This window comes from Streptomyces mesophilus (assembly GCF_040300965.1).
Lineage (GTDB): Bacteria > Actinomycetota > Actinomycetes > Streptomycetales > Streptomycetaceae > Streptomyces > Streptomyces mesophilus_A.
Window position 1 is genome coordinate 54,305 of the sequence record NZ_JBEPEW010000003.1, and the last position, 54,905, is coordinate 109,209.

At 69.8% G+C, this 54,905-nt stretch carries 55 protein-coding genes (2 of these 55 running past the window's edge); 25 read left to right on the forward strand and 30 right to left on the reverse strand.

Annotation, left to right across the window (positions count from 1 at the left end; genetic code table 11):
• Positions 1-128: the 5' portion of an SDR family oxidoreductase gene (locus ABT367_RS02005; protein WP_352248557.1), read on the reverse strand. 559 nt of this gene lie to the left of the window's left edge; only the first 128 of its 687 coding nucleotides appear in the window; its start codon is at positions 126-128; its stop codon lies beyond the left edge, outside the window.
• Positions 129-243: 115 nt separating this feature from the next.
• Here ABT367_RS02005 and ABT367_RS02010 point away from each other — a divergent pair, with 115 nt between their 5' ends.
• Positions 244-804: a TetR/AcrR family transcriptional regulator gene (locus ABT367_RS02010; RefSeq protein WP_352248559.1), complete on the forward strand. Its 561-nt coding sequence runs from the start codon at positions 244-246 to the stop codon at positions 802-804.
• 44 nt (positions 805-848) lie between these two features.
• Here the strand turns inward: ABT367_RS02010 and ABT367_RS02015 are convergent, their stop codons facing one another.
• A complete protein-coding gene (locus tag ABT367_RS02015; RefSeq protein WP_352248561.1) occupies positions 849-1,295 on the reverse strand; it encodes a MarR family winged helix-turn-helix transcriptional regulator in 447 nt (148 codons plus the stop codon).
• A 216-nt stretch (positions 1,296-1,511) separates the two neighbouring features.
• On the opposite strand from ABT367_RS02015, the gene ABT367_RS02020 reads away from it, so the two are divergent.
• The 4 genes from ABT367_RS02020 to ABT367_RS02035 all read left to right on the forward strand — a co-directional run bounded on the left by ABT367_RS02020 (position 1,512) and on the right by ABT367_RS02035 (position 4,356).
• Positions 1,512-2,525: a hypothetical protein gene (locus ABT367_RS02020; protein WP_352248738.1), complete on the forward strand. Its 1,014-nt coding sequence runs from the start codon at positions 1,512-1,514 to the stop codon at positions 2,523-2,525.
• A 156-nt stretch (positions 2,526-2,681) separates the two neighbouring features.
• Positions 2,682-3,275, forward strand: a complete 594-nt coding sequence (locus tag ABT367_RS02025) for a DinB family protein (RefSeq protein WP_352248563.1) — start codon at positions 2,682-2,684, stop codon at positions 3,273-3,275.
• A 39-nt stretch (positions 3,276-3,314) separates the two neighbouring features.
• On the forward strand, positions 3,315-3,842 hold the full coding sequence (locus ABT367_RS02030; protein WP_352248565.1) for a 2'-5' RNA ligase family protein: 528 nt from the start codon (positions 3,315-3,317) through the stop codon (positions 3,840-3,842).
• Between the two features lie 34 nt (positions 3,843-3,876).
• Complete coding sequence (locus tag ABT367_RS02035) at positions 3,877-4,356, forward strand: GNAT family N-acetyltransferase (protein ID WP_352248567.1); 480 nt, start codon at positions 3,877-3,879, stop codon at positions 4,354-4,356.
• Positions 4,357-4,569: 213 nt separating this feature from the next.
• On the opposite strand, the gene ABT367_RS02040 is transcribed toward ABT367_RS02035, so the two are convergent.
• Both ABT367_RS02040 and ABT367_RS02045 read right to left on the reverse strand, forming a co-directional pair.
• Entirely contained in the window at positions 4,570-5,052 is a 483-nt protein-coding gene (locus tag ABT367_RS02040; RefSeq protein WP_352248569.1) for a carboxymuconolactone decarboxylase family protein, read from the reverse strand.
• Complete coding sequence (locus tag ABT367_RS02045; RefSeq protein ID WP_352248571.1) at positions 5,049-6,128, reverse strand: NAD(P)H-dependent amine dehydrogenase family protein; 1,080 nt, start codon at positions 6,126-6,128, stop codon at positions 5,049-5,051. The genes ABT367_RS02040 and ABT367_RS02045 overlap by 4 nt, the downstream gene beginning before the upstream one ends.
• 195 nt (positions 6,129-6,323) lie before the next feature.
• Between ABT367_RS02045 and ABT367_RS02050 the strand changes: the two genes are divergently transcribed.
• Entirely contained in the window at positions 6,324-7,631 is a 1,308-nt protein-coding gene (locus ABT367_RS02050) for an alpha/beta fold hydrolase (RefSeq protein WP_352248573.1), read from the forward strand.
• A gap of 126 nt (positions 7,632-7,757) precedes the next feature.
• Positions 7,758-9,347 carry an FMN-binding glutamate synthase family protein gene (locus tag ABT367_RS02055; RefSeq protein ID WP_352248575.1) on the forward strand — a complete coding sequence of 530 codons (1,590 nt, stop codon included), beginning with the start codon at positions 7,758-7,760 and terminating at the stop codon, positions 9,345-9,347.
• 32 nt (positions 9,348-9,379) lie between these two features.
• Here ABT367_RS02055 and ABT367_RS02060 read toward each other — a convergent pair whose 3' ends face one another.
• The 3 genes from ABT367_RS02060 to ABT367_RS02070 all read right to left on the reverse strand — a co-directional run bounded on the left by ABT367_RS02060 (position 9,380) and on the right by ABT367_RS02070 (position 11,237).
• Positions 9,380-9,766, reverse strand: a complete 387-nt coding sequence (locus ABT367_RS02060) for a VOC family protein (RefSeq protein WP_352248577.1) — start codon at positions 9,764-9,766, stop codon at positions 9,380-9,382.
• Positions 9,763-10,500: a class I SAM-dependent methyltransferase gene (locus ABT367_RS02065; protein ID WP_352248579.1), complete on the reverse strand. Its 738-nt coding sequence runs from the start codon at positions 10,498-10,500 to the stop codon at positions 9,763-9,765. The genes ABT367_RS02060 and ABT367_RS02065 overlap by 4 nt, the downstream gene beginning before the upstream one ends.
• A 218-nt stretch (positions 10,501-10,718) precedes the next feature.
• Positions 10,719-11,237 carry a hypothetical protein gene (locus tag ABT367_RS02070; protein ID WP_352248581.1) on the reverse strand — a complete coding sequence of 173 codons (519 nt, stop codon included), beginning with the start codon at positions 11,235-11,237 and terminating at the stop codon, positions 10,719-10,721.
• A 48-nt stretch (positions 11,238-11,285) separates the two neighbouring features.
• Here ABT367_RS02070 and ABT367_RS02075 point away from each other — a divergent pair, with 48 nt between their 5' ends.
• On the forward strand, positions 11,286-11,795 hold the full coding sequence (locus ABT367_RS02075) for an SRPBCC family protein (protein ID WP_352248583.1): 510 nt from the start codon (positions 11,286-11,288) through the stop codon (positions 11,793-11,795).
• Between the two features lie 3 nt (positions 11,796-11,798).
• Here ABT367_RS02075 and ABT367_RS02080 read toward each other — a convergent pair whose 3' ends face one another.
• Positions 11,799-12,077, reverse strand: coding sequence for a LysR substrate-binding domain-containing protein (locus tag ABT367_RS02080; RefSeq protein WP_352248585.1), 279 nt, complete (start codon positions 12,075-12,077; stop codon positions 11,799-11,801).
• Between ABT367_RS02080 and ABT367_RS02085 the strand changes: the two genes are divergently transcribed.
• Positions 12,005-12,568 carry a class I SAM-dependent methyltransferase gene (locus ABT367_RS02085; protein ID WP_352248740.1) on the forward strand — a complete coding sequence of 188 codons (564 nt, stop codon included), beginning with the start codon at positions 12,005-12,007 and terminating at the stop codon, positions 12,566-12,568. The genes ABT367_RS02080 and ABT367_RS02085 overlap by 73 nt on opposite strands.
• A 205-nt stretch (positions 12,569-12,773) precedes the next feature.
• Here ABT367_RS02085 and ABT367_RS02090 read toward each other — a convergent pair whose 3' ends face one another.
• From ABT367_RS02090 to ABT367_RS02100, 3 genes are all read right to left on the reverse strand, one after another.
• On the reverse strand, positions 12,774-13,328 hold the full coding sequence (locus tag ABT367_RS02090; RefSeq protein WP_352248587.1) for a type 1 glutamine amidotransferase domain-containing protein: 555 nt from the start codon (positions 13,326-13,328) through the stop codon (positions 12,774-12,776).
• Between the two features lie 122 nt (positions 13,329-13,450).
• Entirely contained in the window at positions 13,451-13,624 is a 174-nt protein-coding gene (locus ABT367_RS02095) for a hydrophobic protein (protein ID WP_165330986.1), read from the reverse strand.
• A gap of 65 nt (positions 13,625-13,689) precedes the next feature.
• Positions 13,690-14,247, reverse strand: coding sequence for a hemerythrin domain-containing protein (locus tag ABT367_RS02100; protein ID WP_352248589.1), 558 nt, complete (start codon positions 14,245-14,247; stop codon positions 13,690-13,692).
• A 223-nt stretch (positions 14,248-14,470) separates the two neighbouring features.
• Here ABT367_RS02100 and ABT367_RS02105 point away from each other — a divergent pair, with 223 nt between their 5' ends.
• A complete protein-coding gene (locus ABT367_RS02105; protein WP_352248591.1) occupies positions 14,471-15,244 on the forward strand; it encodes a polysaccharide deacetylase family protein in 774 nt (257 codons plus the stop codon).
• 30 nt (positions 15,245-15,274) lie between these two features.
• Here the strand turns inward: ABT367_RS02105 and ABT367_RS02110 are convergent, their stop codons facing one another.
• The 5 genes from ABT367_RS02110 to ngcE all read right to left on the reverse strand — a co-directional run bounded on the left by ABT367_RS02110 (position 15,275) and on the right by ngcE (position 22,250).
• Positions 15,275-17,278 (reverse strand): family 20 glycosylhydrolase, encoded by a 2,004-nt coding sequence (locus ABT367_RS02110; RefSeq protein WP_352248593.1) that lies wholly within the window; start codon positions 17,276-17,278, stop codon positions 15,275-15,277.
• Between the two features lie 412 nt (positions 17,279-17,690).
• Entirely contained in the window at positions 17,691-18,794 is a 1,104-nt protein-coding gene (locus ABT367_RS02115) for a LacI family DNA-binding transcriptional regulator (protein ID WP_352248595.1), read from the reverse strand.
• Positions 18,795-18,951: 157 nt separating this feature from the next.
• Complete coding sequence (locus tag ABT367_RS02120) at positions 18,952-19,872, reverse strand: carbohydrate ABC transporter permease (protein WP_352248597.1); 921 nt, start codon at positions 19,870-19,872, stop codon at positions 18,952-18,954.
• Between the two features lie 22 nt (positions 19,873-19,894).
• Positions 19,895-20,809, reverse strand: coding sequence for a carbohydrate ABC transporter permease (locus ABT367_RS02125; protein WP_352248599.1), 915 nt, complete (start codon positions 20,807-20,809; stop codon positions 19,895-19,897).
• 16 nt (positions 20,810-20,825) lie between these two features.
• On the reverse strand, positions 20,826-22,250 hold the full coding sequence (gene ngcE / locus ABT367_RS02130; RefSeq protein WP_352248601.1) for an N-acetylglucosamine/diacetylchitobiose ABC transporter substrate-binding protein: 1,425 nt from the start codon (positions 22,248-22,250) through the stop codon (positions 20,826-20,828).
• Between the two features lie 346 nt (positions 22,251-22,596).
• Between ngcE and ABT367_RS02135 the strand changes: the two genes are divergently transcribed.
• The 4 genes from ABT367_RS02135 to ABT367_RS02150 all read left to right on the forward strand — a co-directional run bounded on the left by ABT367_RS02135 (position 22,597) and on the right by ABT367_RS02150 (position 29,608).
• Entirely contained in the window at positions 22,597-23,574 is a 978-nt protein-coding gene (locus tag ABT367_RS02135) for a hydroxyacid dehydrogenase (RefSeq protein ID WP_352248603.1), read from the forward strand.
• 70 nt (positions 23,575-23,644) lie between these two features.
• Complete coding sequence (locus ABT367_RS02140) at positions 23,645-25,864, forward strand: WD40/YVTN/BNR-like repeat-containing protein (protein WP_352248604.1); 2,220 nt, start codon at positions 23,645-23,647, stop codon at positions 25,862-25,864.
• A gap of 196 nt (positions 25,865-26,060) precedes the next feature.
• Positions 26,061-27,221, forward strand: a complete 1,161-nt coding sequence (locus ABT367_RS02145) for a hypothetical protein (RefSeq protein WP_352248606.1) — start codon at positions 26,061-26,063, stop codon at positions 27,219-27,221.
• Between the two features lie 14 nt (positions 27,222-27,235).
• Positions 27,236-29,608: a polysaccharide lyase 8 family protein gene (locus tag ABT367_RS02150; protein ID WP_352248608.1), complete on the forward strand. Its 2,373-nt coding sequence runs from the start codon at positions 27,236-27,238 to the stop codon at positions 29,606-29,608.
• Positions 29,609-29,668: 60 nt separating this feature from the next.
• Here the strand turns inward: ABT367_RS02150 and ABT367_RS02155 are convergent, their stop codons facing one another.
• Complete coding sequence (locus tag ABT367_RS02155; protein WP_352248610.1) at positions 29,669-30,694, reverse strand: SMP-30/gluconolactonase/LRE family protein; 1,026 nt, start codon at positions 30,692-30,694, stop codon at positions 29,669-29,671.
• Between the two features lie 164 nt (positions 30,695-30,858).
• Here ABT367_RS02155 and ABT367_RS02160 point away from each other — a divergent pair, with 164 nt between their 5' ends.
• Positions 30,859-31,773 (forward strand): helix-turn-helix transcriptional regulator, encoded by a 915-nt coding sequence (locus ABT367_RS02160; protein WP_352248742.1) that lies wholly within the window; start codon positions 30,859-30,861, stop codon positions 31,771-31,773.
• Positions 31,774-31,801: 28 nt separating this feature from the next.
• Here the strand turns inward: ABT367_RS02160 and ABT367_RS02165 are convergent, their stop codons facing one another.
• Both ABT367_RS02165 and ABT367_RS02170 read right to left on the reverse strand, forming a co-directional pair.
• Positions 31,802-33,985 (reverse strand): alpha-N-acetylglucosaminidase, encoded by a 2,184-nt coding sequence (locus tag ABT367_RS02165; protein WP_352248612.1) that lies wholly within the window; start codon positions 33,983-33,985, stop codon positions 31,802-31,804.
• Between the two features lie 184 nt (positions 33,986-34,169).
• Positions 34,170-36,122 carry a M13 family metallopeptidase gene (locus ABT367_RS02170; protein ID WP_352248614.1) on the reverse strand — a complete coding sequence of 651 codons (1,953 nt, stop codon included), beginning with the start codon at positions 36,120-36,122 and terminating at the stop codon, positions 34,170-34,172.
• A 150-nt stretch (positions 36,123-36,272) separates the two neighbouring features.
• On the opposite strand from ABT367_RS02170, the gene ABT367_RS02175 reads away from it, so the two are divergent.
• Positions 36,273-37,217: a nucleoside hydrolase gene (locus ABT367_RS02175; protein ID WP_352248616.1), complete on the forward strand. Its 945-nt coding sequence runs from the start codon at positions 36,273-36,275 to the stop codon at positions 37,215-37,217.
• A gap of 49 nt (positions 37,218-37,266) precedes the next feature.
• Positions 37,267-38,403 carry an oxygenase MpaB family protein gene (locus tag ABT367_RS02180; protein ID WP_352248618.1) on the forward strand — a complete coding sequence of 379 codons (1,137 nt, stop codon included), beginning with the start codon at positions 37,267-37,269 and terminating at the stop codon, positions 38,401-38,403.
• A gap of 81 nt (positions 38,404-38,484) precedes the next feature.
• Here ABT367_RS02180 and ABT367_RS02185 read toward each other — a convergent pair whose 3' ends face one another.
• Positions 38,485-39,432 (reverse strand): RNA polymerase sigma-70 factor, encoded by a 948-nt coding sequence (locus ABT367_RS02185; protein ID WP_352248620.1) that lies wholly within the window; start codon positions 39,430-39,432, stop codon positions 38,485-38,487.
• Positions 39,433-39,643: 211 nt separating this feature from the next.
• Between ABT367_RS02185 and ABT367_RS02190 the strand changes: the two genes are divergently transcribed.
• The 3 genes from ABT367_RS02190 to ABT367_RS02200 all read left to right on the forward strand — a co-directional run bounded on the left by ABT367_RS02190 (position 39,644) and on the right by ABT367_RS02200 (position 41,530).
• The gene (locus tag ABT367_RS02190; RefSeq protein ID WP_352248621.1) at positions 39,644-40,411 is read left to right on the forward strand and encodes an SDR family oxidoreductase; all 768 of its coding nucleotides are present in this window, start codon (positions 39,644-39,646) and stop codon (positions 40,409-40,411) included.
• Between the two features lie 53 nt (positions 40,412-40,464).
• Entirely contained in the window at positions 40,465-40,911 is a 447-nt protein-coding gene (locus ABT367_RS02195; protein ID WP_352248623.1) for a hypothetical protein, read from the forward strand.
• 142 nt (positions 40,912-41,053) lie between these two features.
• Complete coding sequence (locus tag ABT367_RS02200) at positions 41,054-41,530, forward strand: hypothetical protein (RefSeq protein ID WP_352248625.1); 477 nt, start codon at positions 41,054-41,056, stop codon at positions 41,528-41,530.
• Here the strand turns inward: ABT367_RS02200 and ABT367_RS02205 are convergent.
• From ABT367_RS02205 to tdh, 3 genes are all read right to left on the reverse strand, one after another.
• Entirely contained in the window at positions 41,520-42,434 is a 915-nt protein-coding gene (locus ABT367_RS02205; RefSeq protein WP_352248627.1) for a LysR family transcriptional regulator, read from the reverse strand. The two genes, ABT367_RS02200 and ABT367_RS02205, sit on opposite strands and share 11 nt — an antisense overlap.
• A 21-nt stretch (positions 42,435-42,455) precedes the next feature.
• Complete coding sequence (locus ABT367_RS02210; protein WP_352248629.1) at positions 42,456-43,664, reverse strand: glycine C-acetyltransferase; 1,209 nt, start codon at positions 43,662-43,664, stop codon at positions 42,456-42,458.
• Positions 43,665-43,744: 80 nt separating this feature from the next.
• Positions 43,745-44,773 carry an L-threonine 3-dehydrogenase gene (gene tdh, locus ABT367_RS02215; protein WP_352248631.1) on the reverse strand — a complete coding sequence of 343 codons (1,029 nt, stop codon included), beginning with the start codon at positions 44,771-44,773 and terminating at the stop codon, positions 43,745-43,747.
• A gap of 284 nt (positions 44,774-45,057) precedes the next feature.
• Here tdh and ABT367_RS02220 point away from each other — a divergent pair, with 284 nt between their 5' ends.
• Positions 45,058-45,588, forward strand: a complete 531-nt coding sequence (locus ABT367_RS02220) for a hypothetical protein (RefSeq protein ID WP_352248633.1) — start codon at positions 45,058-45,060, stop codon at positions 45,586-45,588.
• A 169-nt stretch (positions 45,589-45,757) separates the two neighbouring features.
• Here ABT367_RS02220 and ABT367_RS02225 read toward each other — a convergent pair whose 3' ends face one another.
• A complete protein-coding gene (locus ABT367_RS02225; protein WP_352248635.1) occupies positions 45,758-46,684 on the reverse strand; it encodes a D-alanyl-D-alanine carboxypeptidase family protein in 927 nt (308 codons plus the stop codon).
• Between the two features lie 217 nt (positions 46,685-46,901).
• Here ABT367_RS02225 and ABT367_RS02230 point away from each other — a divergent pair, with 217 nt between their 5' ends.
• Complete coding sequence (locus ABT367_RS02230; protein WP_352248637.1) at positions 46,902-48,464, forward strand: class I adenylate-forming enzyme family protein; 1,563 nt, start codon at positions 46,902-46,904, stop codon at positions 48,462-48,464.
• 6 nt (positions 48,465-48,470) lie between these two features.
• On the opposite strand, the gene ABT367_RS02235 is transcribed toward ABT367_RS02230, so the two are convergent.
• The 3 genes from ABT367_RS02235 to ABT367_RS02245 form a co-directional block, all read right to left on the reverse strand.
• On the reverse strand, positions 48,471-49,259 hold the full coding sequence (locus ABT367_RS02235; RefSeq protein WP_352248638.1) for an endo alpha-1,4 polygalactosaminidase: 789 nt from the start codon (positions 49,257-49,259) through the stop codon (positions 48,471-48,473).
• 17 nt (positions 49,260-49,276) lie between these two features.
• The gene (locus tag ABT367_RS02240) at positions 49,277-49,894 is read right to left on the reverse strand and encodes a histidine phosphatase family protein (protein ID WP_352248640.1); all 618 of its coding nucleotides are present in this window, start codon (positions 49,892-49,894) and stop codon (positions 49,277-49,279) included.
• 87 nt (positions 49,895-49,981) lie between these two features.
• On the reverse strand, positions 49,982-50,194 hold the full coding sequence (locus tag ABT367_RS02245) for a DUF397 domain-containing protein (protein WP_352248642.1): 213 nt from the start codon (positions 50,192-50,194) through the stop codon (positions 49,982-49,984).
• A gap of 222 nt (positions 50,195-50,416) precedes the next feature.
• Here ABT367_RS02245 and ABT367_RS02250 point away from each other — a divergent pair, with 222 nt between their 5' ends.
• Positions 50,417-51,010: an ATP-binding protein gene (locus ABT367_RS02250; protein ID WP_352248644.1), complete on the forward strand. Its 594-nt coding sequence runs from the start codon at positions 50,417-50,419 to the stop codon at positions 51,008-51,010.
• Positions 51,011-51,130: 120 nt separating this feature from the next.
• Here ABT367_RS02250 and ABT367_RS02255 read toward each other — a convergent pair whose 3' ends face one another.
• Positions 51,131-52,012: an NAD(P)-dependent oxidoreductase gene (locus ABT367_RS02255; protein WP_352248646.1), complete on the reverse strand. Its 882-nt coding sequence runs from the start codon at positions 52,010-52,012 to the stop codon at positions 51,131-51,133.
• Between the two features lie 109 nt (positions 52,013-52,121).
• Here ABT367_RS02255 and ABT367_RS02260 point away from each other — a divergent pair, with 109 nt between their 5' ends.
• Entirely contained in the window at positions 52,122-52,694 is a 573-nt protein-coding gene (locus tag ABT367_RS02260; protein WP_352248648.1) for a TetR/AcrR family transcriptional regulator, read from the forward strand.
• A gap of 22 nt (positions 52,695-52,716) precedes the next feature.
• Here the strand turns inward: ABT367_RS02260 and ABT367_RS02265 are convergent, their stop codons facing one another.
• Entirely contained in the window at positions 52,717-53,298 is a 582-nt protein-coding gene (locus ABT367_RS02265; protein WP_352248650.1) for a CGNR zinc finger domain-containing protein, read from the reverse strand.
• A gap of 108 nt (positions 53,299-53,406) precedes the next feature.
• Here ABT367_RS02265 and ABT367_RS02270 point away from each other — a divergent pair, with 108 nt between their 5' ends.
• Positions 53,407-54,579, forward strand: a complete 1,173-nt coding sequence (locus tag ABT367_RS02270; protein WP_352248652.1) for an epoxide hydrolase family protein — start codon at positions 53,407-53,409, stop codon at positions 54,577-54,579.
• A 34-nt stretch (positions 54,580-54,613) separates the two neighbouring features.
• On the opposite strand, the gene ABT367_RS02275 is transcribed toward ABT367_RS02270, so the two are convergent.
• On the reverse strand, positions 54,614-54,905 hold the 3' portion of the coding sequence (locus ABT367_RS02275; protein WP_352248654.1) for a peptidoglycan-binding domain-containing protein. It continues 197 nt past the right edge of the window; 292 of the gene's 489 nt are visible here — the last part of the coding sequence; its start codon lies beyond the right edge, outside the window — the gene reads right to left on this strand; the stop codon is at positions 54,614-54,616.

Consider the following 54,905-nt stretch of genomic DNA (forward strand, 5'->3'; position numbering starts at 1 on the left):
TCGACCGTCTCGGGTCGCCGGGCTGCCGCGTACACCTTGGCCCCGCGCTCCAGGAGCTGGGCGGCGAGGTGCCGTCCGAGTCCTCGGTTGGCGCCGGTGACCACTGCGACCGCGTTCTTGAGCTCCATGAGCACTCCCTGCGTGGAGGGCGGGTGACCGCCCGTTCGTCATTAGATGTCGAGCGACATCTAAACCCTACCCTAGAATAGATTCCGACCGACATCCAAATGGGAGGTGTGACCGATGGGCCGCGTATCGCAGGCGCAGGCGCAGGAGAACCGCCGGCGGGTCGTGGAGACCGCCTCCCGGCTGATCCGGGAGCAGGGGACGCATGTCAGCGTCGCCGACCTCATGAAGGCGGCCGGCCTGACCCACGGCGGTTTCTACAAGCAGTTCGCCTCGAAGGAGGAGCTCATCGGCGAGGCCGCCGCGCACGCCTTCGCCGAACTCGCCCGGCATCACACGGACGGACTCGATCGCCATCCGGGGGAGCCGGACGCCGCGCAACGTGCGGCGATCGACGCGTACCTCTCAGTCGAGCACCGCGACAGTCCGGCCGACGGCTGCCCCGTTGCCGCGCTCGCCACCGACGTCGCGCGCGAAGGCGCGGGGGACGAGGCCCGTCGCGTTTACGCCCAGGGGGTGCGCGACTTCGCGGACTGGCTCGGCACCGAGGACCAGGACGGCATCACCCGGCTGTGCACCATGTTCGGAGCGCTCGTCCTGTCCCGGGCCACCAAGGGGTCCCCGCTCTCCGAGGAGATCCTCGCTGCCGCGCGGGAAGCGCTGACGGTCACTGACTGACCTCTCGGTGCGGGGCGGCCCTTGGGTTCGGGTCGCCGGGCCGGTCAGCCCGCCTCGTCGTTGTACCGCGTCAAGTACGCGGCGAACCGCTCCAGTTCGGCCGGCTCCCAGGCGCCCAGGCGGTCGTGGAAGGCCTGGCTGCGGCGGTCCGCGGCGCGCGCGAGCACCTGCTCGCCCTGCTCGGTCAGGTGCAGCAGCTGAATGCGGTGGTCGTCCGGATCACTGCGCCGCTCGACGTGTCCGGCCCGCTCGAGGGCGGCCACCTGCCGGCTGACGGTCGACTTGTCGAGCAGGTAGTGCGCGGCGAGATCCGTTGCCCGGCAGCCGCCGCTGTCCTCGAGGTGGGCGAGCAGTGTGAACGACACCAGGGACAGCTCCGGGTGCATCCGTGCCGCCGCGGCGCGGGCGCGGCGCGCGAAGGCGGTGAGCTCGCGCTGGATGGTGGCGATCGCCGCCTCCCGTTCGCCCGCTGCGCCGGCCGTACCGCTCATGGTTGCTCCCTCTGCAAAAGTAGTTGTACAGTACATCTATCAAGTAGTTGTAAAAGGCAACTATCAGTTCTGAGGGACGCAGTCGTGAGCGGAACACACCGGCAGGATCACGGAAACACGCACACGGCCGTAGCGGCGCCCGCCTCGCGCCTGCTCGGCTCCGCGCCGCCCGGCACCCTGCGCCACGTCGTGACGCACCTGCTCACCCCGCTCCTGATGTGTCTCGGCATGGGCCTCGCCTACCTCGGCGCCTTCGCCCACCCCGAACCCCACCAGCTGCCCGTGGCGGTCGTCGGCAGCGGCGCCCAGGTCCAGGTCCTCGCCCAGGAGTTGCACGACAAGACCGGCGACGCCCTCGACGTACGCACGCTGCCGGACCGCGCGGCCGCCGAACAGGCCCTGAAGGCGCGCGACATCACCGGCGCCTATCTCCCCGGCAGCTCCACCCTGCTGGTGGCGACGGCCGGATCCGACACCAGCGCCACCGCCACGGAGCAGGTCTTCACGCCCGTCGCCGAGCAGCAGGGCGAACCCCTGCACGTGACCGACGTGGTGCCGCCCGCCTCGGGCGACCCCACCGGACAGGGCGTCTTCTTCCTGCTCGTCGCGCTGAGCATCGGCGCCTACGCCTCCGTCGCCGCGCTCGGCGCCGCCGGCGGGGCACTGCCGATGCGGATACGCGCCCTGTTCGTCGCCGGCACCTCCTTCCTCGTCAGCCTCATCGGCACCGCCTTCGCCGGCCCGGTCTTCCACCTCGTCGACGGCCACCTGTGGGGCCTGTGGGGGATGGCCTGGATGTACGCGGCCGGGATCCTGTTCCTCGGCATCGGGCTGCACACCTTCCTCAAGCGCTGGACGACGCTCGGCGTGATGGTCCTGTTCGTGATGCTCAACTTCACGAGCTCGGGCGGGATCTTCCGGCCGGAGCTGCAGAACGGCTTCTTCGGCTCACTGCATGCCTTCTGGAACGGCGCCGGCTTCATCGAGGGCGTCCGCTCCCTCGTCTACTTCGGCGGTCACGACCTGGCGCGCAGCGTGTGGACGCTGGTGATCTGGCTGGCCGCGGGATTGGCCGCGGTGACGGTCGCGGGGTTCGTCGAGCGGCGAAGGAAGGCGGCGGAGGCCGTCGAGGCGTCCCGGACTCCGCTCGCGTCCGGTCCCGCGCGGGCGCAGGACAGCGGTGAACTGGCCGCGGAGGAAGAGGAGATGGAGGAGGCGGTCGCCGTCTGAGTCGCAGGCGACCGGGCCCCGCAGGCGAGGAGGCCGTGAGCTTCGATCACCGAAGCGCACCCTCCTCGCCTGCGCGTTTTCCGTGTCCGCGTGCCCTCCCGTACGCGCATACGGAATCCGAGCGACGTTGTCAGTCCCGGATGCCAGACTGCGCGCATGACGACTGATGCCCAGGCCAAGGCCCATCTCCACCGCTATCTGCAGTCCGCCCGCGAGGCGCTGCTCTGGAAGCTCGACGGACTTTCCGAGTACGAGGTGCGCCGCCCGCTCACGCCCACGGGTACCAATCTGCTCGGCCTGGTCAAGCATGTGGCCGGTACGGAGGCGGGCTATCTGGGCGATGTGTTCGGCCGGCCGTTCCCCGAGCCGCTGCCCTGGATGACTGAGGACGCCGAGGCCAATGCCGACATGTGGGCGCGGCCCGAGGAGTCCCGCGAGGACATCGTGGGTCTCTACCACCGCGTATGGGAGCACTCCGACGCGACCGTCGAGGCCCTGGAGCTGGGTGCCACGGGTGAGGTGCCGTGGTGGCATCCGGAGCGCCGGAAGGTCACCCTCGAGCAGATCCTCATCCACATGATCGCCGAGGCCCACCGGCATGCCGGGCATGCCGACATCATCCGTGAACTGGCCGACGGCGCGGTCGGGATGAAGCAGGGCAACGAGAACCTGCCCTCGACGGACACCGATTGGTGGAAGGCGCACTACGAGCGCCTCGAGGCCGCGGCGAAGGAAGCCGACCGGAGCTGACGGGCTGCCGTGGGAGCCCCGCGCGGCTACGGTGCGGCCATGAGACGACGGCACCTGTGCGTGGCCCTTGCCGGGGTCGAGCGGATCGAGCGGTGGCGAGGTGAGTGGGACCCGGTGATGTCCGCCGCGGTCCCCGCTCATGTGACCGTGGTCTACCCGGAGGAGATCACCGACGAAGCGCTCCTGATCGAGCGCGCCGAGCAGTACTGCGCCACGTCCGGACCGTTCCGGCTCGCCCTCGGCGAAGTGCGCGCCGTGGACGACGGGCGGGACGGGGTGTTCGTCGCGGTGGACGATATGGAGGGCGGGTGGGCACGCCTGCGGGCGCAGTTGCTCGCTCCGCCGCTGCGTCCCCTCGACATGCTCGCCCACGTCACGCTCGCCCACCCCCGTACGAGCGGACGCGGCCCTCTGTGCTGGGCCGAGCTGGCCGGGCGGTATGCGGGCGACGTGGTGCGGGTGGCGGAGCTGCTGCAGACCGAGACCGTGTACTGGCAGGGGCGCCCACCGGAGTTCGTCGTGCTGCGGCGCATCGCGCTGAACGGTGGTGCGGGCGACGGCCGGTGAGGTGCCCGAGCCGCACGTCACGTACTGTCTGCCCATGCCCGCACTGCAGCGCCTGAGCCCCGCGCACGCACCGGCCCTGCTCGCCTTCGAGCAGGAGAACCGGGCGTACTTCGCCGCCATCGTGCCCGACCGGGGCGACGCCTTCTTCACCGAGTTCGACGCGCGGCTCCAGGACCGCCTGGACGAACAGGCCGCGGGGGAGTGCCACTTCCATGTGCTCGTGGACACCGAGGGCGCCATTCTCGGCCGGGTCAATCTGATCGATGTCACCGACGGCGAGGCCGAGTTGGGCTACCGCATCGCGAAGTCGGCGAGCGGGCGCGGTCTTGCCACGGCGGCGGTACGGCAGGTGTGTGCGCTCGCCGCGGAGCAGTACGGTCTGCGTGCGCTGCGCGCCGTGACCACCACCGACAACGCCGCCTCGCGCGCCGTGCTCACCCGGACAGGTTTCACCGTGACCGGCGAGATCGTCATCGCAGACGCGCCGGGCTTCGCGTACCGCAGGGAGCTCTGAGCGCACGCGCACAGCGAGGAGTCGGGCGCCCGCGCCCAACTCCCGCTGCCGCCGGGGTCCAGCACTCCGACCGCCAGAGCCGCGGCACCCACCGTCACGACCGGCGATCACGGTGACCGCCGCACCCGAGGGGCTACGTCCGCCTGAAGTTCACCGTGTGCAACGGCAAGTGCCGAGGCGAGCGCCGGCTCACCCGCTCACATGGCGAACCGGTCACCTCGCCGGCAGCTTGCACACCGCGTCGATGCCGAGCACATGGTTGAGCCGGCCGAAGGCCAGCCAGGACCCGATGCTCATGCTGAGTTCGACGATCTCCTTCTGCGAGTAGTGCGCGGTCATCCGGTCCCAGAACTCCTCGTCGAGGTTGTGGTGGTCGACCGCATAGCGTTCGGCGTACTCGGCCGCCAGGCGCGTACGGTCGTCGAACGCATCGGTCGTACGCCACTGCTCCACGGCTTCGAGGAAGGAGTCCTCGACCGTCTCCTCGCCGTCCCGTTCGGTGCGCCAGTCCATACACAGCGTGCAGCCGTTGATCTGCGCGATCCGCAGGCGCGCGGCCTCGAACTCGCGCAGCCCCAGGGTCGAGTGGGCGTATACGGACAAGGAGAACCCGGCCGCGGCCCGGCCGATGTGCGGGACCATGTCGTCCCAGACGTACCCGATCGGTTCCTGTCCCTCGGGGATATCGATGATCATGGCTGCTTCCTTCCGAGTCGGCCGACCGCGGGCCGGAGCGGGACGTCGAGTGCGTCGTAGAGTCCTGGCTGTTGCCCGGCGAGCCAGTCGATGGCGTTGACCAGGCGGCCGACCGCGGTGGCGTTGCCGCCCGCTGAACGGTTCTCGCCCTCGTCGCTCGCCTCGACCGTGACCTCGATATGCGGCTGCCCCTCGATGATCACGCGATGGGCGCCTGTGCCGTTCGCCGGCTGCGGCCAGTCGGGGGCGCACGAGGGGTGGATCCGGGTGACATGTTCGATGACCAGGCGCGGTTCACCGTCCACGATGCCCTGGACCTCGAAGCGGATCGCCCCCTGCGTACCGGCCTCGAACTCGCCCATGGACGGGGTGGTCACGGTCTCTTCGAGCGGCCGGCGCTCCATCGTCTCGCGGATGTCCTCGAGTTCGACGCCCAGCGCACGGGCGATCAGGCGCAGCTGGCCGCCCCAGATCATCGAAGGGACCGTCTCGATGAGCATGGGTGCCATGTAGTCCATGGGCTGCCCGAAGCCCACCGAGTAGCGGACGGCTTCAGGCTGTTCGTACGTGGAGTAGTCGAAGATCTCCTGACAGCGGACCGCGTCGATCCGCGAGCCGAGCCCGCTGATCAGGACCGGCAGCACATCGTTGCCCCAGCCCGGGTCGACGCCGGAGACGAAGAGCGAACCGCCGCCTTCCTCGACCGCTTCGAGCAGCGGGGCGCGCAGTTCGTCCGGGGTGTTGCGGATGTCGTAGAGGCCGTACAGCGCGCAGGTGACGACCACCGCGCCGGCCCGCAGGGCGCGGCCGATGTCCTCGAGGGCCTCGTCGGGACGCAGGTCGCCGGATGCCGCGTACACGACGGCCCGGGGTTTCCTGGCGAGGACGGCGTCGATGTCATCGGTCGCCGCGACGCCCAACCGGGTCTCGAATCCGGCGAGTTCGCCCGCATCCCGGCCCACCTTGTCCGGGGTGTGCACGATCACGTCCGTGAGCTCGAGCTCCGGGTGCGCGTCGACCGCGCGCAGGGCCAGACGGCCGACATTTCCGGTACCCCAGACAACCGTGGAAATCATGCGCGGAGGGTAGCTCTCGGTCCTTTCGGTTGGTAGAGCCTTGACCGAAGGATTTGACGGGCCGTCAGGAATTGGCGTCCGAGGCCGGTCACGGAGCACTGACCGCGCGGTCGGCAGGGCGGAAAGGGCGGATCCTGGCAGGTGTGCGCGCTGTGATGGACTGGGCCGTGCACCCGCACAGCTCAGGAGCCCCGTATGACCCTCTCGAACCGTCAGCCCGGCGTCGTCCTCACCGACCGTGTCTTCACCGTCCCGCTCGACCACGAGCGGCCGGACGGCGAGACCATCAAGGTGTACGGACGCGAGGTGGTCGCCGCGGGCAAAGCGGGCGAGAACCTGCCGTGGCTGGTGTACCTGGAGGGTGGTCCGGGATGCCAGGCCCGGCGCCTGATCGGTGCGCAGGCCTGGCTTGAAAGGGCGCTCGAGGACTTCCGGGTGCTGCTCCTCGACCAGCGCGGCACCGGCCGTTCCACACCTGCCAACCGGCAGACCCTTCCGCTGCGCGGCGGCCCGCGTGAACAGGCCGACTACCTGGCCCACTTCCGCGCCGACGCGATCGTCCGCGACTGCGAGCTGATCCGCCGCGAGCTGACCGGCGGCGCGCCCTGGACCGTGCTCGGTCAGAGCTTCGGCGGCTTCTGCGCCGTGAACTACCTGTCGACGGCGCCCGAGGGTCTCGCGGCGGTCCTCATCACCGGCGGTCTGCCCTCCCTCGGCGCGACGGCCGACGAGGTCTACCGCGCCGGCTACCCGCGCGTCGAGCGCAAGGTGGCCGCGCATTACGCCCGCTACCCGCAGGACGTGGCGCGCGCCCGGGCCATCGCCGGCCACCTGGCGGAGCAGGGTCCGGTCACGCTGAACGGCGGGTACCGCCTGAGCGTCGAGGCTTTCCAGTCCCTTGGCATCCTGCTCGGCATCGGCGACGGCAGCCACAAGCTGCACTACCTCCTGGAGAACGCCTTCGTCCGTACCCCGAACGGCCTCGCCCTGTCGGACACCTTCCAGGAAGAGGCCCAGGCCGCGCTCTCGTACGCCGCCCGCCCGCTGTACGCGGTCCTCCACGAAGCGATCTACGCCCAGCCCGGTCTTGCCACCCGCTGGGCGGCCGAGCGCGTACGCGGCGAGTTCCCGCAGTTCGACGCGGACAAGGCCCTCGCGGACGAGGCGCCGCTGCTGTTCACCGGCGAGTCCGTCCACCCGTGGATGTTCGACGCCGACCCTGCCCTCGCCCCACTGCGCGAGACGGCCGACCTGCTGGCCGCCCGCACCGACTGGCCGGGGCAGCTGTACGCCCCCGAGATCCTCGCCCGTAACGAGGTCCCCGTGGCCGCCGTGGTCTACCACGACGACATGTACGTCGACACCGCGCACTCGCTCGAGACCGCCCGCGCCGTCCGGGGCCTGCGCACCTGGGTGACGGACGAATACGAGCACGACGGCGTACGGGCGGACGGTCCGCGCGTCCTCGACCGGCTGCTCGGCCTGGTGCGCGGCGAGCTCTGACGGGCGTGGCGGGCGCGCACCGACGGGCGTGGGAGCGCTCTCGGCGGGCACCCGTGGCCGAGTCGCCGTAGCGTCGAATCGCCCTGTCGACGAATCGACCCGGAGACCGGGCCGGAAGGAGCCGTCGTGCTGCGCAGAGGACTTGTGGCGGCGCTCGCCGTCGTGGCGCTGGCCTGCACGGCCCTGGCCGTGACCGGCTCCGCCTGGTGGTGGCTGTTCGCCGGGCCCCTGCTCGGGGCCGCCGCCGTCGGCACGTACGACGTGACCCAGCGCCGCCATTCGGTCCTGCGGAACTACCCGGTCATCGGCCATCTGCGCTACCTCATGGAAATGATCAGGCCCGAGGTCCAGCAGTACTTCATCGAGCGCGACTACGACGGCCGGCCCTTCGACCGCGACACCCGCGAGACGGTCTACGAACGCGCCAAGGGCGTCTTCGGCGACGACCCCTTCGGCACCGAGCTCTCCGTGTACGAGCCGGGCTACGAGTTCTTCACCCACTCGGTGATGCCGGTGCGCGTGCCCGACGAGCCCCCGACCGTGCGCCTGGGCGAGGGCACCTGCTCACAGCCGTACGACATGGCACTGCTCAATGTGTCGGCGATGAGTTTCGGCTCGCTCTCGGCCCAGGCGATCCTCGCGCTCAACCGGGGAGCGGCCGAAGGCGGCTTCGCCCATGACACCGGAGAGGGCGGGATCTCCGAGTACCACGTGCGCCACGGCGGCGATCTCGTGTGGGAGGTCGGCACCGGCTACTTCGGCTGCCGCACGGAGGAGGGCGGGTTCGACGAGCGGAAGTTCGCGGACAAGGCCGCGCAGGACATGGTGCGCTGCGTGGCGCTGAAACTGTCCCAGGGCGCCAAGCCGGGCATGGGCGGGGTGCTGCCCGGAGCCAAGGTCAACGCCGAGATCGCGCGCGTACGCGATGTGCCCGAGGGCGTGACCGTGCACTCGCCCGGATACCACCAGGTCTTCTCCACGCCTCGCGAACTCATCCGGTTCATGGGCCGCATGCGCGAGCTCGCGGACGGCAAACCGGCCGGATTCAAGCTCTGCGTGGGCAGCAGGCGCGATGTCCTCGCGATCTGCAAAGCCATGCTGGAAGAACGGATGTGGCCGGACTTCATCGTGGTCGACGGCGCGGAAGGCGGCACCGGGGCGGCACCGATGGAGTTCGTCGACCACGTCGGCACCCCGCTCACCGAGGGCCTGAACATCGTGCACAACGCGCTCGTCGGCACCGGCCTGCGCGAGCACGTACGGATCGGCGCCAGCGGCAAGGTCGCCACCGGCGCCGACATCGTCAAGCGACTGATCCAGGGCGCCGACTACACCAACTCGGCGCGCGCGATGATGTTCGCGGTCGGCTGCATCCAGTCCCAGCGCTGCCACACCAACACCTGCCCGGTCGGAGTCGCCACACAGGACCCCGGGCGCGCGCAGGCACTCGACGTCGAGGACAAGTACCGGCGCGTGTACCGCTTCCAGCGGGCCACCGTGAACAGCGCGCTGCAGATCATGGCCTCGATGGGGGTCGACGATCCGTCCCTGCTGCGCCCGCACATGCTGCGCCGTCGGCTCTCCTACGAGCAGGTGACCTCGTACGCCGACCTCTTCACCTGGCTGGAGCCCGGGGCTCTGCTGGGCGGCAAGGGCCTGCCGGACGAATGGGCGCGGGCGTGGGACCAGGCGGACCCGGACAAGTTCGCGCCCTGAGCGCCTCTTCCAGGGTCCGCTGTCCTGGAGTACTACGCCCCGCGGCCCTCGACACAGAAGCGATTGCCCTCGGAGTCGGCCAGCACCACATACGGTTTGGCGCCGGGCTCCGGATCCTTGGGGTAGTACGGCCAGTCGACCCGCTCGGCGCCGAGGGCGACCAGCCGCTCCACCTCCTCGTCCAAGTCCCTTGTCCCCGCGTCGAGATCGAGGTGGACCCGGGGGAACTCCTCGGCGGGCGTGGCGCTCACGTCCAGCGCGATCGCCATCCCGCTCTCCCCAGTGGGAGGTTCGAGGACGATCCAGTCGTCGCCCTCGAACCGCGGCGCCCGGCGTACGTACCCGAGCGCCCGCTCCCAGAACGCGGCCGCCCGTTTGTCGTCCTGCACGCCGAGGGACAGCTGACTGATACGGGTCATGCAGTCAGCGTGGGCCTGCGGAACAGCCCCGTCCACAGGAAGTCCTCGCCGAAGTACGGCGATTCGGGCGCCTGCGCCCGCATGAGGCGCAGCTCGACCTCCTCGTAGCCGGAGAAGATGGTCCGCAGGGAGCCGTCCGTGTACGCGAGACCGCCGTGCAGGGACCGGTCGCGGTACAGGTCGGCGTCGGGGAGCTCGCAGCCCATGCCGCCGGAGGCGAAGCAGGTGAGCGCGAAGTGCCCGCCCGGTGCGAGCAGTCGGCCGAGGAGCGCGAGATAGGTGACGCGGCGGTGCGGCGGCAGATGGTGGAAGCAGCCCGAGTCGTAGATCAGGTCGAACGGTTCCCGGCCGGCGAGCACAGGACCGAAGATGTCCCCGAGGTGGAAGCGTGCCTCTGCTCCCGACTCACGGGCCCGCTCACGCGCCCAGTCGAGCGCGGCCGGCGACAGGTCGACTCCGTCCACCTCGAAACCCTGCGACGCGAGATACAGGGCGTTGCGGCCGGGACCGCAGCCGAGTTCGAGCACACGGCCCGGCTTGAGCAGTCCGTTCTCGACGTGCCCGGCGAGGTTTTCATCCGGTTTGGGCACGAAGAACGGAACCGGCCTGGACCGGTCCGCGTAGAAGCCGTCCCACCAGGCCGCTCCCTCGTCGGTCCAACGGTCGGCGCCGTCGGAGAACAGTCCGTCGAGCATCGTCATGACGTCATCCACGGTGCGTATGTCGCGGGTCATTCCCACCCCTTCGTCAGTGCCTCGATTCTAGTGCCCTATGCGGGAAAAGCCCAGGTCAGAGGTGGTTGGGGGGAGTGCCGGACAGGGCGTGGAGGGCCCATGCGACGGTCGTCCGGCCGACCCCTTCAGGGCCCCCTGGGGCAGGCGCCCAGGGGGCCTTGGGGGGCCGTTACGGGGGTCCTGAGTGATCACCTGGCGAGGGTTTCTCGACCGGCTTCTCAGCTCTTGAGGAGCCCCCGCTCGGGGTGGGCGGTGAGCCCGCCCTGGTACAGCGTCGGCGAACAACCCGCCCCGTTGGGCTGCGACTTGCGCAGCTTCACCTCGGCCTGCTCGTCGTAGAGTTCACGGCCGCCCGAAGAGATCGTGAACCGCACCGGGACCGTCGCCTCGCCGATGTTCTCGTCGAGCTGCGCGAAGACCCTTGCCATGGCGCCGCCGTCACGTTTGGTGATGCTGCCCTCTTTGCAGAATCCGTCGGCGCACAGCCGCAGCAGGATCGGGGCGCCGGCATCACGAACCTGTCCGGTGAAGTCCGCCGCATCGAACTGCACGGTGACCCCCGAGTCGCCGCCGATCAAGGTGCAGGGGCGCCCGCCGCTCCCGGGGCCGAAACCACAGCCCGCGATCACCAGCGCCGGCAGCGCGAGCAGCACTCTCCACGGCTTCACGGCATCCCCCGAGGTCGGCTGCGCCCACCGTACGGCCTCTGTACAGGCCTCGACGGCTGCGGGCAGCATTCCTCCTCACGGTGTGCGGCGCGCATGCCGCGGACGAAGGGGCACACCGTGGAAGACGCCGTCACCGGCGCAAGCACCGAACTCACCCGCACCGTCGACCTGCCGCAGGAGCGGCTGTGGGAACTGATCACCGACGTCACCCGCTTCGGCGAGTGGAGCCCTGAGTGCATCTACGGCGCCTGGCTCGACACCGCGTCACCCGGCCCCCGCGCGGGGGCCCGCTTCGAGGGGCGCAGCCGCTATCCGGACGGGTTCGTCAGCAAGGTCGTCTGCCAGGTCACCGCGGTGCAGGCGCCGGAAGTCTTCGCATGGATCGTCCTCGACGACGCCGAGGACCCCGAACGCCCCGGTTCTCTTTGGCGGTACGAGCTCACGCCGGCCGGAACGCCGGGCCACACCCGGCTGTTGCACAGCTTCGAGCACGGCCCCGGCATCACCGGCACACGTCTCGCCGCGGAACGCGATCCCTCGTCCCTGCCCCAGCGACTGCAGGCGATGAACGACAACATGGCCGCGACGATCGAGGCGATGGTGCGGTACGCGCACGCCAAGGGCTGAGGTTCAGTCGGGGACGCCGCTGTGGTGCAGCACGAGGTGGGGGACGATTCCTGTGCCGTAGCCGAGGGCGACCAGGGTGAGCAGGGTTTCGTGGCCGTCGGCCTCGGCGGCGATGTGCGGATGGATACCCAGGCTTCGAAACCAATGGTCGGCGGCGCTGCGGACGAGACCTTCCGCAACACCGCGGTGCGTAGGTTGGTGTTGACCGTCTGGGGGTCGGCGAAGGCAGCCACCTGGTCGACCTGGCGTGCGGCACCGGCTCACTGGCCGTCCAAGCCGCACGGCGCGGTGCCGTCGCCCACGGGGTGGACGTCTCCGAGGAGATGCTCGCCTTCGCTCAGGTGCGGGCCGAGCGGTTCGGTGTCGGCCCGCACCGGCACCGCGCCGGCTTCCTGGACTACAACCACAGCGGCCCACTCGCTGATGTGGTCACCACGAAGTCGGCCCTGCACCAGCTCCAGGACCTCTGGAAACAGCAAGCGCTGCTCAACGCCGCCGGGATGCTCCGTCCCGGCGGCACCTTCTACCTGTGGGATGTGATTCTCGGCTTCGAGCCGACCGGCGCGGACAGGCACCTGCAGCAGTGGATCGACACCGCAGGTCGCCCCGAGGGTGAGGGCTTCACCAGGGCGGACTTCGAGGCCCATGTCCGAGACGAGTTCTCCACCTACGACTGGATCATCGAGGGGATGTTGCGGCGAGCCGGATTCGACATCGTCTCCCGTGCCTTTCCCAGCCCCACTCATGCAGAGTTCTGCTGCCGCCGCACGTAGACGCTCGGGCTTCGGATTGCTGGGGCAGCCCGTTCGTAATCGCGCGCGGGCGATCTGCGCGATCCGTCCCTTGGCCTGGGTGACGAGCTGTTCGTGACGCTGCCGGGTGACGTTCCCGATCCGGTCGGCTCCGTCGGTCATGATGGCCACCGTCCTCGCCGGGGCCGGCCCAGCCACCACACGGCCAGGGATCAAAGGAACCTACTCAGGGCGCGGAGCGGTCCGGATGCCGTGCGAGTTCCATGAGCAGCGCTTCGCAGAAGACCTTGAGGTCATCCGGCTTACGGCTGGTGATCAGCGCCCCGGGCGCCGCCTCGCAGACCTTGACCGGGGCGTCCTGCCAATTCCCGCCGGCGTTGCGGATGTCCGTGCGCAGACTCGGCCAGGACGTGAGCGTACGGGCCCTGACCGCGTCCGCCTCGACGAGCAGCCAGGGTGCGTGACAGATCGCCGCGACCGGTCGGCCGAGGCGGAAGAAGCCCTGGACGAACGCGACGGCGCGTGCGTCGAGCCGTAGGAAATCGGGGTTGGCGACCCCGCCGGGCAGCACCAGCGCGGCGAAGTCACCGGGCTCGCTGTCGGCGAGCGTCTCGTCGACGGGGAACGTGTCCCCCTTGTCGAGGTGCTGGAAGGCCTGGATGCTTCCGGGCTCGGTGCTGACGAGCACCGGAGTGTGTCCGGCGTGCTCCAAGGCCTGCCAGGGCTCGGTCAGTTCGCTCTGCTCCACGCCTTCGGGGGCGACCAGGAAGGCGACGCGCATGAGGATGCTCCGTTCAAAAGGGGTGACAAATGGGGCGGCAAAAGGGGTTCCATTGCGGGGAGTTGCAGGTACGGGCGGCGGCGCACACCCGGCGCCACCGCCCGTGGATCAGGAGCCGTCACCTACCAGCGGTACCAGCGGGCCCTGCGGCCGCCTCCGGTGGCGGGGGAGCGGGCCATGAAGCCCACCAGCCACAGCACGATCACGACCAGCGCGAGGATCCATAGCGCCTTGACGGCGAAGCCCACCCCGAACAGGACCAGGGCGAGCAGCAGCACCAGAAGAAGGGGAACCATGTCATCAACCTCCAGCACACCGAGTACCCCTACCAGGCAGCCTCACGCACGGTGATCCGCAGGGGTCACTTTCCGCGGCCGCTCACGTAGTCACGTATCCGGTCGACGAGACCGACGCCGGGAGCCAGGAGTGTGTTCGCGGGAGGGGTGCTGGGCGCGGACGGGTGCGGCCGCGTCGGCGCCAGCTTCTTGGCCGTACGCACCTTCTCGCCGAGCTCGTGCAGGGTGTGCGGGCTGCAGCTGGTGGCGAGCTGCGCGAACAGGTTCTGCTCCTCGTCCGCGACGTGTTCGCCGACCTCGGCCTGCAGCCGCGCGACGAGGGCGTCAAAGCGGGGGTCGTCGGCCTGGCACTGCTCGAGGTCCTTGAGCAGGTTCTCCACCCGGGAGTGGTCGGCGAGCTCCTTGTCGGCGAGGGCGTCCCCGCCGGACACATGCTCACGGACCGCCGGGTACAGCTGCTGCTCCTCCGCCACCGAGTGACGGACCAGCTCGATCGTGACCTCGTCCACGAGCTGCTTTCGCTCGGAGTCGCCGGGCGGAAGCTTGCCGATCCGGGCGAACAGCTCCTCCACTTCCCGGTGGTCCGTGGTCAGTTCCTGGATGATGTTCCCCTCGTGGGGCATGGTGAGCCGCCTTTCCTCGTCCATGCGGTCGTTGCGGGCGGGTGCCCCCTGCGGGCCGGCCCATAACCATGGTTGAGCGCACGTCGCGTGTGGTGCATCACCGTCGTTCCCCGGAACCTGCGCCGTCGGTCTTCGCTCTTGCAGGCGGAACCGCTGCCGGTGGAACGCCTGCCGTCCGGCGGTCCCTGAGGCACGGATCCGCTCACGAGGAGCACGTACGCGCATGCACATGAAGAAGAAGTGGCCCCGGCTCCTGCTGCCCCTGGCCTTCACTGCCGTGGTGGCGCTGGTCGCGGTCTCCGTGTCGGCCTTCAGCTCGTCGATGTCGACGATCTCACCGCGCGCGGCCCGTGAGCGGGCCCTGGCGGACGGCGACAAGGCGCAGGGCACGGTGGACTGCCGCAAGGCGAAGTGCATCGCGCTGACCTTCGACGGCAACCCCGGTGAGCCGACCGACAAGTTGCTCGACCTTCTCGGGCAGTACAAGGCGCCGTCGACCTTCTTCCTGGAGGGCCGGCGTATCGACCAGTACCCGGAGGTGGTGCGGCGTATCGCGGCCGAAGGGCACGAGATCGGCAACCACACCTGGACCCATCCGCGCCTGACGGATATCTCCGATGAGCAGATCCGCGAGGAGATCGGGCGCACCGACAAGGCCATCAGGGACATCACCGGCAGTGCGCCGACACTGATGCGGCCGCCGGAGGGCCGCACCGACCGGCGCGTCTCCAAGGTCCTGGAAGAGCTGGGCCAGGCCCAGGTGCTGTGGACGGTGACCGCGAAGGACTACCTGACGACCGACTCGGCGCTGATCACCCAGCGGGTCCTCGACGGCGCGGACCGGGACGGCATCATCCTGCTCCACCCGCTGCGCAAGGGGACCGTGCCGGCGATGCCGGCCATCCTCGAGAAGCTGACGGAGCAGGGCTACACGTTCGTCACCGTCTCCCAGCTGCTGCACCCGGCCACCGCCGAGCCCGGTCAGATCTACCGCTGACCTGCCCGTGGCGCGGCGTCGGCGCCGGTCTCAGCGCGCCCGTACGGCGTCCAGCTCGGCCACCGAGGCGTACGTGTTCTGCGGCCCGTGTTCGCTGAGCACTCGCAGTGCGACATGGCGCGCGGAGGTCGCCTCGAACGGTGCCACGAACTCCGTACGGTCCGCGGGGAAGGCACCCTCGGCGACGGCCCTCCAGTTCTTCCCGTTCTGGGAGACCAGCACTTCGAACTCCTTGACCATGCCGTTGATCCCGCCGTCCTGGCGCGGCATGTAGCGGATCCCCGCGATACGCCGCTCGCCGCCGAGGTCGACGGAGAGCTGCTGAGGGAGCGTGGCGTCGTAGGAGCTGTGCCAGTGCGTGTACGGGTCGTTGTCCACGGCCCGCTCCGCGCCGGCCTGTTCCTGCGCGGTCTCGGCGCTCGTGGCGCTCGCGCTCCAGCCGTCCTGGCTCAACAGCCCCGGATTCGCGCCGATCTGGGACTCCAGGTCCGCCGGATCCGCGGTGGCCACCTGCGGTGCGTCGCCCACCTGGTCGTAGCGGTCGAGGAAGGGCCGTACGTCCGATCCGGCGGGCTTGGCCCACGTACGGTCGGCGACGACGGCCACCGGACGGCGGCCGAAGTAGTCGACCCAGCCGATGGGCAGCGTCTGGGTGCGGTCCGACCAGCGCGCCACGCGGTAGCCGAGAATGCCCGGTTGGGCGGTGAAGGCGTAGTCCTTGTACGTCTTGCGGATGTCGAAGAAGCCGTACTTCCCGGGCGTCGCCCCGAAACCGGGGCTCACGTACAGCGGGCCGTCCTGCACACCGATCACCTGATAGCCGTCACTCGCCCGCCCTTCGGGTGGGGAGAGCCATTCGTTGACGACGATGCGCCGGTCCGGGTCGATGCTGGTGGTCTGCTGGTAGTCCCACCACTGCCAGACCTGCGTGGTCTTGCCGTGCGAACGCACCGCCGCGTCGAGGTCGTTGATGAACTCCACGAGGACATCCCCCGTGTACGGGTAGCCCTTCTCCTTCTGGTACGCGACGAGTTCGGGGCAGTTCTTCTGCGCATCGCCCAGCGGAATCTCATCGGTGCCGATGTGCAGGTAGGGGCCGCGGAAGATGCCGGCGACCTCGGAGATCAGGTCGCGGGCGAAGGCGCGGGTGGCGGGCTTGGTGTAGTCGAGCGTCCAGTGACCCCGGTCCGAGCCCTCCCACTGGCTGTTCGGGCGGGCCAGGCTCTCGCAGGTGAAGGCCAGGTCCGGGCGGGCGTCACCGATGGCCACCGCGTGCCCGGGCAGGTCTATCTCGGGGACGATGGTGACGCCGTAGCGGGCCGCGTAGGCGTCGAGGTCTCTCAACTCGGCCTTGGTGTAGTGCTGTTCGGCGACGATCTCCGGGTGCTTCTCGCTCTCGATGCGGTAGCCGTTCCAGTCCGTGAGGTGCAGATGGAAGGTGTTGAGCTTGTACCAGGCCATCTGCCGGATCTGCTGCTTCAGGTAGGGCACGGGGAAGTGCTTGCGGCCGACGTCGAGCATCTGCCCGCGGGAAGGCTGTGTCGGCCAGTCAGTCGCCGTGCCCCGCGCGACGGTGTGCGGCGCCGCGGAAGTGCGCAGCGCCTGGAGCAGGGTGCGGGTGCCGTACAGCACGCCCTGTGTGTCCACGGCCTCGACGGTGGCCGTCCTGTCGAGGCCGAGCCGGTAGCCCTCGGCGGCGTCCACCCCGGCCGGCCTGCCGAGAACCAAGGCGATATCACCGGTGCGCGGGACGCCGGTGACGACCTGCGGGCGGATGGCCTCCTGTTGCGCGAGTTCGGTGGCGAGCATCCGGGCGGTCGGCCCGAGCCGGCGCGCGTCCTTGGGCGCGAGCACGATCCGGGAGTCGTCCGTGAGGTGCCAACGGCCGCTGAGTCCCTCCCAGTTGCGGATCTCGGGCACCGTGACCGGAGCCGGATTCGGCTCGGCGCGGCCGGCACCGAAGGAGGTTCCGCTCAGGGAGAGGGAGAGCAGGGCAGTGGCGCACAGGGCTATCAGGGGAGTGGCGCGATGCATGAACGGGGCCTCCTGGGGGCAGGGGTCTGGTCGGTCGGGCGAGGTCTCGGACCGGTCAGGTGTGGAAGCGCTTCAGCGATTGGACCGTAGAGAGTCTGCCAACCACAGGTCAAGCGGTGTGCGAGCCCAGTCTGAAAACTCAACTGGCCATGCAGGTAGGCGAGATGAGAGGTCAGGCGGCACATTGGGGGTGGCACTGGAAGCGCTCCAAAACGGCCCGTTGTATCGATGGCTGATGCTCGAGCGGTCCTGGGGACTCCTGCGGAATTCGATCCTGGGAGTTCCCGCGGAATTCGATCCTGGGAGTTCCCGCGGAGTCTCGACCCTGGGAGTACCCACGGAGTTCACGGCCCCAGGGGCTCCTGGCGTCGGGCGCTGACGGCGGGCACCGGCAAGCAGCGCCCGCCCGCGGTCACTTCCCTCCGTGCCCCTCGGCGAACCGGGGCCGCACCGACTCCCGTACGACGACGTGGGTGCCGAGCACCACGTGCTGCTCGTCGGCGGTGTCGTCGTCCCGGTGCAGTGCGCGCTGCACCGCCGTACGCCCCAGCTCGTTGAGCGGAACGTGCACCGTGGTCAGCTTCGGGGTCAGGTCGACGCTCTGGGCGATGTCGTCGAAACCGGCCACCGAGATCTGCGCGGGTACGTCGATGCCGCGCTCGCGCAGCGCGGCCATCGCCCCGGCCGCCACCAGGTCGTCACAGGCGAACACCGCGGTGAAGTCGAGCCGTCCCTCGTCGACGAGGCGTCCCATCGTCTTGTGGCCGAACGCGCGTGTGGACCTGCCGTGCACGACCAGCTCCGGATCGTCGGCCACACCGAAACCGGCCAGCGCCTTGCGGTAACCCTCGACGCGGGCACTGGTCGTGGTGGACCCGGGGGTGCCGCCGAGGAACAGCACCCGGCGGTGCCCCATGGACAGCAGATGGCTGACGATCGCGAGGGCCCCGCCCACCGCGTCGTACTCGACCACCGTCGCGGGCACGTCCGGTCCGGGCGAGGGCCGGGCGACGAGCACCAGGCGGGCCCCCGCGGCATCAAGTGACGCCGCCAGGCGGCCGATGCGCTTGCGGTACTCCGCGTCGTCCCGGTCTATGCCGCCGACGAGGACCACGATCTCCGCGTTCTGCTCGCGCAGTAGCGCGAGCATGGCGCGTTCCCGCTCGGGGTTGTTCTGCGTGGTGCACACGATGCACATCCGCCCCTCACCGGCGGCCTGTTGCTCGATGCCGTCCACGATGAGGTTGTAGAAGGGCGAGGTGACATCGGAGATGAGGACGGCGACCGTACGCGACGAGGCGCCGGCGAGCACGCGAGCGTGCACGTTCGCCACATAGTCCAGCGCGCGCACCGCCTTCTCCACCTTGGCCCGCGTCGCCTCTGGCACCGTGTAACGCCCGCTCAGCACGCGCGAGACCGTCGCAGGCGACACCCCGGCCCGCTCGGCCACGTCGCCGAGGGTCACGGCCCGCCGCGCTCCCGTGCCCGTCCTCTGCTCCATCCGCTTGCTCGTCACCGGCCCACCCTATCAATGTAAGCGCTTTCGAAGGTTTCGGATTCCGGTGCTGTACCTCGGCGTGCACATGCGCCTTCAGCTGCGGCGAGGCGCCTTGGCGAGACGAACGGCGGGGGAGGGGCGACGCCGCACAGCGAGAACAGCCGTGCTCGGGCCGCTACTTGAGCGCCCCGCCGGTGAGCCCGGACTGGATCTGGCGCTGGAAGACGACATAGACGATCAGCACCGGGACGATCGAGATGGACAGGGCGGCGAACAGGCCGCCCCAGTCGGCCTGGTAGCCGGCCGAGGTGGAGATGTTGGAGACGCCTTGCGTGAGGACCCACTTGTCCTCGGCGTCACCCGGCAACAGCATCAGCGGCAGCAGGTACTGGTTCCACTGGCCCAGGAAGTTGAAGATCGTCAGGCTGACGAGGGCCGGCTTGGCCATCGGCAGCATGATCTGGAAGAACGTCCGGGTGTGCGAGGCGCCGTCCATGAACGCCGCTTCGGCGATGGAGGTGGGCAGCGTCTTGAAGAACGCGCAGAGGAAGAACACGGTGAACGGCAGGCTGTAGGCCGCGTACACCAGGATCAGACCGGTGTGGGTGCCGAGCAGGCCGAGGTTCTTGACCACGAAGAACAGCGGAACCAGCGCCAGGAACGTCGGGAAGACGAGCCCGGAGACGAACAGGTAGTAGAGGAAGCGGTTGCCCCGGAAGCTGTAGCGCGCCAGAACGTACGCCGCCATCGCGCCGAGCAGCATCGTGAGGAACACACCGCCGCAGACCACGATGACGCTGTTGAGCATGTAGCGGCCGATGTGCGCCTGGGTCCATGCCTGGGACCAGTTCTCCCAACGCAGGGCGCTCGGCAGGGACCAGGGGGCGTCGAACAGGTCGGTGGTGTTCTTGAAGGAACCGAGGAACGTGAACAGGATCGGGACGATGACCGCCACGGCCCAGAGGGCGAGGGTGAGATGGGCCAGACCGGCCAGGAACCTGATGTCGCGTTTCCTGCGGGCTGCCGGAACGGATTTCGCCGGGCCGGGCTCAGAGGCCGGGGCCGGGCGGGACGGGGCGTGCGTGGGTGTCGCCATGGTGAGGTTCTCCGGGGGCACGTCAGTACTCGATGTCTTCGCGCTTGGTGACGCGCATGGTCAGGGCGGCGAAGGTCATGACGATGAAGAAGAGCACCACGCCCAGAGCGGAGGCGTAGCCGAACTGGTAGTACTCGAAGGCGTTCTCCCACACCTGGAGGCCGATCACGGAGGTGGCGCCGTCAGGGCCGCCGTGCTCCATGGCCAGGACTTTGATCAGGGCGAAGTAGTCGAGCGCGGCGATGCCCAGATACACCCAGGCGACCTGCAGTGTGTTGCGGAGCAGGGGCACCGTGATGCTGAGGAAGACCCGCATCCGGCCGGCTCCGTCGATCGCGGCCGCCTCGTACAACTCCTTGGGTATGGAGGCCATGCCCGCCGAGAACAGCACGACGTAGAAGCCGACGCCGGACCAGATCATCACCGCCATGATCGCCCAGAGGGCGAGCGAGGGTTCGGTGAGGAAGCCGACCGGCGAGATGCCGACCTTGCCGAGCAGGGAGTTGAGCGCACCCGCTTCGTCGGGTCGGTACACGGCCTGGAAGAGGACGCCGATCACCACGACGGAGAGCACCTGGGGGAAGAAGAAGACCACTCGGTAGAAGCCGGAGCCGGGCAGACCGCGGACGGTTCCGGCGCGGCTGCGGCCGCCGGCGACATTGAGCAGGAACGAGAACGTGAGCGCGATGGCGATGGTGGCCAGCGGCACGGCAAGAAGCAGCAGACCGTGGTTGCGGATCGCCTTCCAGAACAGGTCGTCCCGGAAGATCTTGGCGAAGTTGCCCAGGCCCACGAAGTTCGCCTGCGCGGAGACCCCTCGCCAGTCGGTGAGGGCGATGTAGAACGCCTGGGCGTAGGGCCCGATCACGAAGACCAGGTAGAGGATCACCGGAGCTGCCAGGAACCCGGTGATGAAGGGTGTCTTGCCGTGCCGCATGGTGTCCGGGCTCCGATCAGCGCTTGAACTTCTTGATCGACGAGTCCTTCTTGACGTCGTCGGCCTTCTTCTGGACCCGGTCGATGAACTGCTTGGGCTTGGCTCGACCGGACAGCAGCGCCGTCAGCGCATCGTCGAGCTCATCGGCGAGCGGCTTGTACCAGGACCCGAACTGGAAGGTGAAGATCTCGGAGGCGCCGGCGATCGCTTTCGCGGCACTCTGTGCGCCGGGCGGGAGCTCGAGCCCCGTGCCGGCGCCCTTGAGGGACGTGGTGGTGTTGGTGAGCTTGGTGAAGCCGGCGGCACCCTCCTTGGAGAACATCCGGCGCAGGTACTCGAAGCCTGCCGCCGGGTTCTTCGCCTTCGCCGGAATGATGAAGGGCTCGCCGGCGGCGCCGCGGTAGGAGTTCACCTTCAGCTTGTCGTCGCCGGTCAGGCTCGGGACGGGCATCATGGCGTAGCGGAATATGTCTGGAATGTCCTTCTTCATCTCGTTCTCGAGATAGTCGGCGCACGGGTAGAAGGCGAGCTTGCCCTGGAGCTGACGCAGCTGGACCACGGTGTGCTCCTGGCCCAGGTAGCTCGTGTCGAAGTACTTGGCCGCGTACTCGGCCCACAGCGTCAGGCCCTCTTCGACGGCAGGTGCACGCCAGGCGCCCGCCTCGAGGTTGTCGATGTTCTTCATGACGTCGAGCCCGCCGGCCTTGGTGATCGAGGTCATGATCGCGGATCTGATGTAGGAGATCGCGTTCTTTCCGCCGACACCGATCGGGTCGATACCGGCTTCCTTGAGCTCCTTGCTCACTGCCAGGAACTCGTCCCAAGTCGACGGGGCCTCCCAGCCCTTGGACTCGAAGAGGGCGGCGTCGTACCAAAGGCCCTCGACGGACTGCGTGTACCCCAGCGCGTACGGCGTGCCGTTGAAGGAGCCGGTCTCCACGGTGCCAGGAACCAAGGTGTCGCGGACCTTCTTGGACGGGTCGTCCACCGACGGGGCATCGAGCAGCGGCGTCAGATCGGTCACCTGGTTGTCGGCGATCAGCGCGCCGATGTCCAATCCCTTGCCACTGTTGTCGACCACGTCCGGGGGGTTGCCGCCCACGAAGCGCGGCTGGAGGGTCTGCTCGATGCTCGGCGTCGAGGACATCTTCACGGTGGCTTTCGGGAACGCCTTCTCGAACAGCGGCTTGTGCACGTCGGTCGCGTACGCGTCGCCGAACCCGCCCTTGAAGATGACGACTTCCAGCTCGCCCTCGTTGGCGACGCCGAAGGGGTTCTTCTTCGTCTTGGCGCCGGTCTTGGCCTTGTCGACCGGGTCCGTGTCCCCGCCCATGGCGCACCCGGAGAGCGTGCCCGTCGCGGGGAGGGCGACGGCGGCCGCCCCGGCCCATCGGAGCACCTGACGCCGGGAGGCTGGTATCGGCCATTTGTTCCTGGACATGTGTCTCCTCCGAGGTGGTCGCGAGCGGGCTCCGTCGCCAACTGAGAGCGGACGTTAGAGCGCTTCCAAAGACCCGTCAACAGTTTTCGCCCCGTGGGAACTAGGCGCTGACGGGCCACAGTTGAAGGACTGGTGCGATCCAGGGGAAGAACCTTGACCTGACGCAGGAAGCCGCTCTACGGTCCGTTTGGAAAGCGCTTCCATTACTTTCTTGGCCCTTCCTCGCTCGCGTCGCAAGGAGTCACCATCCGTGCCAGATCAGATCGCGCAGCGTCCGGAGCCCGTGGGGTCGTCCGCCGAAGGCCCCCGTCTTCGACGTACTCACCGACCGCGAGCGCTCATCGCGATGCTGCCGGAAGTCGCCGAGCAGGTGTTTCCACCGGATCTCCGGGCGAGGCTGGACTCGTTGCTCGACCTGCGGCCCGGACCTGTGGTGACCGACTACGCCACCCCGGAAGCCGTGGCGGCATTGAACCGGGCCGAGGTGCTGATCACCGGCTGGGGCTGCCCTCCGCTCGACGAACGGACGTTGGACGCCGCCCCACGTCTGCGGGCGGTGATTCACGCCGCGGGCAGTGTGCGGGAGGCGGAGATCTCGCGCGCGGCATGGCAGCGCGGAATCACCGTGTCCTCCGCCGCCTTGGCCAACGCGTGGCCGGTCGCGCAGTTCACCGTCTCGGTCATCCTGCTCGCCCACAAGCGCGCTTTCGCCCTGGCGTCGAGCTATCGCCGCGACGGCTTCCGCGCCTACCCGACCAGCGGTGACACCGGGAACACCGGGCGCACCGTCGGGGTGGTCGGCGCCTCACGCATCGGTCGCATGGTCATCGACCTGCTGCGGGCCCACGCCTTCCGCGTCCTGGTCGCCGACCCGTATCTGCGGCCGTCCGAAGCCGCCGGACTCGGCGCCGAACTCGTCGATCTGGACGACCTGTTGACCGGCTCCGACACCGTCACCCTGCATGCGCCCCTGCTGCCCGCGACCCATCACCTGATCGACGACCGGCGACTCGGACTGCTGCGTGACGGTGCCGTACTCGTCAACACCGCCCGCGGCGCGATCGTCGACACCGACGCGCTCCTGAAGCACTGCGGAACCGGTCGTATCGACGCGGTACTCGATGTCGTCGAACCCGAGCCGCTGCCGCCCGGACACCCGCTGTTCTCGCTGCCCAACGTGTTCATCACCCCGCACATCGCCGGCGCCCTGGGCCGGGAGATCCGGCTCCTGGGCGAGTTCGCGGTGCGGGAGACCGAGCGGTGGCTCGACGGCGCCCCGCTCGCGGGGCGGGTGGATGCCGAAGACCTCGCGCGCATCGCCTGACACCCGCGACGCCGCTGCCCGCCTTCCCGTACTGCGAAGTACTACGACGTACCAGGACTTGAGGATCACCATGACCGAGGCAACCGCATGGCGCTGGGAGCAGAGCCGTTTCGGTGGCGGCGGGTACATCACCGGGCTCGCGCTCGACCCGTTCGACCCGCAGCGGCTGTACGCGCGCTGCGATGTGGCCGGCGCGTTCGTCTCGGAGGACGGGGGCGCCCGCTGGCACGCACGCAACGCCGGCCTCTCCGAGGTGCACGAGCACATGGTCGCGGCGCTCGTGCCGTCCCCGCACACCCCGGGCCTCGTGCTCCGCTGCTCAGGTGACGCACGCGGCGGTCGTACGTACGGATCGATCCACCGCTCCACCGACCACGGAGCGAGCTGGACCGAGGTCAGCCGCGCGGTCGACTTCTACGGCAACGGTCCCACCCGGATGTTCGGCGAGGTGTGCGCCTTCGACCCGTACGACGCGGACCGTGTCCTCGTCGGCGGCTACCGTGCCGGGCTCTGGTCGAGCGACGACGGCGGACTGACCTGGACCTACCGCGCGCTCGGCGGGGAACGGATCGGCTGCGTAGTCCCTCACCCGACGGTCCCCGGACTCGTCTACGCGGGCACCATCGGCGACGAGGGAATCAGCGGTCTGTGGGCGATGGGTGACGGCCCGCTGGCCGATGTGATCCTCGAGCACGGCGACGTCCCGCGGGGCAGGCATGGATCGCTGTACGTCTCGCGGGACGGCGGCCTCACCTGGACTCTGCGCTGCCGTATGGACGACTGGTCCATCGGCGGGCTCGCGCTCGACCCGGACGATCCCGACCTGCTGCTTGCCGCCACCCGCCGCGGCGTCTTCCGCTCGTGCGACGCCGGCGCTTCCTTCTCGCTCTGCGAGGCCGGACTCGAGACCGGGAAGCAGTACGACTTCGTGCGACGCGATCCGCATCGCCCGGGCCGCTATCTGGCGGCCCCGCACTTCGGCGAGATCGACATTCCGATGTACGAGACGCTCGACTCGGGCCTTTCCTGGCAGCCGCTCAAGAAGGCGTACGAGCCCGGCGACCTGACCGACTACCCCGTCTACATCGCATCTCCGTCGGACATCGGAGCCGCCATCTCCGAGGTGGTCTTCCACCCGGACCAGCCCCGGACGTTCTTCATCACGGGCTACTTCGGGGTATCGCGCACCGACGACAACGGGACCGGTTTCACCGGCCAGGGCTTCAACGGCACCGAGACCACCTGCGTGGAAGCCGTCATTGGGGACCCGGGCTCCGAGCGGATTCATGTCACCCTCGCCGACCACGCGCCGGCGGTCAGCGAAGACGGCGGCCGCACCTTCCGGGCCTTCGCCCCGAGCCCGGGGCCGACGGCCGCGCTCGCCGTCTCCCCGCATGATCCGGACCTGGTGGTGTGGGGTGCGGGCGCCAAACGCCGCAACGTGCGCAACGCGCACCTGCTGCGCTCGCTCGACGGCGGCCGCACCCACGAGTTCGTCCACACCTTCCACGGCAAGCGCTTCGTCCAGGCGCTGGCCGCCTCGCGGACGGAAGCGGGGTGCTTCTACGCCTACGTCGACGGGGTGATGGACGGGACACCGGGGGACAGTGCGGGCTTGTACCGCTCACAGGACTCCGGCCTGACCTGGCAGCAACTGCCCAGTCCGTTCCCCGACTCCGTGCACCGGCTGCCGGTCGAGGAGGACTGGATCGAGAGCGAACTGCTGCCCTGCGTCGTCTACCAGAAACGCAACGCGGCGGGCGCGAACCAGCTCCTCGCCTGCGATCCGTACACCCCGGGCCGGATCTACGCGGGCGAGTGGACGCTGGGGCTCTACCGCTCGGACGACTCGGGCCAGACCTGGCAACGGGCTGACGCCGGCCTGCCGTTCGGCACGCAACGGGCGGCCGTGCTGTCCCACGTACTGCCCGATCCGGAGCGCCCGGACTGGCTGTACGCCGGATTCTCCGCGCGCGGGCTGTGGCGCAGCACCGACGCCGGGGAGAGCTGGGAGCAGATCCTGCCCGGGGGCGGGGAGTCTGCCGCCCACAACGCGACCTCCGTGGCGGTGCGGGGCGAGCGGATCGCCGTGGTCTGCGAGCCGATGTGGTGGACCGGCACCCCCGCGCGCGTTCTTGTCAGCGACGACCTCGGCGACACCTGGCAGGACGTCCACCCCGCCGAGCACGGTGCCGTGCGCTGGAAGGGGGTCGCGCTGGACCGCGCAGGCCGTATCCACGCGGTCTCCTGCGGCAACGGGATCTTCCGTGCGACCCCGCTGCCCAACTAGATGTGCGAATGCGCTCTCTTCCTGTTTCAGCACGGCTGCTCCCGCTCGCGAGGTTTTGACGTGCAACGACCAGTGCTGTCAGACGACTTGACCCCCGTATGAACTATCTCTACGTTCCCCATTCGGGAAGCGCTTCCACGCTTCCGACACCGACATCCGTGCGGCCCGAGTTCCTCCCCCACCCCTGGAGAACCACATGCCCACTCCCAAGCGACGCACGGCGATCGCGACCTTGCTGCGCCGGCTGTCCGTCGTCGTCATGTCCCTCACGATGGCCGGGCTCCCGTCCCTGACCGCTCCGGCAGCCGCGGCCGCCGAGGACTTCACCGTCTACACGAACGAACGCGGCACCGATCAGCCGGCTCTGGAGCAGTTCGGGGCCGTCAAGTCGACCGTCGTGTACGACTTCTTCCACTTCACCTGCGACTACAGCCGCTGCTACTCGAACGGCGGGGCCCTGCCGAGCCAGGCCACCTACGAGGCCAAGATCAAGGAGTACCTGGTCCAGTTCGGCGCCGACGCCTCGGCCCCGCTCGTCCTCGACTTCGAGGACATCGTGCTCACCGCCCTGTCGGGCCAGGCCGCGACGAACGCGTTCAACCTCTGGAAGAACCTGATCACCTGGACGCACAACGCCGCACCGTCCGCGCCCGTCGGCATGTACGGCTACGACTGGTCGACCACCAACAACAGCCTCACCAAGCAGCTGCACCAGAACGGCCTGTTCGACTTCTTCGCGCCCCGGGGCTACCGCAGCGGATCCGAGACGGACGCACAGTGGGCGAGCCGGATGGACGCCGCCATCGCCAACGACCGTGCCCTGGCGCCCGGTCAGCCGATCTACCCGTACATCTCGCCCCACTACGACGGCAGCCCGAACGGCACCTACCACTCGGCCACCACCTGGGCCCACACCCTGAATTACCTCAAGACCCGCACCGAGGGCGCCGTGGTCTGGGAGCCCTCCGCCAACAGCGCTGCGGCCTGCAACTGGGTGCAGCAGCACTCGTACGAGATGGGCGTCATCACCGGCACCGGCAGCAGCGGCCCGCTGCACGCCACCGCGACCGCCCCCAGCGGCAATTGCACCGTGACCCGCGGAACGACCAACACCGTCCAGGTGGTTCTCACGAACACCTCCGCCCTGACCACGGCGGCCACCCAGATGCAGAGCTTCACGGGCGCACCGGGATTCACCGGCAGTTGGAAGTACTGGAACGTGCCGGCCCTCGCCCCGGGCGACAGCTTCACCACCGAACTGCCCCTGGCGATCGCCGCCTCGCAGAGCAACAGCACCGCACTGCTCCGCATCCGGACCGGAATCAGCACCACCCGCTGGTCGGTCGTCGTCCCATGAGAACGGAGACAGAAATGCCAACTCCATGGTCCCGGCGGAGTTTTGTCGCAGGTGCGGGCAGCGCCGCCCTCGCCCTGGGAATGGGTGCGTTCGGCGCCGGCGCCGCTCTCACGGCGCCGGCGCACGCCGCCGAGGGCGACGAGGTCGACGGGCTGCGCGCGAAGTGGCGCGACATCCTCCTGGGAACCGGCGTCGACGCGAGCGTGGAGCCGTTCAAGAGCAAACTCGCCGCTCTGGGCACCACCGCCAGGGGCTACGGCTCCGCCATGGCGCCCGGCGACGCGTCGCTCTGGCCCGATCTGCCGTTCTCCGGCACCGACTCGCTCGCCACCAACTACGTACGCCTGAACACCATGGCTCAGGCCTACCTGCAGCCCGGCACCGGACTCACGGGGGACAAGGCTTTCGCGGCCCGGATCGTCGAGGGCGCGGAGCATGTCTACACCAAGGTCTTCAACCCTGCGACGAAGCCCTACGGCAACGGCTGGCACTGGGACATCGGAAGCCCGATCCAGCTGGCCGACCTCTGTGTGCTCATGTACGACGACCTGTCGGCCGACCAGCTCGCCAAGTACACCGCTTCGATCGACCACTTCAGCCCGGTCTCCCGCATCCCCGACGCGACGGGCGCCAACCTCACGGACAAGTGCCGCATCCTGGCTGTGCGCGCGATAGCCGGGAAGAACCCGGAGAAGCTCGCCCAGGTCGGGGGCTTCCTCAGCCCGCTCTTCCCGTACGTCACATCGGGCGACGGCCTGTACGTCGACGGCTCGTTCGTCCAGCACAAGTACGTGCCCTACACGGGGTCCTACGGAGCGGTGATGCTCGGCGGCCTCTCCCGGCTCCTTGCGCTCCTCGGCGGGACGACCTGGGAGGTCACCGACCCGGGCGTGCAGAACATCCTCGGTGCGATCGACAACGCCTTCGCGCCCTTCCTCTACAACGGCCTGCTCCTCGACTCCGTCAACGGCCGCTCCATCACTCGCAGGAGCAACGGATACCAGGGCCGCGGCCACTCCATGCTGAACTCCGTCCTCCTGATGGCGGACGGCGCCAGTGCCAAGGACGCCGCGCGCTGGCGCGGCATGGTCAAGGGCTGGCTCACGCGGGATGCCGCCCACTCGTACGTCGACAATCCGAGCCTGGACGTGGTGACCCTCGCCCGCCTCAAGGCGGTCGTCGACGACACCGCGATCCCGGCGACACCCGAACCGGTCGCGCACCGGCTGTTCCCCTCCATGGACCGCGCCGTCCACCGCCGCCGCGGCTGGGCCGCCTCGCTCAGCATGTACTCCAGCCGGATCCAGCCGTACGAGCAGCTCAACGGCGAGAACCTGCAGGGCTGGCACACCGGGTCCGGCTTCCTCCAGTGGTATCTGGACGACGGCCGAGGCGACCAGTACGCAGAGGCCTTCTGGCCCACCGTCGACCGCTACCGCCTCCCTGGCACCACCGTCACCAAGAAAAGGCTGGCCGACGGCGCCGGCGGCGGCTGGGGCTGGGGTCTGACCGACAAGCCGTGGGTCGGCGGCACCACCGACGGCGAGTTCGCCGCGATCGGCCAGCACCTCGAGGGCGTCGAGTCGACCCTGGTGGCCAAGAAGTCATGGTTCTGCCTCGACGACTCCCTCGTCTGTCTGGGCGCGGGCATCACCGCCACCGACGGGCAGATCACCGAGACCGTGATCGACAACCGCAACCTCGGGACCGCCGGCACCAACGCCCTGACGATCGACGGGCGTCGCCAGCCGCTCGAGCAGGGCTGGAGCTCAGTCCACGACGAGGTCGGCTGGGCGCATATCGAAGGCCACGGCGGCTATGTCTTCCCCGGCCGCGCCTCGCTCAAGGCGCTGCGGGAGGAGCGCACCGGCGCGTGGAAGGACATCAACACCGGCCAGCCCGCGGATTCGTACACCCATCGCTATCTGACCCTGTGGGCCGACCACGGCACCGACCCGACGGACGCCGACTACGCGTACATCCTGATGCCGGGCGCCCGCGCAGCCGACACCGCCCGCCGCGCCCACGAGAAGCACTGGCTGAAGGTGCTGGCCAACACCCCTGACCAGCAAGGCATCCAGGTCCCCGGACTGCGCGTCACTGCGGTGAACTTCTGGAACCCCGGCACCCTTGGCAAGCTCACCGTCGACATCCCGGCCAGTGTCCTGATCCGAGAGCACCGCGACGGCACGGCGACCCTCTGCGTCTCCGATCCGACCCAGCTCGCGACGTCCCTCGAACTCACCTGGAACCGTCCGGTCCGAAGCGTCATCTCCAAGCCGTCCACGGTCACGGGCGCCACGACCGGATCCACCCTGAAGCTCACCCTCACCGGCCTCGGCGGTACGGCGGGCGCCACACAGAAGATCAAGGTCCGACTCGGGTGACCGGAGCAGCGCGCCCCACGGCAGTTCCATGGGGCGTGCGACGGGTGTCGGCTGCCCCCATCACACCGCCTCGGCGTCGGACAGCGGGATGCTGGAGACCGTGAACGGCAGCACCTGAGGCGGTAGGCCGGCGATCCAGCGGTTGTACTGGCTGTTGACCACGATGATCCGGTCTCGGGCGATCGACGCCGAGCTGGGGTGGTGGAAGCCGCCGGGCGGGATGATGCGGGCGGTGTGGCGGCCCGTGGTCAGGTCGGCGGACATCTGGACGACGGCCACCTGCGGGGTGAGCCCTGGGGTGGCGTTGATGTTGCCCTGGACCACATGGAGGCGGCCGTCGTGCCAGACGAGTCCGTCGCCGTTGCGGAGCAGGTGACCACCGAGGTCGACTTCCCTTACGCCGCCGGTGCGGCGGTCGATGCGCCACAGCTGGCCGGTGTTGCTGTTGACGGTCAGCAGATGACGGCCCACGCAGACGATGCCGTTGAGGTTGTGCTGCCCGTCGACCCAGTCGATGGGCGTGCGGGCGACATCGAGCCAGCGCTCGAGGGTCCAGCGGGCGCCGGAGCTCGTCAGGCGGTAGATGACCGGGCGGAAGGAGTCGGTGGCGTAGGCGGTGCCGTCGGACGCGACGGTGATCTCGTTGACGAACCCGCCCTCCACGCCGTGCAGCAGGGCGAGCAGGGTGCCGCCGGCCGTGTCGTACACGCGCAGCGTGCCGGTGTCCGCACCCCCTACGAAGAGCCGCCCGGCGCCGTCGATGGCCAGCCCGGAGGTGATGCTGCGGCCGTCGGCGCCATCGGGCGACCACGGGCGTAACCGAGGCTTGGCGAGGTGGCCCCGGTAGAGGGTGCCGTCCTCGGCGCTGCCGACGTAGAGGTGACCGGTGCGTGGATCGTTGGTGCTGCCGGTGGGGAAGGCACGGTCTCCAGGTACGACGTAGTGGTCCGGGAGCACTGGGCCGCGGGCCTGTGCCGACGCCGCCGGACGCGCGGCGGCCGGCGGCGTCACGGCCAGAACCGCGGAGGCGGCCGTGGCGGCAGTGGCGGACAGCAGGGTCCGCCGGGACAGGGGCTGCTTCGTCATTCGCCCACTCCTCGTTGGGATGCGCCGGTGGGCGCGGTGGTCGTATGCCGCCATTGTCGGCAGGTGCGGGAGCTGCTGTGATCACCCCGCTGTTCCCCGGTACGGGCCTTCCCGGGTACTGGCAGGGCCACCCTCACGCGCCCGCTGGAGGAGATGATGGCGTGATGAAGCGACGTGCCGAGCTCGGAGAGTTCCTGCGTTCCCGCCGCGCCCGGTTGCGCCCCGAGGAGGTCGGCTTGGCACCCGGCGGCGGCATCCGGCGGGTGCCCGGGCTGCGCCGTGAGGAGTTGGCGTACCTGGCGGGAATCAGCGTCGAGTACTACGTACGGCTGGAGCAGGGCCGCAACCCCGGTGTCTCCGATGCCGTGTTGGACGCGGTCGCCCGTGTGCTGTGCCTGGACGAGGACGAGCGCAGCCACCTGCACCGCCTGGCCCGGCAACCGGCAGGCGTGCCGCGCCAGGACCGGCCGCAACAGGCCAGGCCGGGCATGCGGCAGTTGCTGTACACCATCGGCGACACGCCCGCGTTCGTCTTCGGGCGACGCATGGACATCCTTGCCTGGAACCAGCTCGCGTGCGCGCTGATCACCGACTTCGGGGTACTGGCCCCGCACGAACGCAATCTCGCCCGGCTGGTGTTACTCGACGAGAACGTCCTGCGGCTTTACCCGGACCGGGAGTTCGTCGTCAAGGACACGGTGGGTCACCTGCGCCTGGACGCCGGACGGCACCCGGACGACCCGCAACTGGCCGCGCTCGTCGGCGAACTGTCGCTGAAGAGCGAAGAGTTCCGCAGGCACTGGTCGATGCACACGGTCAAGAGCAAGTCGCACGGCTACAAGCGCTTCGAGCACCCGGTGGTGGGTGCGCTGACGCTGCAGTACGAGACCCTGCACCTGCCCGACGACAGCGAGCAGTACCTGACCGTCTACACCGCGCGGCCGGGGACGGCGGACGCGGAGAACCTGCGCATCCTGTCCAGCTGGTACGGCGACGGCACGGCTCGCGACCGCCGTCTGGAACCCGGCCGCGAGCGCGCGCAGGACACCGACACCCACTCCGGCTCCGCCGAGTCCTGACTGGACTCCACGCTGCTTGACTGCCCGCTCAGGCACCCAAGGCCCGCGCCACCTCCCCTGCGATCCGCACGATGTCGCCGCTCGGCTTCGTCGGATACGTGGGATGGGTGCGCAGCCAGTTCTCCTCGACGGCGTACCAGTCGATGGGGGCCGGCGCGCGTCCTTCGGCGAGGGCGTCCGCGAGCTCGTCGAAGTACGTCCGCCAGCGCAGGGTGTACAGGCCGCCGATCAGTCCGGACCACTCGCGGTTGGCGTAATCGCGCAGTCCGCCGCCGTCCGCGGCCTGGCGGTGGCCCCAGACGGTCAGGAGGGAGGTGGCGTCGTACGCGAGGCGGTCACGCTCCTCCGCGTCCCGGCCCCATGCGCGGGCCTCGGCGATCCAGCGGCCGAGGAGATGACCGGAGTCGGTGGCCACGACCTCTTCGAGCAGCTCCATCCATCGGAACCACTGCCCGGTCAGCGACGCGAACTCCTCCGCGTCCCCGGCTTCGTAGGCGCGCCGGATCTCGGGAAGGAGCCGGCGGCTGCGGTGGGACACGGTCTGCCGGGCGACGTCCATCAGGTCGTAGCGGTAGGCGGAGCCGCGCTGCAAGGCCGGGGCGACCGCGAGGAGTTCGGGCAGTGCACGGGCGAACTCCTCGACGTCGTACCGCAGTGTGGCGGGGGACCATGAGGCGGCGTTGTCGGCGGCGAGGTCCGGACGGGCCCCGAAGAGCCCCTCATGGGCCTCGCTCCACTGGTCGGCGCGGGTGGTGCCGTAGGCGGTGCGGCGCAGGATGTCCCAGGCCGCCAGCGCGTGCCGGTCGGCGGCGCCGTACCGGTACAGGGGCCACTGCTCGAACCAGCCGCGCAGTTCGACGGACCCCTCGGTCCAGGCGAGGTCGCTGAACAGGGCGAAGGCGGCCGGGTTGTTGTCGGCGGCCTCCGGCATCAAGGCGATGCCCCGCAGCGCGCTGCCTTCCTTGGTGCGCCAGGAGTGGTAGAGCGCCTCCCAGTCAGGTGCGTTGGCGCCCATCGCCGTATGTCCGCCGAAGTTCCAGATCGAGCCGAAGGCGTAGGGCGTGCCGGACCAGTCCTTCTCACGGTCGGTGATGTGCGGGAAGCGGTCGGACAGGCCGTCGACGATGAGCATTTTGGAGGTGTCGGCCGCCGCGATCAGCTCCTGGTGCGGGTTGTGCTGCCAGCCGAGGATGGCCCAGTCGGCCTCGGGGTGCGCCGTACGCAGCGCACGCTCGACGGCACGTGTCGCCTCGCCGATGGGTACGTCTCCGGGGTCGCCCCCCTCGTGCAGCAGATCCATCTTGTACAGGGATGAATCGCCGTACAGCTCACGCTGCGTCGCGTAGAACGAGGCGGCGATACGGGCGAAATGCGGGTCGCGCGGGTCCAGCCAGTCGGGCCGGGTGAAGCCGACCCAGCCGCCCTGCGGGACGGTCCGGGCCCCGGGGTTGCGCTCGGCGAAGCCGGCGGGAACGGTTCCGTAGTAGCCGGGCAGGACGGGCGTCATGCCGAGCTCCCGCAGCCGCCGGGTGATCCTGGCCGCCAACTCCCGGCGCTGCTCCAGGAGATGAGCGGATACGGGACCGCCGAAGCCGGACATGTTCTGCAACAGCCACCACGGCTGGTGTGCGGGCCCGGGGATCCACGCACGGATCTCGGCGTCGGTGTAGCCGAACTCCTGGAAGACGCGGTGGTACACGGAGTCCGTGCCGATGGTGACCAGCACCTCGTTGTAGCCGTGCAGGGCCAGGAGGTCGAGCTCGTGCTCCCACCACTCCCAGCCGCGATACGGGCCCGTGTAGCCCTCGTTGGTGTCGTTGAACGCGAACCGGTGCGGCACGTTGGCCTCACGCACCAGCGGCGCGTCCGGCGCCGGGAGCTGATCGGGGAGGTCCGGCTGCGCGCCGTTCCAGGAGAAGTGGGCGTGCGCGACATGACGCAAGTAGTGGTGGAGGCCGGTGAGTTGGACGGCCGGGGTGGTGCCTTCGATCAGGAGATCCCCGGAGGTGCCGGAGACCCGGAAGAGGTCGTGGCCGCCCCGGGCCGGGACGCGCCGGAACCTGACCTGTCGTGCATGGCCGGGCAGCAGTCTGCGCAGTGCCCGGGCGGCGGCGCCGGGCTCGGTGCCGGGCCCGGCATGGGCGGCCGAGGCCGAGGCGGCGATGAGCGCCGAGGCGCCGAGGGCGAGGGCGGAGCGACGGCTGAAGTCCATGAACTCCCCAAGGGTTGGTGGGTCGTGGATGAATCCGTACGGCGATCCGTGCCGCTGCGGGCAGCCGTCGGTGCCGTTTGCAGGCAGCCGACCGTGCCGCCACGCAGCCGAAAGCCCCGCCCCGCACCCCGCCGAACGGCGGCGAAGTGGCGGGACGGGGCCTTACGACCGACAAGGCAAGACGTCACCAGATCCGTACGCGCTCCGCCGGATCCAGCCACAGACCGTCGCCCTCGGCCGTGTCGAACGCCTCGTGGAACTCGTCCAGGTTGCGCACGATGTTGGCTCGGAACTCCGGCGGCGAGTGCGGGTCGATGGTGAGGTACTGCTGTTCCTGCTCCTTGCGGCGCTTGGTGCGCCAGCAGAACGCCCAGTTCATGAACAGCCGCTGCGAGCCGGTCAGTCCACCGTTCTCCGGCACCGACTGGCCGCCGAGCGAGATCAGATAGGCGGTGTGGCCGATGGTGAGCCCGCCCAGGTCACCGATGTTCTCGCCCACGGTCAGCTGACCGTTGACGAACTCGCCCGGCAGATTGCGCGGCGAGAACCCGTTGTACTGCTTCACCAGCGCCTGCGACTTGGTCTCGAAGGCGCTCTTGTCGTCGGCCGTCCACCAGTCGTTGAGGTTGCCCGCACCGTCGTACTGCGCGCCCTGGTCGTCGAAGCCGTGGCCGATCTCGTGGCCGATGACCGCCCCGATACCGCCGTAGTTCTCGGCCGGGTCGGCGTCGGGGGAGAAGAACGGCTTCTGCAGGATGCCCGCGGGGAAGCAGATCTCGTTGGTACCCGGGTTGTAGTACGCGTTCACCGTCTGCGGCAGCATGAACCACTCGTCGCGGTCCACCGGAGAGCCGATCTTGCCGATTTGCCGGTCCGACTCGAAGGCCGCGGCCGCCTGGGCGTTGGCGAGCAGGTCGTCCGCGGAGACCTGGAGCGCGGAGTAGTCGCGGAACTTGTCCGGGTAGCCGATCTTCGGGCGGAACGTGGCGAGCTTCTCGTACGCCCGCTCCTTGGTCTCGTCCGTCATCCAGTCGAGCCGGCTGATGGACTGCCGGTAGGCCTCCAGGAGGTTGGCGACCAGGTCGTCCATCTTCGCCTTGGACGACGGCGGGAAGTGCCGGGCCACGTACTCCTTGCCGACGGCCTCGCCGACCGCGCCCTCCACGAAGGACACCCCGCGCTTCCAGCGGGCGCGCAGCTCGGGCGTGCCGTTGAGGGTGCGGCCGTAGAACTCGAAGTTGTTGTTCACGAACGCGTCGGTCAGATACGGCGAGCACGCACGCAGCACCCGGGCCAGCGTCCAGTCACGCCACTGCTCGATCGGCACCTCGGTGAGCAGTCCGGAAAGGTGCGCAAGATAGGAAGGCTGGCGGACACAGGTCTCGGCGATCGTCTTGTCGCTGCCGCCGAGTCCGGTGATGTAGCCGCGCCAGTCGAACTCCGGGGCCAGCGCGGTCAGTTCGTCGAGCGTGGTGAGGTTGTACGTCTTCTGGACGTCGCGGGTCTCCGCGCGCTCCCAGTGCCCGGCGGCGAGCTTCGTCTCCAGGGCGAGGACCGCGGCCGCGGAGTCGGCGGGCGACTCATGGCCGGCGAGGGTCAGCAGCTCGGTGAGGTAGCCGACGTACTTCTCGCGGATCTCCGCGAACTTCTCGTCGCGGTAGTACGACTCGTCGGGCAGGCCGAGCCCGCCCTGAAGAATGTTGAAGAGATACCGGTCGGAGTTCTTGTCGTCGGAGTCGACGTACGCACCGAACAGGCCGGACCCGCCGACGCGCTCGAACCGTCCGAGGAACGCGGCGAGCTCCCGCGTGTCCGAGATCGCGGCCACCTCGTCGAGCAGCGGCTGCGCGGGGGCGAGCCCCTTGGCGGCGATGGTCTCCTCGTCCATGAAGGAGGCGTAGAGGGCGGCGATCCGGCGGGCGTCGGCGTCCTCGCCGCCCTGCTCGGCCAGCTCCTGAATGATCTCCTTCACCTGCTGCTCGGCGACGTCCACGAGCTGCACGAAGGGACCCCAGCTCGACCTGTCGTCGGGGATCTTCTCGGTGTCCAGCCAGACGCCGTTGACGTGGCCGAACAGGTCGTCCTGCGGTCGGATCTCGGGGTTCATGCCCGCCTGGGCATCGTCCAGAATGCTCATCCGTGCAGCCTATGCGAGGTGGCGGCGCGGGTGGAGGGCGCCGGGGTCCGGTGTCCTGTGCGGTGGGTACGCCCTCTTGAGCCGACGCCCCGGTCCCGGGGACGCTGAGCCCGACTCCGCCGACTTCCCGACGACAGTGAGGGCACCCGTATGGGCATCCCCGTGATCTTGGACTGCGACCCCGGGCACGACGACGCGTTCAACATCCTGCTCGCCGCCGCCCATCCCGCGATCGATCTGCTCGCCATCACCACCGTCGCCGGCAACCAGACGCTGGAGAAGACCACGCTCAACGCGCGTCGCGTCTGCACCGTCGCCGGCATCGAGGGCGTGCCGATCGCGGCGGGCCGGGACCGTCCCCTGCACGGACCGGTCCGGGTGGCCGCGTCGATCCACGGCGAGTCCGGCCTCGACGGTCCGGGCTTCAAGGACCCGACCGTGCCCCTCGACCCACGTGACGCCCTGACCCTCATCCGCGACACGCTCCTGGCCCACCCTCGGCCCGTCACGCTGGTGCCCACCGGGCCGCTCACCAACATCGCCGCCCTGCTGCTCGCGTATCCGGACCTTGCCGGGCGCATCGAGCGGATCGTCCTGATGGGCGGCTCCACCGGGCGCGGGAACACCACCCCCGCCGCCGAGTTCAACATCCACTGCGATCCCGAGGCCGCCGACCTCGTCTTCTCCAGCGGGCTGCCCGTGACGATGCTCGGCCTCAACGCCAGTCATCAGGTGCTGGCCACCGAAGACGTCATCGCCCGCTTCGATGCACTCGGCACCCCTCTCGCCGGCATCTGCACGGAGATGCTCGGCTTCTTCGCCGACCGCTACCGGGAGGTTTTCGGCCTGCCCGGAGCGCCCCTGCACGACCCGCTGACCATCGCCCACCTCATCGACCCGGACCTCATCACCCTGGTCCCGGCGTCCGTCGCCATCGAACTCAACGGCACCCACACCCGCGGCGCCACCGTCGTCGACCTGCACGGGGTCACCGGCCGCGCGCCCAACGCGGAGGTCGCCACCGTGGCCGACGCGGACCGCTTCTGGGATCTGATCGTGGACGCCGTACGTGTCCTTGGCAGGGATACGGCATGACTGATTCCTTGCGTTGTGGCGCGCTCACGACATCTTGCAGGCTTACGTCATGACCTGGCCCACGCGCCGCGGCGATGCGGACGAGATCAAGCTCAAGTACCCGGAACAGGCCGCACAGTTGGGCGTCGCGCTGCGCACCGGCGATCCGCTCGCCGACGCGGTCGTCGCCGAACTCGCGGACCTGGGCCCGAGCGCGCGCCGGACCCTGCTCGCGGGCCTGCGCGACGGTCTGGACAGCCTCGAGGCCCCACCGCCTGCCGTCGCCGCGCTGCTCGCCGACGTCGAGTCGGTCACGTCCCCGTACGACATCGACCGCGGCGCGTATGTCGCGCTCACCGTGCCGCCGTTCGCGCACAACATCGCGCTGGGCCAGGGCGCGCTGGTCAACACGTACACCTCGCCGGTCATCGCCGCGGTGCTCAGGCGCACCGGACGGCTGACCTCCATGGCCAAGCGGCGGCTCGACGAGACGGGCAAGTGGCTGCTCCAGGCGCTCCTGCCGGGCGGCCTGGAGCGCGGCGCGGGTGGCTATGTCGCCACGGTGTTGGTGCGGCTGCTGCATGCCCAGGTGCGGGCCGTGGTGCGCGGCCAGGGCTGGGACGAGGGCACCTGGGGAGCGCCGATCAGCCAGGTCGAGCTGGTGCGCACCTGGCTCGACTTCACGCTGGTCTCGTATCGCGCACTGGCCGTGATGGGCTACGACTTCACCGACGAGGAGCTCGCCGACGTCTACCGGCGCTGGCAGCACCAGGGCCGCCTGCTCGGCATCGACGACGCGTTCTACGGCCATGTCACCGGCCATGACCAGGCCGTCGAGCTCGCCGACCTGATCGCGATGACCGATGACGGGCCGGACCCCGACACCAAGCCGTTCCTGGAGGCGCTGCAGGGGGCCGCCATCCAGCAGCTCACGCCGGTCTTCGGTGACCCGGTCCTGACCGGTTCGCTGATCCGCGCGTTCGCCCGTCTCATCCAGGGCGATGAGAGGGCGGACGCCCTGGGCATCGCACCCAGTGAACTCAGCCCGCTCCTGCCGGTGTTGATCCTCGGCACGGCGGAGAGCCGCCGTCTGGCGCGCCGGCTGCCGGATGAGTGGTCGGCTCTGCAGCGCAATCACCGCGCGGCGATCGACGAGATCCTGGCGGCGCCGGACACCCCGACGACGTACGAGGCGAATCTGGCGTGAGCGGCCGGGCACGTCCCTGACGGCAGCCGGCAGACACAGCGGCCGGGCTCGCCCCAGAGGACAGCCGACGGGCTCGGACTCTCAGCGGCCGACGGCCGTCTCCGCCGCCACATGCGACAGCTTCTCGGGGTTGCGGACGTGATAGGCCCCGGTGACGAAGCCGTCCTCGACCCGGACCGCCACCACCCCGTCGACCTCGCCGTCGACCCGGACGAGCAGGCCCGGGCCACCGTTGATCTGCACCGGTTCGACCGACCGTGCGGCTTCCTGCTTCCACCAACCGCCCGCGAGCAGCCGGGCCACCTTGTCCGCGCCCACGATGGGCCGAAGGAGAGCGTGTTTGACTCCGCCGCCGTCGCTCAGCGCGACGACGTCGGGCGCGAGGATGTCGAGCAGGCTCTGCAGCTCGCCCGTCTCGACCGCGCGCTGGAACGCCCGGAGCGCTGCCCGGGTCTGGGACGGCGAGACGGGTCCGCGGGGCCGGCGCGCGGCGACGTGTGCGCGGGCCCGGTAGGCGAGCTGGCGGACCGCGGACGGGGTCCTGTCCACGGCTTCGGCGATGTCGTCGTAGTCGAGAGCGAACACCTCACGCAGCACGAACACCGCACGTTCCACCGGCGCGAGCGTCTCCATCACCAGGAGCATCGCCATCGAGATGCTCTCCGCCAGTTCGACGTCCTCGGCCACGTCCGGCGCGGTCAGCAACGGCTCGGGCAGCCAGGGCCCGACGTAGGACTCCTTGCGCCGGCCGAGCGTACGCATCCGGTCCAGCGCCTGCCGGGTGACGATCCGCACCAGGTAGGCGCGTTGTTCCCGCACGGCCGCGGTGTCCACGGCCACCCAGCGCAACCAGGTCTCCTGCAGCACGTCCTCGGCGTCGGCGGCCGAGCCGAGCATCTCGTAGGCGACGGTGAACAGCAGATTGCGGTGGCGGACGAACGCCTCGGTGGCGGAATCCAGGAGCTCACCGCGCTCCGTGCGGTCGAGCAGCTCGTCTCCGTTCGTGGCCCGGCCGCTGCGCTGGCTCATCTTCCGCTCCCGTCCCTTGCTTCCTGGCCCTGCTCCACGCACTGGACGCCGGCCGACGCCGCCGCGTAACACTCCCGGCCGGTGTCCTGGGTCACATGGATACGGGTGTTACGGGCGGTGATGCGCCCACGTCTCGTGTCCGTCAGGAGCAGGACGGGCCGGCAGCACAGTCACCGCGCGGCGGCCCCAAGATCCAGGAAGGGCAACGAACATGAGCAACGGAAAGTTCGCCGTGGCCGGAGCGACCGGGCGCCTCGGACGGCATGTCATGGACGTCCTCGCGGAACGCGGACATCAGGCCGTGCCGATGTCCCGCGCCACCGGCGTGGACATCATCACCGGTGAAGGGCTCGCCGATGCGGTCGCCGGCGCGGACGTGATCATCGACGTCGCGTCCTGGCACGCCTCCGAGCAGGAGGCCGCCGCGGAGTTCTTCCGCACGGCCGCCCGCAATCTGCACGAGGCCGGCCGGGAGGCCGGCGCCGACCGGGTCGTCGCGATGTCCGTCATCGGCGCGGACAAGGCCACCGCCGGTTTCGTCGCCGCCCAGCAGGTGCACGAGGAGGCCCATCTGGCCGGGCCGCTGCCCGCTCGGATTCTGCGGGCCGCGCAGTTCCATGAATTCGTCGGTCAGCTCCTGGACTGGCAGCAAGGCGGTATCGCTCATGTCCCCGCCCTGCCGACCCAGCTCGTCGCCTGCCGCACCGTGGCCGAAGCGCTCGTCGACCTGGCGGTCGACCCCGACGCCCCCGCCCGGCCCGGTTCCGGAGTGCCGATCCCCGAGATCGCCGGGCCTCGCAGGGAGTCGATGGCCGATGCGGCGAAGCTCCTCGGAGACCGTCGAGGCATCACGGTGGTCGAGGTGGACGGCTCCGGTTTCCCCGATGCCGAGATCGCGGCGGCCGGAGGGTTCCTGCCCGGCCCCCACGCCAAGCTCGCGGGCCCCACCTTCCAGGAATGGCTCGAGGCTCAGGTCTGATCAGGTCCGGCACGCGGAGCAGTGGGAAGCAGCGGAAAGGAATGGGGACTTCTATGCTCAACACCTCTGCCGACAAGGCGACTTCACCTGCGGGAACGGTTCCGACCGTCCGGCAGGCGGACGGCCGCGGCCCGGTCGTGCTGCTGCGGGTGGTGGCCGCCCTCGCCTGTCTGGAGACCTTGGTGCAGGGCTTGCTCGCGGGGATGCTCCTGAACGGTGACGTGGCTTCGATCGATCCGCACGGCATCAACGCCTATGTCTTCGAGCTCCTGGTGTTCTGCCAGGTCGTGGCAGCTGTGTGGCTGTGGCGCCGCAACCGCCGGCTGACCTGGCCACTCAAGGCCACGACCGGCATCCTGCTGGCCACCTTCACCCAGACCGCGCTGGGTCTGCAGAGCTCTCTCGCGGCCCATGTCGCCCTCGGTGTGGGCCTGTGCGCGATGGAGACGGCGCTGGTCCTGCGGGCCTTCACGCTCCGAGCCGAGCGGCCGGCCGCGTGAGGCAGGGGCTCCTGCCCCATGTGAGACAGCACCACCTGACCCTCGACGTGAGGTCGAGGGTCAGGGATCACTCGACCGGAGGTCCAGGCGGGAAGGTGGAAAATCCGGTGACGTAGGTGCCGGGTCGCCGGATACTGGCGCGATGACCCCGCCTCCCCGCCGCTTCCGCGATCCGCGGACGAAGCCCTACACCTACCTCGTGGGCGTGGTTCTGGTGCGCTGCCCGGGATGCGACGGCCAGGCGCGGATCGCGCGAATCTCGCCGGACACATGGTGGTGGTCCACCCGCCGCCTGACCTGCGCGCACTGCGGTGTCACCCGCACCACGAAGGGCAACGTGCTGACGTCCACGCACGGAGAGCCGGTGGACCCGTGGTTCGGGCTGCCCCTGTGGCTGCAGACCCGGACCCGGCACGGTCACCTCTGGGCGTACAACCGCGAACACCTCACGCTGATACGGGAGTTCGTGGCCGCCACCCTGCGCGAGCGCGCTCCCTGGTACGACACGGGCGTGAAGATGACCGTCGTCGCCCGGCTGCCGCGCTGGGTCACGAAGGCGGGCAACCGCGACGAGATCCTGCGGGCCATCGACCGCATCCGAACGCCGGTCACGCGCTAGGCGGAATGGCCCCCGCGGCACGCTGCAGCGCATCGAGCACCGGACGCAGCAGCGGATGACCCTCCGCGCCCCGCCGTACCGCCGCGAACACCCTGCGCGTGGCGACCACGTCGTCGACGGGCCGTACCGCCGTATGCGAGAGATCGGTGTCGCGCAGCGCCGAACGCGGCACCAGGGCCACGCCCGCGCCCGCCGCGGCCAGCGCGACCACCGCGCGGAAGTCGTCCGATGAGTGCTCGAGCCGGGGCTTGAACCCCGCGTACTCGCAGGCGAGCACCATCACGTCATGGCAGGGGTTGCCGGGGTACGGGCCGATCCACGGCTCGTCGGCGAGTGCCGCGACCGGCACGGTCTCGGCGGCGGCGAGCGGATGTCCGAGCGGGAGCACCGCGTCGAAGGGCTCCGCGTACAGCGGGATACGGGTGAGGCGGTCGTCCGCGCTCGGGGCGCCCCGGTACTCGACCGCGACCGCGATGTCGGCGCGCCCGTCGAGCACCATCGGCAGACTCGCGTCGCCCTCCGCGTCCCGGACCTGGATCCGCAGCCCGGGATGAGCGCTGCTCAGATCGGTGATCGCGGGGGCGAGGACGACCGCGATACCGGTCGCGAAGGCGGCGATCGTGACCTCGCCGGCGTCGCCCGAGGTGTACGCGGCGACCTCGGCCTCGGCCCGTTCCAGCTCGGCGAGCACCTGGCTGGCGTGACGCAGCAGGATCTGGCCCACGCCCGTCACCCGCATGCCTCTTTTGTCCCGTTCCAGGACCTTGTGCCCCAACTCCTGCTCCAGCGCGGCGATCTGCTGGGAGACGGCGGAAGGGGTCAGATAAAGCGCCGCGGCCGCGGCAGTCACCGTCTGGTGGTCTGCCACGGCCTGCAGCGTGCGGAGCCGGCGTGCGTCGATCACACCGCCGATTCTGCCAAGGATTTACCGCGCGGATTCCGCCAGGGCCGCACGGGCGGCGACGAAGGCGTCCACCGCACGGTTCACATCCGCGGTCGAGTGCGCCGCCGACAGCTGCACGCGGATGCGGGCAGCGCCCTGCGGGACCACCGGGTACGAGAAGGCGATCACGTAGACGCCGTGCTCGAGCAGCAGCTCCGCCATGCGCGCCGCCTGCGCCGCGTCACCGATCATCACGGGCGCGATCGCGTGGTCGCCGGGCAGGATCTCGAAGCCCTCCTCGGTCATCCGCGAGCGGAACAGCGCGGTGTTCGCGCTGAGCTGCTCGCGCAGGTCACCGGCCGATTCGAGAAGGTCGAGGACCTTCAGCGACGCGGCGGCGATCACCGGGGCGAGGCTGTTGGAGAACAGGTACGGGCGCGAGCGCTGGCGGAGCAGCGCCACGATCTCGGCACGGGCGGCCACGTAACCGCCGGAGGCACCGCCGAGCGCCTTGCCGAGCGTGCCCGTGATGATGTCGACCCGGTCCATCACGCCGTGCAGCTCCGGCGTACCGCGGCCGCCGGCGCCGACGAAGCCGACCGCGTGCGAGTCGTCGACCATCACCATGGCGTTGTACTGATCGGCGAGGTCGCAGATCTCCTGCAGCGGCGCGACATAGCCGTCCATCGAGAACACGCCGTCCGTGACGATCAGCTTGCGCCGCGCACCGGCCGCCGCGGCCTCCTTGAGCTGGTGCTCCAGGTCGGCCATGTCGCGGTTGGCGTAGCGGAAGCGCTTGGCCTTGCACAGCCGGATGCCGTCGATGATCGAGGCGTGGTTGAGGGCGTCGGAGATCACCGCGTCCTCGGGGCCGAGCACCGTCTCGAAGACGCCGCCGTTGGCGTCGAAGCAGGAGGAGTAGAGGATCGTGTCCTCCTGGCCGAGGAACGACGACAGTCGCGCCTCGAGCTCTTTGTGCACCTCCTGCGTCCCGCAGATGAAGCGCACCGAGGCCATGCCGTAGCCCCAGCGGTCGAGGGCCTCGTGGGCGGCGGCGATGACCTCGGGGTGGTCGGCGAGACCGAGGTAGTTGTTCGCGCAGAAGTTGAGGACCTCACCGGGGCGGCCGCCGGCCGTGACGTCCACGGTGGCGGACTGCGGGGTGCCGATCACGCGCTCGGGCTTGTGCAGGCCCGCCGCCTCGATCTCGTCGAGGGTCTGCTGGAGCTGTGCGCGTACGGAGTCGAACATGAGGGGTTCCTTCTCGGGGGTCGCGGCGTTCGGAAGAAGGCAGGAGGGACCGCGGCCGACGTGGCCGGCCGGCGGTACGGTCAGGCGGTCCAGTCGAGGATGACCTTGCCGCCGCGGCCGGACGCCGCGTCGTCGAAGGCCGCCTCGAAGTCACGGTGCGAGTAGCGGCCGGTGATCACTGGGGCGAGGTCGAGGCCGCGCTCCAGGAGGACGGACATCGCGTACCAGGTCTCGAACATCTCGCGTCCGTAGATGCCCTTGATGGTGATCATCGAGGTGACGATCCGCGCCCAGTCGACCGCGAACTCCTCGGCGGGCAGACCGAGCATGGCGATCTTTCCGCCGTGCGTCATGTTGGCGACCATGTCGCGCATGGCGCGCGGGTTGCCGGACATCTCCAGGCCGACGTCGAAGCCCTCGCGCAGACCGAGGGTGCGCTGGCCGTCGGCGATGGAGGACTCGGCGACGTTGAGGGCGAGGCTCACACCGATCTTGCGGGCGAGCTCCAGGCGTTCCTCGCTGACGTCGGTGATGACCACGTTGCGGGCGCCGGCGTGCTGGGCGACGGCGGCGGCCATCAGACCGATCGGACCCGCACCGGTGATCAGCACGTCCTCGCCGACGAGCGGGAAGGACAGCGCGGTGTGCACGGCATTGCCGAACGGGTCGAAGATCGCGGCGATGTCGAGATCGACGGGCACGCGGTGCACCCACACGTTGGACGCGGGCAGCGCCACGAACTCGGCGAACGCGCCGTTGCGGCCGACACCGAGGCCGACCGTGGCGCGGCAGAGGTGCCGCCGTCCGGCCAGACAGTTGCGGCACTTGCCGCACACCAGATGGCCCTCGCCGCTCACCCGGTCGCCGACGTTGATGTCCTCGACGTCGCGTCCGGTCTCGACGACCTCGCCGACGAACTCATGCCCGAGGACCAGCGGCGTGGTGATGGTCTGCTGCGCCCAGCCGTCCCAGTTGCGGATGTGCAGGTCGGTGCCGCAGATGCCGGTGCGCTGCACCTTGATGAGGACCTCGCCGGGACCGATCACCGGCTCGGGCACCTCCCGCATCCACAGTCCGGGCTCCGCCTTGTCCTTGACGAGTGCCTTCACCGGGGGAGCCTCCTGAGTTCGTGATCATGCCGAGCCACTCATCAATCTGCCCCGCGGTGCGGGCGGAGTCCATCAACGATTTCTTAAGCCACCCCGCAGGAGTGCTTCATCTGGCGCAAGCGGGTCCGCGCTCCGTGCGCGATCGTGTCCGACGGGCCGTCAACCGGGCGCATCCCTACGCCGTCCGGGCCCACCCGGGCGGTGCACTGGGGACCCTGCCCCTAGGGTCGCGAAAGGACACGACAAACAGGACGTAAAGGACGGGAGTGGTTCTGATGCGCGCGGTGGCACCGAGGCGTCAGACGGTGGCGGCGATCCTGGCAGGCGGCTGTGTGCTCGCGCTGGGCGCGACTCCGGCGTCGGCCGCGGACGACTGGGGCAACTGGGGCTGGCAGGTGTCCGTCTCGCCGACCACGGTCAAGCCCGGCGGCACGGTGACGCTCACCTCGTCCGGCTGCCAGGAACCGACGGTCAAGGCCGAGGCCGGGATCTTCGACATCGTCGAACTCAACGAGGGCAAGTCGGCGACGGCCTGGATCTTCGACGACGCCAAGCCCGCCGCCGAGTACGAGGTCACCTTCACCTGCAAGAGCCAGACCAAGAAGGTCACCGTGAAGATCGCCGACGACGGCGGCACGGTCTGGCCTACGCACCACGGCACGCAGCCGCCCATCCACAAGGGCGTGAAGGCCGGCTCGGGCGGCACCTTCGACCAGTCCGACCTCATCCAGCTCGGCCTCGGCGGTGTCCTGGTGGCCGGCGCGATCGGCGCCTCGCTGTACTGGGCGCGCAGGCGGGGCGAAGGACGCGTCTGACGCTCGGCCGCCGGACCGGGCAAGGTACGTGTGTGGCCGAACCGCCGGTCCGGCGAAGAGCTCCGTGAACCTGAACCGCCGGTCCGGCGAAGAGCTCCGTGAACCTGAACCGCCGGTCCGGCGAAGGACTCTGTAAAGGTCAGCCACCGGTCCGGTGAAGCCGTGTCCCTTAGCCCCCGGAGTTCGGGAGCCAACCGGCCGGCTTCACCCGGCCGCGCGCCGCGAAGCCCCAGTCCAGCAAGGCCCGGGCCTCGTGGTACACGCCGTTGCGCGCACCGGACTGCGGGTTGAGCACGGTCACGATGACGGTCCGGCCGCCGCGCCGGGCGGCCGCGACCAGGGTGTTGCCGCCCTGCGTGGTGTAGCCGTTCTTGATGCCGATCACGCCCGGATACCGACGCACCCCGTGCGAGCCCGCCAGCAGCCGGTTCGTGTTGTCGATCCGCACCCAGCCGCGCGGGGTCGGGAAATAGCCGTACGCGCTGCGGCAGTAGTAGGCGAAGTCCCGGTTGCGCAGCCCCTCGCGGCCGAACAGCGTCAGGTCGTACGCGGAGGAGAACTGGCCGCGGGCGTCGTACCCGTCGGGGGAGACCACATGGGTGTTGCGGGCGCCGAGCGCCCGGGCCTTGGCGTTCATCTTCCGGGCCGTGTGCCACCAGCCGCCGTTCATCCGGGCGAGCACCCGTACGGCGTCGTTGCCCGACTTGAGGAAGGTGCCACGCCACAGGTCCTCGACCCGGTACGTCCCGCCGATCCGCAACCCGACCCGGCTGCTGCCCGCGCCGATCCCGGCCAGTTCCTTCGCGGTCACCCGGTGCCGCATACGGCTGTCGAACCGGGGCAGCACCGTGAGGGCGAACAGGGTCTTGAGCGTGCTCGCGGGCGCGAGCCGCTGATGCGGCCGACGGGCGGCGAGTACCTGCCCGGTCTCCGCGTCCGCCACCACCCAGGCGCGCGCGGAGAGGTGACGGGGGAGCGGGGGCGGGCCCTGGACCCTGCCGGTGTCCGAGGCGTGCGCGGGCAGCGTGGGGGTGAAGCCCGCCGCGAGGGCGAGCAGCGTACAAAGGGCGGGCCTGAACCGGGATCTGACGCTCATTCAGCCAAGGTAGGGCTGATGATCATCGGGCGCAGTCGGAGTGGTCCGACCGGAGGTTCTCCGCGCCGGCCGGGCGTGTTGCCCTTGGGCCCGTGCACACCGGTCGGTGAGTGCACGCCGCACCCATTGCCGCGGCCCCGTCCCGGCGCCATACTCCCCGCCAACGCTCGCGCTCGGCCCTTCCCGCCCGCCGCCCACGACAAGGCAGGTGCCCCCGATGCCGCTCGACCAGGCCGACCATCTCGCACGCCTCGCGGAATCCGCGTACGAACGACTCGGGGACCACGAGTCCCTGGTCTACGACGGCCGGCGCCACCGCTCCGGAGAGCTGTTCCAGCGCGCCACCCGGGCGGGTGCGGGACTCGCGGAGCTCGGGGTCCGGCCCGGCGACCGCGTGGCCGTACTGATGGCCAACTGCCCCGAGGTGTCGATCACTTACCAGGCGATCTGGCGCGCGGGTGCGGTGGTCACCCCGGTGATGTTCCTGGTGAGCCCGGTGGAACTGGCGCACATCCTCACCGACTCGGGCGCCCGCTTCCTCGTCACCACGGCCGATCTGATGGCCTCGGTCGCGGCGGCCGCACCGCACGCCCCTGGCCTGAGCCAGGTCATCGTGGTCGACGAACTGCCGCCGGGCGCCCCCGAGCTGCCGCCCACCGTCGCGATCACCCCGTACGCGACACTGGAAACCGCCGCACCCTCAGGCGTCGTGCCGCGGGGCGGGGCCGATCTGGCGGCGCTGATGTACACGGGCGGCACCACCGGACGGGCCAAGGGCGTCATGCTCAGCCACCGCAATCTCCACGCCTGCTCGTCCGCCGCGTTCACCGCGTCCCGTGTGGAGGGGCTCACCGACGGCATCAACCGCACCTTGATGCCGCTGCCGCTGTCGCATGCGTACGGACTGATCGTGACGCTGATCGGCTGGCATGCGGTGGAGCCTCAACTTGCCGTACTACAGCGTTGGTTCGACCCGGCGCAGTGGCTTCAGCTCGCCGTCGAGCACCGCGTGCAGCGCACCACGCTCGTCCCCAGCATGATCCAGATGCTGCTCGAGCAGCCGCTCGCCGAGGCCGACCTCTCCGAGATGCGCTACGTCAGCAGCGGAGCCGCCCCGCTCGCACCGGACACCCGTGCCGCCTGGCAGCGAGCCGTCCCGAGCAGCGAGATCCTCGAGGGATACGGCTGCACGGAGTCGGGTTCCGTCATCTCCACCAACCGGCCCGGCAGCAACCGCCCCGGCTCGGTGGGCACGGCGATCCCCGGATACGAGATCGAGATCCGTGACGACAAGGACCAGGTGCTGCCCCCGGGTTCGGAGGGCGAGATCTGCGTCCGCGCCCACGGCGTCATGGCCGGCTACTGGAACGCACCCGACCTCACCGCGCTGACCCTCGAAGGCGGCTGGCTGCACACCGGCGACATCGGCCGGTTCGACGAGGACGGCGCCCTCTACCTGATCGACCGCAAGAAGGACCTCATCCTGCGCGGTGGCTTCAACGTCTTCCCCCGTGACGTCGAGGACGCCCTCCTCAACCATCCCGCCGTCGCATCGGCCGGTGTGGTCGGCCGCCCGGACCGGCGCCTAGGCGAGGAGGTCGTCGCCTTCGTGGCGCTGAATCCCGATCAGCAGTGCGGGAGCGAGGAGTTGATCGCGTACGGGAAGGAACAGCTCGCCGCGCACAAGTACCCGCGGGAGATCCACATCCTGGACCGTCTCCCGGTCACCAGCGTCGGCAAGCTCGACCGCAAGGCCCTGCGCGCACGGGCTCGCGAATAGCCGTCCTCAACAGGTCCGGAACACATACCCCTTGGCGCCGCGCGGCCGTACGTCCAGGTCGCGCAGCGTGAAGGACAGTTCGCCACCCCACCGGCGGCAGCCGCGCGCGAAGGCGTCGGCCTTGTACTCGACCGCGAAGACCCTGTCGTCGTACGCCTTGCGGAAGGGCTCGCATTCGTCGTACGCCGCGCACTCCTCCACGACCGCGAAATCGAACCCGATCTTCTCGCTCCGCGGCAGCAGGTCGGTGGTGTTCTTCTGTCCGATCGCCAGACCCTCGCCGTGCGCCCGTACGGCGAGCAGCCGGGCGAACCCGGCCGCGTCCTCGGCGGACAGGAGCCCGTCGGAGCGGGTGTAGGAGTCGAGGTTGTCGGGCTCGACCGCGTCGTAACCGTCCCGGGCGCAGCCGTCCAGCCACGGCCCGACGATCCGCATCAGATCCTTGCGCTTGTCCTCGGTGGAGATGTCGAGGAGCGCCTCGTCCCAGTCCTCGTCGATCACGAGCTCGCCGTCCTTGCGGAGCAGCAGCTCGTCGTGATGCGCCTTCCACCAGTCGATGGACCTGCCCGGCTGCGTCTGGAAGGCGTTGACGTAACAGACGTTGTAGCGCCCGGGCGCGGGCTTCGCGGTGCGGTCGCGCGCCACCGCCGCCACCTTCTTGTCCGGCTCGTACGGGCCGCCGAGTTGGTAGTCGAAAACGGCGTCGGGCGCCGGGACTTCGACCTCCGGCGGGGCGGACCCGGGGGAGCAGGCGGTCAGGGCGAGCAGCAGCAGAGCGATGATGGTGCGCGGCACGTGCGGTCCTCGGTCGTTCAGATGTGCAGCTCCGCGGGGAGCCCTGTCCAGCGGAGCTCCTCGGGCAGATGCCGGGTGTCGTTGTAGCAGAGCAGATTCGCCGGGCGATCCGGTGCATAACGGATCACGGTGAGCCCCGCGTTGGCGTGATTGAGTCCGAGCCAGCGCCAGTCGGGCGCGTCCAGGGCGTGCCGTACGAGCCAGCCGACCAGGAAATTGTGCGTCACGACCAGCTCATGGCGGTCCTCGTCCCCCTCCACCGGACCGGTGAACTCGGCGAGGGCCCGCACCGCGAGCGCGGGCCCTTCCTCGCGTTCGGCCGCCGGGAACTGCGCGAGCCACGAGAGATACCGATCGGCGCTGTCCTCGGGCAGTTCCTCGCGCTTGGGCGGATACGGGATGTAGTCGCCGGCCACCGGTGAGGAGTGGATGCCGACGCTGCCGAGCTGCTCGCGGATCAGCAGCGCCGTCTCCGCGGCCCGGGGCAGCGGGCCGTGGTGCACCGCGGTGAGGGGCCTGTCCCGCAGCCGTTCGCCCAGCAAGCGGGCCTGGGTACGGCCCGCGTCGGTGAGGCGGTTTTCGTCGGGCGTCGCCTCGCCGTGCCGGGCCAGGTAGAGGTAGCGGGTTGCTGCCATGGGTGCGGAGTCCTCGTCTGCAAGATCCATTGCGTACGCGGGAGGACGCGCAACCCTGGCACTCGGTTCCGCGCGCCCCGCGACGGTTCACGTCAAGTCGTCGAAGTCCCCGTCCTTCGCGCCCTGGATGAAGGCGGCGATCTCCGCCTTCGTATAGACGAGGGCAGGGCCCGTGGGGAAGCGGGAGTTGCGCATCGCGACCTGGCCGTCGGGCAGATCCGCGAGCTCGACGCATTCGCCGTTCGGGTTGCTCCGGCCGCTCTTGCGCCAGCGCACATCCGGCAGAAGAGCTGCGGACATGCCGTTGTCACTTGCCACTTTCGAGCGGTGTTGCGGACCCATGAAGCGTCCCCCTTGTCCCCTGCCTGCACTTGCCTGCGCGAACCTCCGTGCGCGGTGGCGTACTTGCAGACGTGCGTACGGCTGCACTTGCAGATGTGCTTGCAGCCGTCAGTTCACACCATCAGGATGTCATCCGGGAATTGTTGCTCTGATGTCGTTTCAGATGCTTCGGGAGGCCTGGTGACCACGACCGCGGACCCAACCGCGCTGCTCGACCCATGGGGTGCGGCTGCGACGGCGGGCACGGCCAGCCAACTCCTCGAGAGCGAGGCGGGCAGCGAGAAGGTGGCCTGGCAGTTCGTGGTCACCACGCTGGAGCGCTGGGGCTGCAGGGCCATGGCGCCCAGGGTCCTGCCGGCCGCCGGTGAGCTCGTCGCCAACGCGTTCGCGCACGGCGTCGACGCGGACGGAGCGGGTGCGTACCCCTGCCCGGTGGTGCTCTGCCTGCTGAGATCCGGCAGCGATGTGGTGTGCGCGGTCTTCGACCCCGCTGAAACGCTTCCGCGCCGCACCGCGGCGTACGGTCTGCGACGCGTCGACGCCGTCGCGGACGCCTGGGGCTGGACGGCGCCCGGGCCCGACGGCAAGGCGGTCTGGGCCGCGTTCTCCGGACCGGGAGCGGGCCGCCGCTCGGCTGCCGCGGTCATGGCCACGCTGGATCCGCTGCTCGTCCAGATAGAGGTCTTCACCGGCAGCGCCACGCCACGGCTGGTGCTCGCCGATCCTTCCTGGGGAGTCGAAGGGCCCCCGGAGCCGGCGCCTGCGGGCGGCTGAACTCCGGGGGTCCGTCGGCGTAGGGCCTGACTCTGCGCCGGGGGGCCGTCGGTGTAGGGCCTGTCTTCGAGGCCGCCTCGGGTCGTGTCCGGCAGTGAACTCCCCGTCGTACAGGTGTGGTTACGCCTCGGCCTTCTTCATCGACTCCACCAGCGAGGAGAAACTGTCCGCGGCGTGCCCGGCGTCCATGCCGCGCCGGAACAGCTCGACCACCGCGGCCGGCAGCGTGGTGTCGACTCCCGCGTCCGCATTGGTGTGCAGGACGTGCTCGACACTGGCCATCCCCATGGCGAGGCGGTCCACGTCGCCGAGGTGCCGGCCCGCGTCGATGCGCTCGGCGTAGAAGGAGAAGAACCCCGGCAGTGAGTGCGCGGTCTCCACCGCGTGCGGCAGGATGTCCGCCGCTGTCAGACCGTTGGCATCGGCGAGGGCGACGGCCTGCCAGTAACTCAGCATCGAGGTCCAGAACATGACCATGCCGATCTGGTACATGAGCGCGGCGAGCCCGGGGTCCTCGCCCCGGTGGTCGGTCCGCCCCGTGATCACTTCCAGCGCGGCCCGGTGCTCGTCGAAGACCGCGCGCGGGCCGCTGTAGAAGGTGGACGATTCGGCCTGACCGATGCCGGAGGGCGGCACGGTCACACCACCGGTCAGCTGGACGGCGCCCCGCTCGGCCGCCCAACGCGCCGCGGCACGGGCCTTTTCCGGTGTGTCCGAGCTGAGGTTCACCAGGATCCGGCCGGTCAGTGCGGCCGCGGCGGGCTCGAGCGTGGCGTACACGGCGTCGTAGTCCGTCAGGCTGAGGATCACCAACTCGTTCGCCGCGAGCGCCTTCTCCACGGTCGGCGCGAGCACCGCTCCGCGTGCGACCAGGTTTTCAGCGCGCGACGCGGTGCGGTTGAAGACCGTGACGTCATATCCGCGGTCGAGGAAGGCGCCGGTCATGGCCTGCCCCATGGGGCCGAGGCCGATGACGGTGACCGACTGCTTGGTGCTGCGCATGATGAGATCTCCACCCCTCACTAAAACGATCGCTCTATTCAGAGCGTGGTGAGAACGTATCACAGCCCTAGAACGAACGCTCTACTCAATGAGCGGCTACGGTGGCGGCATGCAGACCAGCACTCGGGACCGGATCGTCGTCGCGGCCGCACGCCTCCTGCAGCGGCAGGGCTATGTCGGCACGGGCATCAAACAGATCGCCCAGGAGGCGCAGGCCACCCTCGGCTCCGTCTACCACTTCTTCCCGGGCGGCAAGGAGGCCGTCGCCGTCGCCGCGATCAGGCACAGCACTGAGGAGTTCTCGGCGCTCCTGGGCAAGGCGCTGGACAGCGAGGACGACCCGGCGGAGGCGGTGTCGGCCTGCGCGCGGCAACTCGCCGATGAGCTACGGGAGTCGGGCTGGACCGACGGCTGCCCCGTCACGGCGGCGGCCCTGGAGACGCTCGGCAGCGACTCGGAGATCCAGCAGGTGTGCGCCGACGCGCTGCGCGGCTGGGAGCGGTTGGTCGCCGACAAACTGCTGCGATGCGGGTTCCCCGCCGAGAGCGCACGGGAGCTGGCGACCACGGTCGTCTGCGCCCTGGAAGGCGCCGAAGTCACCGCCCAGGTCAACCGCAGCGAGGAGCCTCTGCTGGTGGCGGGCCGGCAACTCGCGCGCCTGGTGCGCTCGTACGAGATCTAGGGCCTGATCCACGCGGCAGGCCCTAGCGCGAGCCTGCCGATGCGGAGCTCCTGCGCTGGTTGGCGTGGTAGCGCGCCTTCTTCTGCCGGTTCCCGCACGTGTTCATGTCGCACCATTTGCGGGTGCGGCTCCGGCTGGTGTCGAAGAACGCGGCCCGGCAGGTCGGCGACGCGCACAGGGCCAGTTTTCCGTCGCGTTCGCCGGCGATGATGCTGATCGCGTCGGCGGCGATCACGCCGAGGGCGTCTTCCACGCCGGAAGCCGCGTTGAGCCGCCATCGCCGCTCGCCCTCGGGCGTCAGGATCGCCGCGGCCCGACCCCGAGCGCTGAAGTCGTTGATGACCTGGACGGCGGGCGCGGGCAGGTCGTCGGCGATCGCGGCCGCCGTCGCGGCAACGTGGATCGACTCCCGTAGTTCCCGGGCGAGTTCGAGCTGGGCGGCGGTGCAGGAGCCCACGGGCAGGCCGCTCACCGCAAGCCAGTCGGCAAGTCGCTGCGGTGTCGGAATGCGCTCCACGGAGTCGCCGTGACGCTCCGACAAAGTCCCCGTGAAGCTGGTCGCCAGCACGTTGCCGAGGCGGAAGTCAGGGAACTCGGAAGGCATGGAACCACCTTAGCAGGTTCCATGTCGGTGGGGCGGCGTGGTAGAACCGTCTTAGCCGGTTCGCGCGTGATGGTTGGCGGCCGGCTCCGCGACGGCCGAGGAGGTCACATGCCCCGTCCCACCCGCGACGTGCAAGCATTTGAAGCGCGCGCGCCTGAGGCCGAACTGGAGGATCTGCGTGCGCGACTGGCCCACGCGAGACTGCCGGAAGCCGAGACGGTCCATGGCGCCGCGCCGGGTCCTGGCCGATGGAAGCAAGGAGTTCCGCTCTCCGACCTCGTCGATGTCGTGAACTACTGGCGCACCGGGTACGACTGGCGCGCGTTCGAGGAGCGACTCAACGGGATCGGCCAGTTCCGTACGGCCGTCGACGGTCTGGGAATCCACTTCCTGCACCGCCGGTCCGCGCGCGCAGACGCCACCCCGCTGCTTCTGACGCACGGCTGGCCGGACAGCATCGCCCGGTTCGTCGACGCAGTGGACGAGCTGGCGGATCCGAAAGACGCGGACGCGCCGGCGTTCCACGTCGTGGTCCCGTCGCTGCCGGGCTTCGGCTACAGCGACAAGCCGGCCACGACCGGTTGGGGGACCGAAAGGATCGCGGCCGCGTGGGTCGAGCTCATGGGACGGCTCGGCTACGACAAGTTCGCAGCCCACGGCGGCGATTGGGGCGGCAATATCACCACGGTCCTCGGCGGCAGGTTCCCGGCGCACGTGCTCGGCATTCACACCACGTTCGCGGAGGGGCCGCCCGGGTCGACGATGGACGGGCTGACGGCCGGCGAGCGCGAGTGGGCCGAGGAGACCCGCGACTTCTGGCGGCACCGCGCGGCGTACGCGAAGCAGCAGGCAACCCGGCCGCAGACCATCGGCTACTCACTGGTCGACTCGCCGGTCGGGCTTCTGGCCTGGATTCTCGACAAGTTCGCCGAGTGGTCGGACACCGAGGACAGCCCGTTCGAGACGATCTCCAGGGACAGGATTCTTGACGACGTCACCCTGTACTGGCTGACGCGGACCGGCGCGTCGGCGGCCCGCATCTATTACGAGAGCCACAACTCACTGGACCCCGAACTGCGGGTCGACGTGCCGTCAGCACTCACCATGTATCCCCGCGATGTCGAGAAGTGCCCACGTCCCTGGGCGCAGGAGCGGTACCGGCAGATCGTCCGATGGGCGGAGCCCGACGCCGGGGGACATTTCCCGGCACTTGAGGTTCCCGAGTATTTCGTCAGGGACCTGCAAGAGGGCCTCGCGGCAGTGCTGGCGGCGCAGCGGTGAACGCGGACCGGCACCCCGATGAGACCCTTCCAGGTCAGCCGGTCCCGTCCCGCCTGGTGCACGTGTCCATGATCCGGTCGTTGCTCGGGTTGTGCCAGGGAAACTGCAGGACGGCCGCGGTCCTCGTGCCGTAGATCCCGTCGTGCATGCTCGATTCCTGCGGGAAGAGGGAGTACTGCACGTCCTCCAGGGCGAGTTCGGTGTCGCGCCCGTAGATGCCGTCGATATCGCCGGGGCCGAACAGCCCGCCGTAGATGCCCTTGTTGGCGTTGTAGCAGTACGCGAGCGCCGTCTGAAGTGCGGTGACTCCGGCGTTCTGCGTCCCC

Coding starts and splice junctions, on each gene's coding strand:
- ABT367_RS02010 (WP_352248559.1), top strand. CDS start 244: ATGGGCCGCGTATCGCAGGCGCAGGCGCAGGAGAACCGCCGGCGGGTC.
- ABT367_RS02015 (WP_352248561.1), bottom strand. CDS start 1,295: ATGAGCGGTACGGCCGGCGCAGCGGGCGAACGGGAGGCGGCGATCGCC.
- ABT367_RS02020 (WP_352248738.1), top strand. CDS start 1,512: ATGTGTCTCGGCATGGGCCTCGCCTACCTCGGCGCCTTCGCCCACCCC.
- ABT367_RS02025 (WP_352248563.1), top strand. CDS start 2,682: ATGACGACTGATGCCCAGGCCAAGGCCCATCTCCACCGCTATCTGCAG.
- ABT367_RS02030 (WP_352248565.1), top strand. CDS start 3,315: ATGAGACGACGGCACCTGTGCGTGGCCCTTGCCGGGGTCGAGCGGATC.
- ABT367_RS02035 (WP_352248567.1), top strand. CDS start 3,877: ATGCCCGCACTGCAGCGCCTGAGCCCCGCGCACGCACCGGCCCTGCTC.
- ABT367_RS02040 (WP_352248569.1), bottom strand. CDS start 5,052: ATGATCATCGATATCCCCGAGGGACAGGAACCGATCGGGTACGTCTGG.
- ABT367_RS02045 (WP_352248571.1), bottom strand. CDS start 6,128: ATGATTTCCACGGTTGTCTGGGGTACCGGAAATGTCGGCCGTCTGGCC.
- ABT367_RS02050 (WP_352248573.1), top strand. CDS start 6,324: ATGACCCTCTCGAACCGTCAGCCCGGCGTCGTCCTCACCGACCGTGTC.
- ABT367_RS02060 (WP_352248577.1), bottom strand. CDS start 9,766: ATGACCCGTATCAGTCAGCTGTCCCTCGGCGTGCAGGACGACAAACGG.
- ABT367_RS02065 (WP_352248579.1), bottom strand. CDS start 10,500: ATGACCCGCGACATACGCACCGTGGATGACGTCATGACGATGCTCGAC.
- ABT367_RS02070 (WP_352248581.1), bottom strand. CDS start 11,237: ATGCTGCCCGCAGCCGTCGAGGCCTGTACAGAGGCCGTACGGTGGGCG.
- ABT367_RS02090 (WP_352248587.1), bottom strand. CDS start 13,328: ATGCGCGTCGCCTTCCTGGTCGCCCCCGAAGGCGTGGAGCAGAGCGAA.
- ABT367_RS02095 (WP_165330986.1), bottom strand. CDS start 13,624: ATGGTTCCCCTTCTTCTGGTGCTGCTGCTCGCCCTGGTCCTGTTCGGG.
- ABT367_RS02100 (WP_352248589.1), bottom strand. CDS start 14,247: ATGCCCCACGAGGGGAACATCATCCAGGAACTGACCACGGACCACCGG.
- ABT367_RS02105 (WP_352248591.1), top strand. CDS start 14,471: ATGCACATGAAGAAGAAGTGGCCCCGGCTCCTGCTGCCCCTGGCCTTC.
- ABT367_RS02110 (WP_352248593.1), bottom strand. CDS start 17,278: ATGCATCGCGCCACTCCCCTGATAGCCCTGTGCGCCACTGCCCTGCTC.
- ABT367_RS02120 (WP_352248597.1), bottom strand. CDS start 19,872: ATGGCGACACCCACGCACGCCCCGTCCCGCCCGGCCCCGGCCTCTGAG.
- ABT367_RS02125 (WP_352248599.1), bottom strand. CDS start 20,809: ATGCGGCACGGCAAGACACCCTTCATCACCGGGTTCCTGGCAGCTCCG.
- ngcE (WP_352248601.1), bottom strand. CDS start 22,250: ATGTCCAGGAACAAATGGCCGATACCAGCCTCCCGGCGTCAGGTGCTC.
- ABT367_RS02135 (WP_352248603.1), top strand. CDS start 22,597: ATGCTGCCGGAAGTCGCCGAGCAGGTGTTTCCACCGGATCTCCGGGCG.
- ABT367_RS02140 (WP_352248604.1), top strand. CDS start 23,645: ATGACCGAGGCAACCGCATGGCGCTGGGAGCAGAGCCGTTTCGGTGGC.
- ABT367_RS02145 (WP_352248606.1), top strand. CDS start 26,061: ATGCCCACTCCCAAGCGACGCACGGCGATCGCGACCTTGCTGCGCCGG.
- ABT367_RS02150 (WP_352248608.1), top strand. CDS start 27,236: ATGCCAACTCCATGGTCCCGGCGGAGTTTTGTCGCAGGTGCGGGCAGC.
- ABT367_RS02155 (WP_352248610.1), bottom strand. CDS start 30,694: ATGACGAAGCAGCCCCTGTCCCGGCGGACCCTGCTGTCCGCCACTGCC.
- ABT367_RS02160 (WP_352248742.1), top strand. CDS start 30,859: ATGAAGCGACGTGCCGAGCTCGGAGAGTTCCTGCGTTCCCGCCGCGCC.
- ABT367_RS02165 (WP_352248612.1), bottom strand. CDS start 33,985: ATGGACTTCAGCCGTCGCTCCGCCCTCGCCCTCGGCGCCTCGGCGCTC.
- ABT367_RS02170 (WP_352248614.1), bottom strand. CDS start 36,122: ATGAGCATTCTGGACGATGCCCAGGCGGGCATGAACCCCGAGATCCGA.
- ABT367_RS02175 (WP_352248616.1), top strand. CDS start 36,273: ATGGGCATCCCCGTGATCTTGGACTGCGACCCCGGGCACGACGACGCG.
- ABT367_RS02180 (WP_352248618.1), top strand. CDS start 37,267: ATGACCTGGCCCACGCGCCGCGGCGATGCGGACGAGATCAAGCTCAAG.
- ABT367_RS02185 (WP_352248620.1), bottom strand. CDS start 39,432: ATGAGCCAGCGCAGCGGCCGGGCCACGAACGGAGACGAGCTGCTCGAC.
- ABT367_RS02190 (WP_352248621.1), top strand. CDS start 39,644: ATGAGCAACGGAAAGTTCGCCGTGGCCGGAGCGACCGGGCGCCTCGGA.
- ABT367_RS02195 (WP_352248623.1), top strand. CDS start 40,465: ATGCTCAACACCTCTGCCGACAAGGCGACTTCACCTGCGGGAACGGTT.
- ABT367_RS02200 (WP_352248625.1), top strand. CDS start 41,054: ATGACCCCGCCTCCCCGCCGCTTCCGCGATCCGCGGACGAAGCCCTAC.
- ABT367_RS02210 (WP_352248629.1), bottom strand. CDS start 43,664: ATGTTCGACTCCGTACGCGCACAGCTCCAGCAGACCCTCGACGAGATC.
- ABT367_RS02225 (WP_352248635.1), bottom strand. CDS start 46,684: ATGAGCGTCAGATCCCGGTTCAGGCCCGCCCTTTGTACGCTGCTCGCC.
- ABT367_RS02230 (WP_352248637.1), top strand. CDS start 46,902: ATGCCGCTCGACCAGGCCGACCATCTCGCACGCCTCGCGGAATCCGCG.
- ABT367_RS02240 (WP_352248640.1), bottom strand. CDS start 49,894: ATGGCAGCAACCCGCTACCTCTACCTGGCCCGGCACGGCGAGGCGACG.
- ABT367_RS02245 (WP_352248642.1), bottom strand. CDS start 50,194: ATGTCCGCAGCTCTTCTGCCGGATGTGCGCTGGCGCAAGAGCGGCCGG.
- ABT367_RS02255 (WP_352248646.1), bottom strand. CDS start 52,012: ATGCGCAGCACCAAGCAGTCGGTCACCGTCATCGGCCTCGGCCCCATG.
- ABT367_RS02260 (WP_352248648.1), top strand. CDS start 52,122: ATGCAGACCAGCACTCGGGACCGGATCGTCGTCGCGGCCGCACGCCTC.
- ABT367_RS02265 (WP_352248650.1), bottom strand. CDS start 53,298: ATGCCTTCCGAGTTCCCTGACTTCCGCCTCGGCAACGTGCTGGCGACC.
- ABT367_RS02270 (WP_352248652.1), top strand. CDS start 53,407: ATGCCCCGTCCCACCCGCGACGTGCAAGCATTTGAAGCGCGCGCGCCT.